This is a genomic window from Flavobacterium movens (assembly GCF_039581425.1).
Taxonomy (GTDB): Bacteria; Bacteroidota; Bacteroidia; order Flavobacteriales; family Flavobacteriaceae; genus Flavobacterium; species Flavobacterium luteolum.
On the sequence record NZ_JBCPXY010000004.1, the window covers coordinates 115,343 to 173,013 of the forward strand.

42 protein-coding genes and 1 tRNA gene (1 of these 43 cut by a window edge) are annotated in these 57,671 nt (G+C 33.5%); 20 read left to right on the top strand and 23 right to left on the bottom strand.

The window, feature by feature from the left end:
- From AAYQ05_RS09020 to AAYQ05_RS09030, 3 genes are all read right to left on the bottom strand, one after another.
- Positions 1–4,400: the 5' portion of a translocation/assembly module TamB domain-containing protein gene (locus tag AAYQ05_RS09020; RefSeq protein WP_343542785.1), read on the bottom strand. 712 nt of this gene lie to the left of the window's left edge; 4,400 of the gene's 5,112 nt are visible here — the first part of the coding sequence; the start codon lies at positions 4,398–4,400; its stop codon lies beyond the left edge, outside the window.
- A 164-nt stretch (positions 4,401–4,564) separates the two neighbouring features.
- Positions 4,565–5,515 carry a GSCFA domain-containing protein gene (locus AAYQ05_RS09025; protein WP_343542786.1) on the bottom strand — a complete coding sequence of 317 codons (951 nt, stop codon included), beginning with the start codon at positions 5,513–5,515 and terminating at the stop codon, positions 4,565–4,567.
- Between the two features lie 95 nt (positions 5,516–5,610).
- The gene (locus AAYQ05_RS09030; protein WP_343542788.1) at positions 5,611–6,408 is read right to left on the bottom strand and encodes a hypothetical protein; all 798 of its coding nucleotides are present in this window, start codon (positions 6,406–6,408) and stop codon (positions 5,611–5,613) included.
- Positions 6,409–6,764: 356 nt separating this feature from the next.
- Here AAYQ05_RS09030 and AAYQ05_RS09035 point away from each other — a divergent pair, with 356 nt between their 5' ends.
- Positions 6,765–8,510, top strand: coding sequence for an ABC transporter ATP-binding protein (locus AAYQ05_RS09035; RefSeq protein ID WP_343542790.1), 1,746 nt, complete (start codon positions 6,765–6,767; stop codon positions 8,508–8,510).
- A 291-nt stretch (positions 8,511–8,801) separates the two neighbouring features.
- On the opposite strand, the gene alaS is transcribed toward AAYQ05_RS09035, so the two are convergent.
- Positions 8,802–11,441 carry an alanine--tRNA ligase gene (alaS, locus tag AAYQ05_RS09040; RefSeq protein ID WP_343542792.1) on the bottom strand — a complete coding sequence of 880 codons (2,640 nt, stop codon included), beginning with the start codon at positions 11,439–11,441 and terminating at the stop codon, positions 8,802–8,804.
- A gap of 277 nt (positions 11,442–11,718) precedes the next feature.
- Here alaS and AAYQ05_RS09045 point away from each other — a divergent pair, with 277 nt between their 5' ends.
- From AAYQ05_RS09045 to AAYQ05_RS09080, 8 genes are all read left to right on the top strand, one after another.
- Positions 11,719–12,696 carry a M23 family metallopeptidase gene (locus AAYQ05_RS09045; protein ID WP_281631348.1) on the top strand — a complete coding sequence of 326 codons (978 nt, stop codon included), beginning with the start codon at positions 11,719–11,721 and terminating at the stop codon, positions 12,694–12,696.
- Between the two features lie 48 nt (positions 12,697–12,744).
- The gene (locus tag AAYQ05_RS09050; protein ID WP_091492704.1) at positions 12,745–13,077 is read left to right on the top strand and encodes a MerR family transcriptional regulator; all 333 of its coding nucleotides are present in this window, start codon (positions 12,745–12,747) and stop codon (positions 13,075–13,077) included.
- Between the two features lie 34 nt (positions 13,078–13,111).
- Positions 13,112–13,696 carry a LemA family protein gene (locus AAYQ05_RS09055; RefSeq protein ID WP_111364205.1) on the top strand — a complete coding sequence of 195 codons (585 nt, stop codon included), beginning with the start codon at positions 13,112–13,114 and terminating at the stop codon, positions 13,694–13,696.
- An 86-nt stretch (positions 13,697–13,782) separates the two neighbouring features.
- Positions 13,783–14,220 carry a TPM domain-containing protein gene (locus AAYQ05_RS09060; protein WP_343542794.1) on the top strand — a complete coding sequence of 146 codons (438 nt, stop codon included), beginning with the start codon at positions 13,783–13,785 and terminating at the stop codon, positions 14,218–14,220.
- Between the two features lie 3 nt (positions 14,221–14,223).
- On the top strand, positions 14,224–15,057 hold the full coding sequence (locus AAYQ05_RS09065; protein ID WP_343542797.1) for a TPM domain-containing protein: 834 nt from the start codon (positions 14,224–14,226) through the stop codon (positions 15,055–15,057).
- A 93-nt stretch (positions 15,058–15,150) separates the two neighbouring features.
- Positions 15,151–15,564 carry an RrF2 family transcriptional regulator gene (locus AAYQ05_RS09070; protein ID WP_012023964.1) on the top strand — a complete coding sequence of 138 codons (414 nt, stop codon included), beginning with the start codon at positions 15,151–15,153 and terminating at the stop codon, positions 15,562–15,564.
- 248 nt (positions 15,565–15,812) lie between these two features.
- The gene (locus AAYQ05_RS09075) at positions 15,813–18,359 is read left to right on the top strand and encodes a TonB-dependent receptor (protein WP_343542800.1); all 2,547 of its coding nucleotides are present in this window, start codon (positions 15,813–15,815) and stop codon (positions 18,357–18,359) included.
- Between the two features lie 145 nt (positions 18,360–18,504).
- Positions 18,505–19,248, top strand: coding sequence for a DUF2490 domain-containing protein (locus AAYQ05_RS09080; protein WP_343542802.1), 744 nt, complete (start codon positions 18,505–18,507; stop codon positions 19,246–19,248).
- A 112-nt stretch (positions 19,249–19,360) separates the two neighbouring features.
- On the opposite strand, the gene AAYQ05_RS09085 is transcribed toward AAYQ05_RS09080, so the two are convergent.
- The 3 genes from AAYQ05_RS09085 to era all read right to left on the bottom strand — a co-directional run bounded on the left by AAYQ05_RS09085 (position 19,361) and on the right by era (position 24,705).
- Positions 19,361–22,114, bottom strand: coding sequence for an outer membrane beta-barrel protein (locus AAYQ05_RS09085; RefSeq protein ID WP_343542804.1), 2,754 nt, complete (start codon positions 22,112–22,114; stop codon positions 19,361–19,363).
- Between the two features lie 156 nt (positions 22,115–22,270).
- On the bottom strand, positions 22,271–23,581 hold the full coding sequence (gene der / locus AAYQ05_RS09090) for a ribosome biogenesis GTPase Der (RefSeq protein WP_281631342.1): 1,311 nt from the start codon (positions 23,579–23,581) through the stop codon (positions 22,271–22,273).
- A 242-nt stretch (positions 23,582–23,823) separates the two neighbouring features.
- Positions 23,824–24,705: a GTPase Era gene (gene era, locus AAYQ05_RS09095; RefSeq protein ID WP_177210694.1), complete on the bottom strand. Its 882-nt coding sequence runs from the start codon at positions 24,703–24,705 to the stop codon at positions 23,824–23,826.
- A 117-nt stretch (positions 24,706–24,822) separates the two neighbouring features.
- Between era and AAYQ05_RS09100 the strand changes: the two genes are divergently transcribed.
- Positions 24,823–24,895, top strand: a tRNA-Met gene (locus tag AAYQ05_RS09100).
- 150 nt (positions 24,896–25,045) lie between these two features.
- Here the strand turns inward: AAYQ05_RS09100 and AAYQ05_RS09105 are convergent.
- The 11 genes from AAYQ05_RS09105 to AAYQ05_RS09155 all read right to left on the bottom strand — a co-directional run bounded on the left by AAYQ05_RS09105 (position 25,046) and on the right by AAYQ05_RS09155 (position 42,710).
- Complete coding sequence (locus AAYQ05_RS09105; RefSeq protein ID WP_343542807.1) at positions 25,046–25,441, bottom strand: hypothetical protein; 396 nt, start codon at positions 25,439–25,441, stop codon at positions 25,046–25,048.
- Positions 25,442–25,459: 18 nt separating this feature from the next.
- Complete coding sequence (locus tag AAYQ05_RS09110) at positions 25,460–25,753, bottom strand: hypothetical protein (RefSeq protein ID WP_343542809.1); 294 nt, start codon at positions 25,751–25,753, stop codon at positions 25,460–25,462.
- Positions 25,750–26,289: an RHS repeat-associated core domain-containing protein gene (locus AAYQ05_RS09115; RefSeq protein WP_343542811.1), complete on the bottom strand. Its 540-nt coding sequence runs from the start codon at positions 26,287–26,289 to the stop codon at positions 25,750–25,752. Before AAYQ05_RS09115 ends, AAYQ05_RS09110 begins: the two co-directional genes overlap by 4 nt.
- Positions 26,290–26,506: 217 nt before the next feature.
- Positions 26,507–26,983 carry a hypothetical protein gene (locus AAYQ05_RS09120; protein ID WP_281631306.1) on the bottom strand — a complete coding sequence of 159 codons (477 nt, stop codon included), beginning with the start codon at positions 26,981–26,983 and terminating at the stop codon, positions 26,507–26,509.
- Between the two features lie 12 nt (positions 26,984–26,995).
- A complete protein-coding gene (locus AAYQ05_RS09125; RefSeq protein WP_343542812.1) occupies positions 26,996–28,006 on the bottom strand; it encodes an RHS repeat domain-containing protein in 1,011 nt (336 codons plus the stop codon).
- A 367-nt stretch (positions 28,007–28,373) separates the two neighbouring features.
- Complete coding sequence (locus AAYQ05_RS09130; protein WP_109192007.1) at positions 28,374–28,814, bottom strand: hypothetical protein; 441 nt, start codon at positions 28,812–28,814, stop codon at positions 28,374–28,376.
- A gap of 16 nt (positions 28,815–28,830) precedes the next feature.
- Positions 28,831–29,397 (bottom strand): hypothetical protein, encoded by a 567-nt coding sequence (locus tag AAYQ05_RS09135; protein WP_343542815.1) that lies wholly within the window; start codon positions 29,395–29,397, stop codon positions 28,831–28,833.
- Positions 29,394–39,197 (bottom strand): SpvB/TcaC N-terminal domain-containing protein, encoded by a 9,804-nt coding sequence (locus tag AAYQ05_RS09140; protein WP_343542817.1) that lies wholly within the window; start codon positions 39,195–39,197, stop codon positions 29,394–29,396. The genes AAYQ05_RS09135 and AAYQ05_RS09140 overlap by 4 nt, the downstream gene beginning before the upstream one ends.
- Before the next feature lie 69 nt (positions 39,198–39,266).
- Positions 39,267–41,234 (bottom strand): T9SS type A sorting domain-containing protein, encoded by a 1,968-nt coding sequence (locus AAYQ05_RS09145; protein WP_343542818.1) that lies wholly within the window; start codon positions 41,232–41,234, stop codon positions 39,267–39,269.
- A gap of 31 nt (positions 41,235–41,265) precedes the next feature.
- Positions 41,266–41,997 (bottom strand): porin family protein, encoded by a 732-nt coding sequence (locus AAYQ05_RS09150; protein ID WP_343542819.1) that lies wholly within the window; start codon positions 41,995–41,997, stop codon positions 41,266–41,268.
- Between the two features lie 11 nt (positions 41,998–42,008).
- Positions 42,009–42,710 carry an outer membrane beta-barrel protein gene (locus tag AAYQ05_RS09155; protein WP_343542820.1) on the bottom strand — a complete coding sequence of 234 codons (702 nt, stop codon included), beginning with the start codon at positions 42,708–42,710 and terminating at the stop codon, positions 42,009–42,011.
- Between the two features lie 407 nt (positions 42,711–43,117).
- On the opposite strand from AAYQ05_RS09155, the gene AAYQ05_RS09160 reads away from it, so the two are divergent.
- Positions 43,118–43,792: a hypothetical protein gene (locus tag AAYQ05_RS09160; RefSeq protein ID WP_343542821.1), complete on the top strand. Its 675-nt coding sequence runs from the start codon at positions 43,118–43,120 to the stop codon at positions 43,790–43,792.
- Positions 43,793–43,979: 187 nt separating this feature from the next.
- Here the strand turns inward: AAYQ05_RS09160 and AAYQ05_RS09165 are convergent, their stop codons facing one another.
- Entirely contained in the window at positions 43,980–44,378 is a 399-nt protein-coding gene (locus AAYQ05_RS09165) for a hypothetical protein (RefSeq protein ID WP_343542822.1), read from the bottom strand.
- A gap of 267 nt (positions 44,379–44,645) precedes the next feature.
- On the opposite strand from AAYQ05_RS09165, the gene AAYQ05_RS09170 reads away from it, so the two are divergent.
- Complete coding sequence (locus tag AAYQ05_RS09170; protein ID WP_343542823.1) at positions 44,646–45,410, top strand: ThuA domain-containing protein; 765 nt, start codon at positions 44,646–44,648, stop codon at positions 45,408–45,410.
- A gap of 137 nt (positions 45,411–45,547) precedes the next feature.
- Here AAYQ05_RS09170 and AAYQ05_RS09175 read toward each other — a convergent pair whose 3' ends face one another.
- From AAYQ05_RS09175 to AAYQ05_RS09190, 4 genes are all read right to left on the bottom strand, one after another.
- Positions 45,548–46,384, bottom strand: coding sequence for a hypothetical protein (locus AAYQ05_RS09175; RefSeq protein WP_343542824.1), 837 nt, complete (start codon positions 46,382–46,384; stop codon positions 45,548–45,550).
- 220 nt (positions 46,385–46,604) lie between these two features.
- Entirely contained in the window at positions 46,605–47,306 is a 702-nt protein-coding gene (locus AAYQ05_RS09180) for a M23 family metallopeptidase (RefSeq protein ID WP_343542826.1), read from the bottom strand.
- Positions 47,307–47,308: 2 nt separating this feature from the next.
- The gene (locus tag AAYQ05_RS09185; RefSeq protein ID WP_343542828.1) at positions 47,309–48,037 is read right to left on the bottom strand and encodes a hypothetical protein; all 729 of its coding nucleotides are present in this window, start codon (positions 48,035–48,037) and stop codon (positions 47,309–47,311) included.
- Between the two features lie 94 nt (positions 48,038–48,131).
- On the bottom strand, positions 48,132–49,277 hold the full coding sequence (locus AAYQ05_RS09190) for a helix-turn-helix domain-containing protein (protein WP_343542830.1): 1,146 nt from the start codon (positions 49,275–49,277) through the stop codon (positions 48,132–48,134).
- 434 nt (positions 49,278–49,711) lie between these two features.
- Here AAYQ05_RS09190 and AAYQ05_RS09195 point away from each other — a divergent pair, with 434 nt between their 5' ends.
- The 8 genes from AAYQ05_RS09195 (at position 49,712) to AAYQ05_RS09230 (ending at position 57,643) form a co-directional block, all read left to right on the top strand.
- Entirely contained in the window at positions 49,712–50,248 is a 537-nt protein-coding gene (locus tag AAYQ05_RS09195; RefSeq protein ID WP_343542832.1) for a porin family protein, read from the top strand.
- Between the two features lie 329 nt (positions 50,249–50,577).
- Positions 50,578–51,675 carry an exopolyphosphatase gene (locus AAYQ05_RS09200; protein WP_177210709.1) on the top strand — a complete coding sequence of 366 codons (1,098 nt, stop codon included), beginning with the start codon at positions 50,578–50,580 and terminating at the stop codon, positions 51,673–51,675.
- A 138-nt stretch (positions 51,676–51,813) separates the two neighbouring features.
- Positions 51,814–53,106: a nucleoside hydrolase-like domain-containing protein gene (locus AAYQ05_RS09205; RefSeq protein ID WP_343542836.1), complete on the top strand. Its 1,293-nt coding sequence runs from the start codon at positions 51,814–51,816 to the stop codon at positions 53,104–53,106.
- A 445-nt stretch (positions 53,107–53,551) separates the two neighbouring features.
- Positions 53,552–54,952 (top strand): DUF1254 domain-containing protein, encoded by a 1,401-nt coding sequence (locus AAYQ05_RS09210; RefSeq protein ID WP_343542838.1) that lies wholly within the window; start codon positions 53,552–53,554, stop codon positions 54,950–54,952.
- Between the two features lie 58 nt (positions 54,953–55,010).
- Positions 55,011–56,111 (top strand): DUF1214 domain-containing protein, encoded by a 1,101-nt coding sequence (locus AAYQ05_RS09215; RefSeq protein ID WP_343542839.1) that lies wholly within the window; start codon positions 55,011–55,013, stop codon positions 56,109–56,111.
- Between the two features lie 123 nt (positions 56,112–56,234).
- The gene (locus AAYQ05_RS09220; RefSeq protein ID WP_111362835.1) at positions 56,235–56,561 is read left to right on the top strand and encodes an ArsR/SmtB family transcription factor; all 327 of its coding nucleotides are present in this window, start codon (positions 56,235–56,237) and stop codon (positions 56,559–56,561) included.
- A 58-nt stretch (positions 56,562–56,619) separates the two neighbouring features.
- A complete protein-coding gene (locus AAYQ05_RS09225) occupies positions 56,620–57,093 on the top strand; it encodes a DUF6428 family protein (RefSeq protein WP_343542842.1) in 474 nt (157 codons plus the stop codon).
- 130 nt (positions 57,094–57,223) lie between these two features.
- Positions 57,224–57,643, top strand: a complete 420-nt coding sequence (locus AAYQ05_RS09230; RefSeq protein WP_343542843.1) for an arsenate reductase ArsC — start codon at positions 57,224–57,226, stop codon at positions 57,641–57,643.
- Positions 57,644–57,671 lie beyond the last annotated feature (28 nt).

Genomic DNA, 57,671 nt, shown 5'->3' on the forward strand with positions numbered 1-57,671 from the left:
TTTGAAGCAACATTATAATTCCCTTCAGGAAGTACAATTCCAAACGAGATTTCTGGTTTCAGCAATTCTCCATTCATTTTCAATAAAGTCTGAAAAGGGAGCTTTTGCTTATAGGTATTTTGTACCGCTTGAGTTTCTCCTTTTATCTGATTTCCTAACAAATCAATTGGCGCTGTGTTTACTTTATAAATAGCTGTAATATTTAAAGTTGCCATTGTCGGCTCTCCATTCCAAGTGATATAACTTCCTTTCTGAATATCAAATTTTCTTTTGATTCCGTTGAAATTCATTTCGTAAGCACCATCCGAAAATTCATATTTCCCTGTTAAAGTTGTTTTTCCAGACTGATCTATTCCACCGACTAATTCTGCTTCACCTTTTAAGTTCAAGTAATCGCCATTAGATTTGTCAATCAGCAAAGTTAATTCTGCTTCCTTATTGATTGAAATGGCCACATTTACATCCATTCCTTTCAATTCTGACTGATTCAGTTTGTTCTGCATATTAACCGTTTGTTTCAAGTACATATTGTCTTCATCAACAAATTCTACAATTCCTTCTCGATCAGCAATTGAAGGATCTGACTGTGGCATAACAACAGTAAACTTAGTTTCTTTATTGATTTTAAGCGTTCCGTCAACAACTGGACTATCCAAATTTCCTTTAATATTCAGTTTTGTATCTAAGAATAGATCTCCATAGAACAAATCGTTGTCTTTGGCTTTAGAATGAATGGCTCTAAAATCATCAGCTTCAACCAACAAATTGAAATTGTATTTGACAAAATCTGGAGATTGAATGGTTCCATTTACAAACAATTCGTTGTCATTTTCGTCAAAAAGAGAGAATTTATCAAATGAAATGGTTCCATCATTAAAAGTGATTTTTTCGTTTTTGGTTTTAAAGTACGAATTCAATTGTGTCACTCTAAAACCAGCATCATTAAAAATCAATTCGCCATTAACTTTTGGAGCCGAAGTATTTCCTGTCAATTTAAAATTTCCTGATAAAAACCCTTGCCCTTCAGTAATATTTCCCATACTGAAACCTTGAATACTTTTAATATTCAATTTATTAATCAGTACATCAAAATCAAAATTTCCAGTATCTAATAAATAATCTCCAGTAAGTTTTAAGTCATTTCCTTCGTCACTCAAGGCTACATTTGCAGCAAGCGTATTGGCAGTTTTATTATCTACTTTTATTTCTAAATCACCAACTTTTGAGCCTTTAAAACTAAAATCATCAATTTTTAGATCTGAAGTAAAAGTTGGGTTTGTCATCACATTTTCAACCAACGCATTTCCGTTTATCAGACCTTGCATTAGCAGTTCATCCTTTTTAACCATATTCATAATGGTTTCGATTTTGAAGTTTACAAAATCGACTTGCAACGGCGCATTGTCTTGTGTTCCTTGAGATTGAATTTTTAATTCGTTTCCGTTATTACTCAAATTGAATTTATTGACATAAAGTCGTTTTTCACCAAACTCAATTGCATTTTCTGGATCGACATTCCACTTATCATAATTTAAAATAAAGCTGTCTGCATCGAGTTTTACAATATTTTTAGAATCTTCTGCTTTAAATTCGCCTGCAATAAAATATTGCTGCTTTTGTTTTGCATCTTGAACTTCAAGCGCATAAGTCAGAATATTATTCTGCACATTTCCAGACAGACTTGTAAACGGAATTTTCAAAGAACCGCTTTCGATTGTTGCAACAGAAACTAAATATTCTAGCGCATTTTCTTTGGCTTCTATATTAATTTTTCCGTCAGAAATTGTGTTGCCACCATAAACAATTCTCGGAATCATTCCTTTTACTGTCAAAGAATCTGTCCGATTATTATAATTTCCTTTTATTGTAAAAGGTTCTAATCCAGTTAATTTTGGCAATAATTTAAAAAGTACTGGATCATTATCGACTTTAAGCATAAAAGCCAATCTTTGTTCGTCTGATTCTGCGTTGACTTTTGGATTTTTAAGATCAATATATTTCGACAATGATTTTTGAAGTGAGTTTGCCAAAGTCGTCAATTTGTATTTTCCGGTTACTTCGGCTTTTAAAAACTGTGACGAAATTTTAATCGAATTGCTATCTTTATCTGCAAAAGCCAAAACACGAATCGAATCTAAAACTATTGGTTCTGCATCTTGCAAAATCTGAATATTCGACAAAAACACTTTTCCGTTTAAGAAATCTGGATTGCTGTTGGTTATATCGGCATCAACATTTCCTCGAAGTTTCATCGGACCTGCATGCAAATTGAGTTTGTCTAAATCGGCTATATCTAAATTCAGTTTTAATTTTACAGTTGGATATTTATCTTTTGTATCTCCGCTTGCCGTTAAATCGAAATTCAGATTTGGATCTTTCATTCCCGATTGCACAGCAAAAGAACCGTTTTCGATATTTCCTTTTAAAGCCAAGTCTTTATAAGTGTATCGATTAAAAACCGCCTTCTGCACCAAACCATCAATCGCCGCATTTGCCGTTTTCGGATCTAAACCAGTTCCTTTGACTTTCGCTTTAAGCGTAATTTTTCCGATAGAATCGTTTTTAATTAAACGGCCTAAATCGAAATCCAGAAGATAAACCTGGGCATCGTATTTTTCTCTTTTTTTAATACGCTGATCGAACAAAGCATCAACTTTTGCATTTCCGAAACTGCTATTTAAAGACAGATTGGTTTTGAAATTCTGAACCGATCCTTTAAATTTTCCCTGTAAACTTAGTTGTGAAGGAATTTGAATATTCTTCGGAATTGTTCCCGCTGGCACAAACATATTAATGTCTTTTGCCGTGCTTGAAATCTTTTTAATATTCAAATCATAATATGCTTTTTGGGCATCAGGCAATCCTGCAATTTTTCCCGAAAGAGAAACTTTTGTAGAACCAATTCCGCTCATTTCAAATTTTGAAATATTTAGATCTTTTACTTTTCCGCTAACACGGCTATCCACATACAAAATCGCATTTGGATTACTTTTAAACGGATTTGTATTTTGAAGATCGGGAACAAACAATAAAATATCTTTGAAGCCAATTTTAGATTGTTTCAAATTGGCATCAATAGCCAGATTTCCTAAATCTTTCTGAAGTGACTCTAACGATTTATATTCGGCTTTAACTTTATCTTGAACAAGAGTCTGTGGTGTTTTTAAATACAGATTATCCAGCGAAGCATTTTTGGGTCCGTAAAAGAAATCGGTTTTAAAAGCCTGAATCTGTAACCCACTTTTTTCGTTTACGGTAAGTGTTTTTATATTCCCCGAAATCGTATCATTTCCATAATAGAGTTTCTCAGCTTTAAAATTGAATTTGCTCAAATCTAAATGCGCGTAATCAATTCCTTTTGTTTTTGGTTTTGACTGCATATCATCAAACTTGAAGGCAATATTTTCAATATTAACTTTATTAAGTTTAGCCTTCCAACCCGCTTGTTTTATGGCTGTTGTGTCTAAATTTGGAGTTTCAATCTGCTTGTCTTTTGCTCCTAATCTTAGATTTCCGTTTAGATTTTTTAATTCGAAAGTATCAAAATCCAAAAGCTGTTTATTTAGGTCTATCTCGTTTACTGCTAAATTTAAATTCCCTAAACGAATGCCAGAATTGAGTTTGGAATCTTTGTTGTCGTATAAAATATCGATTTTAGATAAAGTAATTTTTTCTAATGCCAATTTGAAATCTGGCCTTTTCGAAATCGTATCGACAGTTTTAACCGAAACCTCTGCAATTTTCTCCACAACATCTTGATCTAAAACAACTTTCAAACCGTTCAGATTGATACTCGGAATATTAAAATCCATTTTATCTAGATCGAACTTTTTGAATTTGGTATCAAAATGTGTTAGATTTACTTTGATATCATTCTTCGAAAAATCATCTTTAAAATTGAATTTCACCTGATCGAGATTTACTTTGACCACCGAAATTTTAAAGGGCTTAGCGTTCGGATCTTCTACTTCTGGTTCTTTTGATTCGAATGCTTTTAAGATATAATCAAAATTGAAAATGCCATTTTTATCTCTAGAAATATTGGCTTTTACGTTTTCCAATGAAACCGAATTAATTTCGAGTTCGCTGCTCACCAATTTAAAAAGATCCACATCGACCTCTAATCGTTTACCTGCCAACAAAGTATCTTTTTTTTGGTCTTCAAAATAAAAACCTTCCAGAACTACATCTTTAGGAAATTTAATTAGAATTTTATCTAGAGAAACTTTGGTTTTGATCTTACCTTCAAGATAAGTAATTGCTTTGTCTTTAACGAAATTCTGAACCGATGGAACCTGAATTAAGATTATTAAAAGCAATAATAACGCAATCACAGAAACCACGCACCACATTAGGATACGAAGTGTTTTTTTAAAAAAATAAACAGGTTTCTTATTCATACGTCAATAAAATCGGATTAGATTAAAATTGCTTCTGAAAAAAGCAGGGTTGCATATTTTACAAAAATGTAAAATTTAAACCTTAACAATTTACATAATTCTGAGCAATTATTCTAAAATTTTATTGTTGTTTTGCCACGAAGGCACAGAGGCTCGAAGTTTTTCTAAAATTTTATATGCGGTAATTTTTCTCCTAGAAGTTTTATCTTTTGATGAAGTTTAAATAAGAATTTTTGATGCTGTTCTGATTCTGGATTAAAACTCCTATGACGCAAACTTTTCTGGATTTCGTCTACTTCTTTCATCACGGAAGCACTCTCTTCTGAAACATAATTTTCGCTAAAAAGCTTCCAGATGTAATCTATCGCAATCTGATTTGGATGTAGCATATCTTCGTTGTAAAAACGATAATCACGAAGTTCGTCCATCATGATTTCGTAGGAAGGGAAGTAGTCAAAAGTTGAAAGTCGAAAGTCAAAAGTCTTATGCAATGCTGTAAATAAATGTGACTTACTTAATTGATTTTCTACAAAGCCATCTTTTATATGGCGAACTGGGGAAATAGTGAAAATGAAATTTATATTAGGATTTAAAGCCTGAACAGCTTCAATTGTGTTTTGAATACTTTTTTGAATTATTTCGACCGATAGTAATTCTTTAGAAAATTGTTTCTGAGGCACTTTATGGCAGTTGGCTACAATTTGATCTTTATCGAGATTTCTGTAAATCCATGAAGTTCCAAAAGTGATAATAATATGCGTGGCTTCTTTAAGCTGTTTATGCGTTTCTGTTACTGCTTTATTTAGCGTTTCTAATAATTCCTGACGATCAGAGTTGCTTAAATCTGAATGAACTTCAAAACTATGCCAACGCTCATTATAAAAGAAAACATCTTTTTCTTCAAACCATTCTTGTTTCAAAACTCTATCAAATAATTTCTCGATAGAAACGGGATTAAAAATAATTCCAAACGGATTGGTCTCATTCTGAAATTTAAAATAGTCAAATTTCTCAGACATGTTCTCAGCAAAACAAGAACCTATAGAAAGTATTTTCGAATCGTAATTGATCGGATTATTACTTTTTGAAACGGGTATTTGAGTTCTGAATTGCATGATTTCTAATTTAAACACGAATTTCATCAATTTTAAGCAATAAAAAAACCAAATACAAAAGTATTTGGTTTCTATAATTATAGTAATGCTTTTAATTAATAAGTATACTCATTAGATTCAGCAGCTGTAATTCCGTCTCTTTTGAAATTAGTAATTTTTGAAGGGAAATTATTTGCATCATATACGATTTCGCTTTTGTATACATTTGGTGTTTGATTTGAATAAGATGCTGTATACTTAACAACATTGTTCACCGAGCTATACACAGAACCTTCACCTTCACTATGATCTATTAGCAAATTGAATCCTGCAATGTTTTTATATGGATTGTTTTTATTGTCATATTCATATTGAGCTGTAAATACACTACCTGATTGTGAATCTGTTTGTACACTTTTAACTAGATTTCCGTTCGCAAAAGTTAACACTTCAGAATAAACACTTTTTGTTTCTATAGTACCATTTATATTGTAGCGCTCTCTTTTTACTGTTCCATCTGCGTTATGCGTAAATACTACTCTGCTATTGTATTCACCATTAGGAAATGCTGTAGAAAAACCTTCTGCATAAACATACTCTGTAAGTTTTCCGTTTGTATATTTATACGTTGTTATGTCGCTAATAATATCTTTACCGCTTTCAGTATCATAATTAGTTTCTTTTACCACAAGGTTACCATCGTAAGTGTAATCAGTTCTTCCTGTTTCATCTTTCATGCTTACAATTTTAGTACCATTGTAAGTTGCTACATAAGTAGAATTTTCTGAAGGATATCCTACACTAGAATATTTAATTGTTTTTGGCAAAATAACATTTCCTTCTTGATTATCATCGCTTGAACAAGATGTTAAGACTAGTGCTAAAGCACCAAAAAAGCATAAAATTTTTTTCATTTTGATTTGGTTAAAATTCTTAATGGTGCAAACGTACTATAACCAAATATTAAAACCTTACGGGAATCCACATCAAAGTACAATTTACAATTAAGATAATTCTTAAAACACTAGTATTAAACAATATAAAAAACCTACTTAATGAGTTTTTTTTCTAAAAAACCAAGTATTTCAAAAAAAATTTACGCTTTTATGCATTATTTAATTTTCACTAAAAAAATTGAAACACATAAAAAACTTTTAAAACTCCATAGACAACTTTATCTGTAAAAAAATACATTTTTAATAACAGAAATGAACTTCACAAACTAAAACAATTCCTTACTTTTGCATCTTCCATTTTTTTTAAATCTTATATGAAATTACTATATACCTACATTATCAGACACAAAATGCTTTTGTTTTTTGCTTTGATAATGGCTACTATCAACATTTGTTTCAGTTTGTCAGACTCTGTAATTACAGGAAAATTAATGCAAGACTGTGGTGTCGGTCTGGCAAAATACAAAGGAAACGAAATCGGATTTATAAAATCTTTAGCTTTCTGGCTTGGTCTTTCGCTTGGTGCAGCCATGATTTCTAGAATTACCAAAAACTTTCAAGATTATTTTACCAATGTGGTCATTCAGAGAACAGGAGCGCAAATGTATACTGACGGTATCAAGAAATCTTTAGATCTTCCTTATGCAGAATTTGAAGACCAGCGAAGTGGTGAAACCTTAAGCAAATTGACAAAAGTTAGAATCGATTCAGAAAAACTGATTACGCTTTCTATTTCGTTAATTTTTCAAACCATTATTGGATTCATTTTCGTAATCGTTTATGTTGCAAGAATTGATTTTAGAATTTCCATTATCTTTTTAATTACAGCGCCAATTATTGCTTTGGTGAGTTTGTATTTAGGAAAAAAAATCAAAATTGTTTCTCGAAAAATTGTGAATCAAACCAATGCGTTGGCAGGTTCTACAACGGAAAGTTTACGAAACATCGAGTTAGTAAAAAGTCTTGGTTTGACGTATCAAGAAGAAAAACGTTTAAATTTAAATACGTTTAAGATTCTTCAATTAGAATTACAGAAAATCCGATTCATTAGAAGTTTAAGTTTCATCCAAGGAACAACGGTTCATTTCCTAAGAACTTGTGTGGTTTTTGCTTTATATTATTTCTTGTTTGGAGGAAAAATTATTGTTGGAGATTTATTGACAATGGTCTTTTTTACCTTCTTTATTTTTGGTCCTTTACAAGAATTAGGAAACTTTATTATTGCTTTAAATGAGACTAAAGTTTCGATGGAAAATTTCAAAAACTTATTGAATGCTCCAAAAGAATTCCGTCCAAAATCCCCAAAACATATTGGCGCAATTCAGAAACTGCTTTTCGAAAATGTAAGTTTTCAGCATAAAACAGCCAAATTTAAGGCGGTTGAGAACATTAATTTCGAAATTAAACAAGGCCAGACCGTTGCCTTTGTTGGTCCGTCTGGATCTGGAAAAACGACTTTAGTAAAATTATTAGTTGGATTGTATACGCCAGAAGAAGGTCAGGTTTTGTATAATGATATTGATTCTACCGAAATTGATTTATTAGACTTAAGAAAACAACTTGGTTTCGTTACCCAAGACGCTCAATTATTCTCAGGAACAATTCGCGAGAACTTGTTATTTGTTAAGCCAAATGCAACCGATGAAGATTTATACGACGCTCTAAAACGTGCAAGTTGCGATAAATTACTTAGACGTGCAGAAGATGGTTTAAACACCACAATTGGTGAAGGCGGAATTAAAGTTTCTGGTGGAGAGAAACAGCGTCTATCTATAGCGAGAGCTATTCTTAGAAATCCGAATTTATTGATTTTTGATGAAGCTACTTCCGCTTTAGACTCTATTACTGAAGAAGAAATTAATGATACTATTCGAAATATATCAGATAAAAATAGAATTACGGTTTTAATTGCGCATCGTTTATCAACTGTGATGCATGCTGATAGAATTTTTGTTCTAGAACAAGGCAAAATCATTGAGCAAGGCAAACATGAAGATTTGATCGTGGAGAAAGGATTGTATTATGCAATGTGGCGCCAGCAGATTGGGGAGCGAAAATAGTTTTTTAAAAGGTTTTGAGGTGCTAAGATACTAAGGTTCTAAGTTCTTTCTTTTTTGAATAGCGTCCAGCTTTAGCTGGATGTATATAATAAATTAAAACTAAAGGGCTTTAGCCAAACGTAATAGTTTGGCTAAAGCCCTTTTCTAATTCTTACCTTTTTCATCCAGCTAAAGCTGGACGCTATTGAATCTATGTTAAACACAAAACGCGACAGGTTTTAAAAACCTGTCGCGTTTGTTGTTAATTATAAAAACTTAGTCCCTTAGTATCTTAGAACCTTAGCATCTTTATTACTTCACGAAATCAACCGCCTTAGCTAAAGCTTCCCCAATTCCATCAACATTTTTACCTCCTGCAGTCGCGAAGAAAGGCTGTCCTCCTCCTCCACCTTGGATGTATTTACCTAATTCGCGAACAACTTGTCCTGCGTTTAGGTTTTTGGCTACTACGATTTCTTTAGAAATGTAACACGTTAACATTGGTTTTCCTTCGTGAGCTGTAGCGAAAACTACAAATAAATTATTATAAGAACCACCCAATTCGTAAGCTAAATCTTTAGCTCCTTCTGGATTTAAGTCTACCTGTTTTGCTAAAAATTGAACGCCATTGATTTCTTGCAATTCTTTAGCCAAATCAGCTTTCATATTTTTAGCTTTATCTTTTAATAAAGCTTCCAATTGTTTTTTCAACTGAGCATTTTCGTCTTGTAATGCCAAGATTGATTTTACTGGATCTTGAGCATTTTTAAGAGCTTCTTTAATTTCACTTAAAGAAACCGCTTGCGATTCAAAATATTCTTTTGCTGCTTCACTAGTAATTGCTTCAATCCTTCTGATTCCAGCTGCAACTGCACCTTCTGAAACAATTTTAAAGTGCCAGATATCAGATGTATTAGCAACGTGAGTTCCTCCACATAATTCAACAGAATCTCCAAATTTAATGGTACGAACTAAATCTCCGTATTTCTCTCCAAATAAAGCAATTGCACCATCTTCAAGTGCCTGCTCTTTCGGAATAGCTCTTTTTTCGATTAATGGCAAACTCTCACGAATCCTTGCATTTACGAAATTTTCTACTTCAATCAATTCTTCATCAGTTACTTTAGCGAAGTGAGAAAAGTCAAAACGCAATGAAGCATTTCTTACCATCGAACCTTTTTGCTCAATATGAGTTCCTAAAATCTTACGTAAAGCTTGGTGCAACAAGTGCGTAGCCGAGTGATTTGAGGAAGTTTTAGCTCTCTGATTTGCATCAACAACAGCACTAAAAGTACCTGTAAGGTTTTCTGGTAACGATTTTGCTAAATGTATCGTTTGGTTATTTTCTTTTTTCGTATCGATAATGTAAACGATATCACCGTTTTGAGCTTCTAAATATCCTTTATCTCCAGTTTGTCCTCCACTTTCTCCATAAAATGGGGTAGCATTGAAAACTAATTGGAAAATCTCACCGTCTTTTGCGCTTTCAACTCTGCGGTATTTAGTAATTTTTACTTGTTGAGATAATCTGTCATATCCAACAAATTCCTGAATATCATCTTCAACAAGCACATTCCAGTCACCAGCAGTTACTTTAGACGCTGCACGAGATCTTTCTTTTTGCAATTGCAATTGTTCCTGGAATCCTTCTTCGTCCAATTTAAATCCTCTTTCAGAAAGAATCAAAGCAGTTAAATCAATCGGGAATCCATAAGTATCATACAATTCAAATGCTTTTTTACCATCAACAGTATCTCCGTTGTTATTTAAAATTACAGCATCTAAAAGAATCAATCCCTGATCTAAAGTTTTTAGGAATGAGTTTTCTTCTTCACGAATTACATTAGAACAAAGTGCTTTCTGCGTTCTGATTTCTGGGAAAGAATCTCCCATCTGCTCGCTTAAAGTTTCAACCAATTTATAGATAAATGGTTCTTTCGTATTTAAGAAAGTAAATCCGTAACGGATAGCACGACGTAAAATTCTACGAATTACATATCCTGCACCTGTGTTAGATGGCAATTGTCCGTCAGCGATAGCAAAAGCTACAGCACGAACGTGATCTGCCACTACACGAATCGCGATATTCATTTTATTTTGTTCTTCACTAATGCCTGTTACATCATTAGTTGTATATTTTGCGCCTGTAATTGTTTCGATTTCTCTAATTAAAGGCATGAAAACATCAGTATCATAGTTTGATGTTTTTCCTTGTAATGCCATACACAAACGCTCAAATCCCATTCCCGTATCTACGTGTTGTGCAGGAAGTTTTTCTAACGAACCATCAGCTTTACGGTTGAATTCCATGAATACGTTGTTCCAGATTTCAACTACTTGCGGGTGATCATTATTTACTTCTTCTTTACCTGGTTTTAAAGCTTTTTCTTCTTCAGAACGTAAATCAACATGAATCTCAGAACAAGGTCCGCATGGTCCTTGATCTCCCATTTCCCAGAAATTATCTTTTTTATTTCCAAGAATAATTCTGTCCTCATCGATTAATGTTTTCCAGATATCCCAAGCTTCTTGGTCAAACGGAACGTTATCTTCTTTACTTCCTTCAAAAACAGAAACATAAAGATTCTCTTTTGGAATTTTATAAACTTCTGTCAATAGTTCCCAAGCCCAATTGATCGCTTCTTTTTTGAAGTAATCACCAAACGACCAGTTTCCTAACATTTCGAACATTGTATGGTGGTACGTGTCAATACCTACTTCTTCAAGATCGTTGTGTTTTCCTGAAACACGAAGACATTTTTGCGTATCGGCTATTCTTGGACTTTTTGGAGTTCCATTTCCTAAGAAAAATTCTTTAAACTGGGCCATCCCCGAGTTATTGAACATTAGGGTTGGGTCGTCTTTAAGAACAATAGGAGCTGAAGGAACAATAGTATGCCCTTTACTCTCAAAAAAATCTAAAAATTGTTTACGTACGTCTTGTGATTTCATATTTAAATTAGAAAAATGTGTCAATTTAATGTGTCAATTTGATAACTAGATGATTAGCTAATTTATTCATTTGATGATACGTTAAGTTTTTTATAATGAAATTAAAAAACTTATATTTTAAACAATAAATTGCCTATTTTGCGCATTATCTAATGATAAAATAGCCCCAATATCTAATCATTAATCCTGGTAAAAAAAGTATCGAATAACTGAAACATTTAGCAGTTTTATTCGACTAACCTATTTTACAAGGTGCAAAAATAGCGTATTTTAAAATATGGCGAAAGTAAAATATTATTACGACCCAGAAAATCTGGCTTATACAAAAATAAAAACCAGAAAAAGAATAAAAATAGGTTACGCATTACTGTTTTTACTGGCATCGGCACTGTTTGGTTTTTTAGTTTTTGTTCTTTTAATTAACACCCCTTATTTCGAAACTCCAAAAGATCGTTTACAGGCACGCGAAATTGAAAATTTAAAACTTCAGTATTCTATTTTAAATAAAAAACTGGACGAAATTGATGATGCCGCAGAGGCATTAGAAGAACGTGACAATAATATTTATCGCGTATATTTTAACAAAGCTGAAATTCCAGATTCGATTCGAAAAGCTGGTTTTAGAAGTTCTGACAAATACAAAGCTCTAGAAGGATATAACAATTCTCAATTGGTTTTAAATGCAACAAAAAGAGTGGACAAACTATCGAAGCAGTTGGCAATTCAGTCTAAATCTTTAGATGAGATTTTAAAATTAGCTGGAGCTAAAGAAAATTTGTTACTAGCGATTCCTGCCATTCAGCCAGTTCGAAATGAAAATTTAAAACGTGTTGCGTCAGGTTTTGGGTATCGCATTGACCCTTTCACGAAAGTGAGAAAAATGCATAACGGAATGGATTTCACGGCCAATACAGGAGCTCCAATTTACGCAACAGGAGATGGCGTTGTAGAAAGAGCTGACAACACGGCTTCGGGATACGGAAACCATATTGTGATCAGGCATGGTTTTGGATATGAAAGCCTGTATGCCCATTTAAGCAAATACAACTGTCGTCCGGGACAAAGGGTAAAACGTGGTGATGTGATTGGATATGTTGGAAGCACAGGAAGATCTGAAGGTCCGCATTGTCATTACGAAGTGCATAAAGACGGAAAAGTAGTGAATCCGCTGAATTTTTATTATGGAAATATTTCGGCTGTCGAATATGTGGCAATTTCACAAATGGCAAATCAAGAAAATCAATCATTAGATTAATAGTACAAAAAATAGTATTTTTGAAATAAAAATAGAAAAAAACGAACCATGCATATTGAACTTTCTAAAGACAAAAGATATTACAGTATTGGCGAAGTAGCCAAAGCTTTTAATGTCAATGCCTCTTTGATACGATTTTGGGACAGCGAATTTGACATTCTAAAACCTAAAAAAAATGCAAAGGGAAACAGGATGTTCACTCCAGAAGATATTACCAACCTTCAATTAATCTATCATTTAGTAAAAGAAAGAGGTTTTACGCTTGAAGGCGCGAAAATACACTTAAAAGAGGGTCAGAAGAAAACGTTAGATAAATTCGAAATAATACGTAAATTAGAGTCGATAAAAACGCAGCTGAACGACATTAAAAACGAATTGTAATTAAAAATAGAAATAAACTTAAATCAAAACAAATATGAAAAAGTGGTTAATCCCTGTAGGAATTATTGTAGCACTTATTGCTATTATCGCATTTTGGTCGATTGGTATTAAAAATACTGCTTTGCAACACAGTCAAGCTGTAAATAAAGAATGGGGAAATGTTCAAACGGCTTACCAAAGACGTAATGATCTTATTGGGAATTTAGTAAACACTGTAAAAGGTGCTGCTGACTTTGAAAAAGGAACTTTAACAGCAGTAATCGAAGCTCGTGCAAAAGCTACTTCGGTAACAATTGATCCTAGCAACGTAACTCCAGAACAATTAGCAGCATTCAATCAAGCTCAAAGCGGCGTAAGTTCATCATTATCAAGATTATTGGTTTCTGTTGAGCAATATCCAACTTTAAAAGCAAACGAAAACTTCTTGAAACTGCAAGACGAATTGGCAAGTACTGAAAACCAGATTTTAACGGCTAGAACTCGTTTTAACGAAGCTGTGCAAGTTTACAACGGTTATATCTTGTCTATTCCTAACAAATGGTTCTTGAGCGAATACAAAGAAAAACCATACTTTGAAGCATCTACTGGAGCTGATAAACCAGTTGAAGTAAAATTCTAAAGATTTAATATTTTTGATTAACGATTTTAGATTTCAGATATAATCTGCAATCTAAAATCTACGATCTAAACTCTAAAATAATTTCCATGTCAAAAGTAGAAGATTTTTTAACCAAAGAAGAAGAACACGAAATTGTTGAAGCTATTCGCAAGGCCGAAAATAATACTTCTGGCGAAATTAGAGTACATATAGAAAAAACAACTTCTAAAGTCCATTTTGATAGGGCTTTAGAAGTTTTTCATGAATTGCGAATGGATGAAACTAAATTGAAAAATGGTGTATTGCTCTATTTTGCAGTTGAAGACAAAAATTTTGTGATTTGCGGCGATAAAGGAATTAATGATGTCGTATCCAACGATTTTTGGGATTGCACTAAAGACATCATGGTAAACCATTTTAAAGCCGGCAATTTTAAACAAGGAATTGTTGACGGCATCTTAAATGCTGGAGAACAGCTCAAAAAATATTTTCCTTCTCAGGAAGATGATGTCAACGAATTATCTAACGAAATCTCAAAAGGATAAATAATGAAAAATTTCCAAATTAAAATCTCAAATTCTAATAGAATTTTTCAGATTACTCTTTTGTTTATCGCATTATTTATCAGCAATACTATTTTTGCGCAATTTGAGATTCCGCCAAAACCTAGTTTTCAGACTTCTGTTTACGATTATGCCAACATTTTAAGCTCTACTGAAAAAGCCCAATTAGAAGAAAAACTAATTCGCTACTCCGATTCGACTACCACTCAAATTGTAATTATTACGATTGAAAGTTTAAAAGGAGAAGATGTAAGTCAGTTAGCTACAAAATGGGGACAAACTTGGGGAATTGGAGGAACCAAAGAAGATGATAATGGAGTGGTAATCCTTTTGGCCAAAAACGAAAAAAAAATTGCAATTAATCCTGGATACGGACTTGAAGATCGTTTGACGGCGGGAATTGGAGGAACAATCATCAGAAATATTATCATCCCTGAGTTTAAAGCAGGAAGTTTCTACAACGGCCTTGATAAAGGAACTGATGCTATTATTGATGTTTTTAAAGGAAAATTTAAAGGCGAACGAAAACAAGCAAAAGGACAAGATTTCCCTTTTCTACCATTTATCGTAATTGTTGTAATTGTTTTAATTTTACTTTCTCGAAATAAAAGAGGCGGAGGAGGAAATTCTGGTAACAATGGCGGTGGTGGTCCTAGTCTGCTTGACGCTATTATTTTAAGTAATCTTGGAAGAAGCAGTGGCGGATTTGGAGGTTTCGGCGGAGGATCATCTGGTGGTGGTTTCGGCGGAGGCGGAGGTTTCGGCGGCGGATTTGGCGGTGGAGGTTTCTCTGGCGGAGGATCTAGCGGAGGCTGGTAATTTATTCTGGTTCTAATTTTCTTTGTTTCAAGTTTCAAGTTTAGGTTTCAATCTTAAAAAATCATACATTTACATTTTACAATTTATTAATAGATGTTATCACATAAAGCAAAATACGCCCTTAAGGCCTTACTTTATTTAGCAGAACAAGACGAAAATCACATTTCTAGAACGGTAGAAATTGCTGATGGCGCTAACATTCCTAAAAAGTTTTTAGAACAGATTCTTTTAGATCTAAAACGAGGACGTTTTGTGAGCAGTAAGCAAGGAAAATTTGGCGGATATTATCTGATAAAATCTAAAAATGACATTACGCTGGCAGAAATTCACCGATTATTTGACGGTGCAATTGCACTTTTGCCATGTGCTTCTTTAAATTTTTACGAGCCTTGTTCTGATTGTAAAACCGAGTCTGAATGCAGTCTGCGTCACGGTTTGATGCTAATTAGAGATAAAACTTTGAAGGCTATGGAAGGCATCACAATCGCTTCATTGGTAAAAAAATAAAAAAATATTTTCTAAAGTCTAGTAAATCGATAGAATTAATTATATATTTGCCAAAAATAATTAACTAATCATTTACAAAATTTTAACTCATGAAAGTACATTCTAGTAAATCAGGTGGACAAAATCTTTTGCAAAAAAAACATAATTATAATTTCACAACCCTGAATGCTGTTTCATCTATGATGTGTATGTGTTGGTAAAAAAAATTTAATTTTAAATTCTACTAATCACATATACTTAATATAAAAATGAAAACATCTATAAAAAATATCTTTACAATACTTGCCGTTTTAACGTTCTCAATCTCATTTGCTCAAAAAATTGAAGGGGTTGTAACTACAGATCAAAATATTCCTTTAGAAGCAGCCAATGTGGTAATTAAAGGAACAACTTTTAGCGCTATTACAGATTCTGAAGGGCGCTTTGCAATAGAATCACAGGGAAAATTACCTGTTACACTTTTAGTTCAATATATTGGCTACAATACTGCCGAACTTGAAATTACTTCTATCCCAGCTTCGCCAATATTGGTTACTTTACGTGAAGAAAACAAACTTGTCGAAGTAGTTGTTTCCTCTAGAAGAAGAATTGAAAAAGTACAAGATGTGCCAATTGCCGTTTCTGTTGTTACAGGAAAACAAGCTGAAGCAGCTGGAGCGTTTAATGTAAACCGTATCAAAGAATTGGTTCCTTCTGTACAATTGTATTCTTCTAACCCTAGAAATACCGGAATCAACATTAGAAGCTTAGGGTCTCCATTCGGACTTACAAATGACGGTATCGACCCTGGAGTTGGTTTCTATGTAGATGGTGTTTATTATGCACGTCCTGCAGCAACTACTTTAGATTTTATCGATGTAGAACAAATTGAGGTATTACGTGGTCCGCAAGGTTCTTTATTTGGAAAAAACACAACTTCTGGAGCTTTCAATATTACATCTCGCAAACCAAGTTTTACAACTGGTGCCGATTTTGAATTGAGTTATGGTAATTATGCTTTTTTACAAGCTAAAGCCTCTATCACAGGAGCATTAGGAAAAAAAGTTGCAGGTCGTTTATCTTTCTCAGGAACACAACGTGACGGTTTAATTGACAATATCGTAACAGGAAGACCAACGAACACTTTGAACAATCAAGGTTTTAGAGGGCAATTATTATGGACTCCTACTGAAAACACAAACATTACTTTTGCAGGAGATCTTACAACACAGCGTCCTGACGGATATGCGCAGGTTGTTGCTGGTGTTGCTCCTACTCAGAGAGCTGCATACCGTCAGTTTGATGCTATTATTAAAGATTTAAATTACCAATTGCCAAGTTTAAATGCTTTTGACCGTAAAATAGACCACGATACACCTTGGCGTTCTGGACAAGATTTAGGAGGAGTTTCATTAAACATTGATACAAAAATTGGAGGCGGAACTCTTACTTCTACAACAGCTTGGCGTTTCTGGAACTGGGATCCATCAAATGATAGAGATTTTACAGGATTACAAGTTTTAGCTAAATCTCAGAATCCAACAAGACAAACTCAGATTACACAAGAAGTTCGTTATGCTGGACAATTGACATCAAAAATTAGTGGAGTTGGTGGAGTATTCTTTATTGATCAAACTTCTCAGACAGATGGTACTGAAGAGTCTGGAAATGCACAATGGAGATTCTCTCAAAGTACAACGAGTCCATTGTGGAAAACTCCAGGTCTTTTTGAAGGCTACGGAATTAAAACTGATGCAAGAATTAGAGCTTCTAGTGCCGCAGTATTCGGACAGCTTGATTGGGCTGTTACAGAGAGATTCCATATTTTACCTGGCTTGAGATATAATTTTGATAAAAAAGATGCAAGTTATTCTCGTAAAACTTACGGAGGTCTTCAAACTACAGATCCTGCCTTATTGGCTTTAAAAAAATCGGTTTACTCAGATCAAGCATTTGATTCTAATACAGACAATACAGATTTTTCTGGAAACTTAACGCTTACGTATAAAGCATCTGATAAAATCAATGTTTATGCAACTTACGCAAAAAGCTATAAGCCTGTTGGAGTTAACGTAGCTGGACTTCCAACAAATGCAGCTGGACAACCAATGACAGAACTTGCAGTGGTTAAGCCAGAAAAAGTAAATCATTATGAGGTTGGAGTTAAAACTTCTCCGTTCAAAAACTCAATTTTCAACTTAACGTTCTTTAATACTGATATCAAAGATTTCCAAACTAACGTTCAAGCAGCTGAATTGGGTGTAAACCGTGGTTATCTTGCGAATGCAGATAAAGTGCGTGTAAGAGGTGCAGAATTGGATGCAAGTTTTGTCATTAGCTCACACTTAACTATTAATGGTGCTGCAACTTATACAGATGGTAAATATGTGAAATTTACAAATGCGCCACTTCCATTAGAAGAAACTGGAGCGCCAGTTGCCTTCAAAGATGTTTCGGGAACTGAGTTGCCAGGTGCTTCAAGATGGGCTGGTTCTCTTGGAGGTGAACTTTCAGACAATGCAAGATTCTTTGGTAATGCCGGAAAAATCTTCTTTGCTGCTGACGGATATGCCCGTTCTGAATTTTCTTCAAGCCCTTCGGCTTCAAAATATTTAGTCGTACAAGGTTACGCTATCTTTAATGCTCGTTTAGGTTTCCGTGCTTCGCAAGGTTTATCTATTCAGTTTTGGGGAAGAAACCTTTTAAATAAAGATTACTACGAGCAATTATTGCCTGCAGGTGGTAACTCAGGTCAATATGCTGGAGTCCTTGGTGATCAAAGAACTTACGGAGTTACATTTAAGTACTCGCTGTAAGGTGATTAGTTAGTTTTAGTATTAAGAAGGGATACATTTTTGAATGTGTCCCTTTTTTTATTTCACAAAAAAAACTTCAAAACAAATTTTAAAATAGAAAGAAATAAGATCATTTGTATAAATTCGCAGCCTGAATTTATAGTTTTTGAACAAATCTTTTCGATTATTTTTTATCACCATCTTTGTGTGCCAAGTAATTACAGGGCAAAACCAAAGAAATATCGACCAGCAGACTTTGACCTGGATTCGATACTATAATATTTTTCCATTATCCGAAAAATGGGCTCTTCATTCTGAATTTGATAATCGAAGCTTTGTAAATCCTGCTCACGAAAATCTTTTTGTTATAAGATCTCAAGCTCGTTACAGAGCAACTAAGATGATGGATTTTGGTGCTGGATTTGCCTTTTTTAGCGTAAATACCCAGAATCCAAACATTGATCCTGATTTTTCTATTCCCGAATATCGTGCACAGCAAGATCTTACTTTAATAAATGATATTGCCAAAATAACTTTTCATAATCGTTTTCAGCTCGAAGAGCGCTTCATTCAAAAAGCAGACAAAAACGGACTTTTAGATGAATTCTCATTTGCTTACAGATTCAGATACCGATTACAATCTATGTTTACTCTTTGGGAAAAAGAAGGAAGAAGCATAAAAGGAACCATTTCTGATGAAGTCTTATTCAATTTCGGAAAAGACAACCGAAGAAATACTTTCGATCAAAACCGTTTTTACGTTGCTTTGCGTTATCATTTCAATCCAAATCTTGGTTTAGAATTGGGGTATTTAAAGAACTTTCAAAGACGAGCAAGCGGTGTAGATTTCTACGATCGTGATATTATCAGATTTACGGTTTATCATAGGATTAATCGGAAAAAGTTATGACTTATGAGTTATGAGTTATACAAAAAATGCCTATCAAATTAAATTTGACAGGCATTTTTTTGAACTTTTGAATCTTTGCTCCTTAGAACCTTAGCATCTTAGAACCTAAAAATCAAGATCCCCTCTGTCTCCTTCCTCCTTTTTTGCTTTCGGCGAAATTTCCAATTTTATAAGCTAAAGAAAACATTACATAACGTTTTAAAACTGTATTTTCTTCATCTCGGATCGAAGTTGGCGAAATAGTTCTTGTTGCACTTTGATTCTGATTTAAAACATCATACACTTTCACTTTAGCATACAATTTTTTATCTAGAAATCCGTATGATAAACTCGTATTCCAAAGGAAGAAATCCTTCTTGAAATCGTCTGAGATATTAGAATTATAAGTGTATCCGAAATCATTTCCGAAGATTAAATTGGCAGGCCAATAAGAAGTTGTCTGCAAATTAATTCTGTGAATCACGTTTGAAGTCGCATCTCTTGAATAGTTTTCATATCGAGTTTCGTTGTATGATAAACTATAAGATGGCGCAATCGAAAGCACTTCTCCATAATCATAAGAAGCGTAAACACTTGGCGTTACTACAACCGATTTGGCATAATACATAACAGCATTTGTAAACCCTTTGTCAAAATTATAATTACCGCTTAAACGCAAACCATATCTTAAAGTATGTGCATCTTTTTTAATTTGCTGATTCCAGTTTCCTCCAAGTGAAGCCGAATACGTTCCTGAAATATTTACATAAGTCGTATTTCTTTTTCCGCTATCATCATAAATCGAAGTAGAAACAATATCATTATTATAATAATCTCCTTTAAGAAATAAACTGTAACCTGAACGCGTTCTAAAATCAAAATTCTTAAAATCGATACCTGCAGTGTTTTTTTCAATCGGATTTAGATTTGGATTTCCTATTACACTATTCAATGGATTGTTCAAATCTGCAACTGGCATTAATTGCGTTGCCGACGGAAGCGCATTAGAATAATCGTATTTGAAAGTTAAGTTTTTAGAGCGGTTGAATTTGTATCGAAGCTGTGCCGTTCCGTAAGGCAGCATATATCTTTTATTCAAATCTGTAGCTTGATTTAAATAAAAAGAATGATTATCAAACTCCACAATTGATGTTCTCGAATTCACATTCAGCGTAAATTTACTTTTCTGCCAAGTAATACCCACTTTTGGCGTAATCGAATTTTGCTTCGATGTGGTATAATTCGTCAACGATAAGTTTAAATCTGAATATTCCTGCGAAGCATCATCAAAATTAAATGTCTTTTGATCGTTCATCGAACTTTGCCAATCAAAATCGGTTCCAAAACGTAATCTTAGCGAATCTGTTACAGGCTCTGTATATTCTAAGTCAAGCGAATAAGCATCACTTTTTGATGTATTTTTTGCATTCTGATTTCTTTCGTCGTTTGGTTTATTGTCCTGATAAAAAATAGTCTCCGAAATATTGATTCCGTTCGAATCATTTTTAGTGTTATTGTTATTAAAAACTACACTTAAATTTCGCGATTGCTTTTTAAAAGTTTTGTTGAAATTAATACTGTTAGCGAAACTCGTATTAGAACTTTCAGTATGTGATGTTGCCGTACTTTCGTTCAATGCATCACCATTTTCATTTTCAGAGGAAGTCGAGGACGAAGAATTGCTATTTGATTCTGATAAATTCAATTTAGGAGCAAAAACAATCTGCATAGTAGGATTGATTTTGTATTCTAACTCAAAATTAACTTTGTTCCCTGTATTTTCATTTCTAGTTTTAGAATCTGCTTCAGTTAAAATATTTCCTGTCGGTAAAAAACTAAGCTGATTCGATTTGCTTTCGTTTTTAGTCACCGCGTTTGTAAAATTGTAGCTGCTCATGAACTCCAAATCTTTTGTCCAGTCATCAGAATAATTAATTCCCGCAAGAGTAGACTGCGTAATTCCTTTTCCTCCACTGCCAGCGCCTTGACTGCCACCTTTTGCATTTCTTCCGCCTCCCATATTATCAAAAACCTCATCCATAGCAAATCCGGTTGAGTTAATATTATTGGCCGAAGCTAATACACTTATTTTCTGTTTGTTTTTGAAAAAGTTCATCATTAAACTGCTTTCATAGCGTTCATCCGAACCATATCCGCCAAGAACTTTACCGAAGTAGCCTTTATTTTTCTTTTCGTCAATTGTGATATTTATGCTCGAATAATCTGAAGTCGATTCTTGCTTAGCCAGCTCTTCTTTTTTGGTTTTAAAATCAGAAACTTGAACTTTTTTAATAATATCAGCCGGAAGGTTTTTAATGGCAATAGCTCCATCCTTGTCAAAAAATGCTTTTCCGTTGACTAAAACCTGATTAACTTCTCGCCCATTTACCGTAATTTTTCCTGTATTATCGACATCAAAGCCGGGCAATTGCTTCAATAAAGTCTCCACATTTGCATCTGGGCGAACTTTATAAGAACCAGCATTAAATTCAAGAGTGTCTTTTTTAATGGTAATTGGCGGTGCTTCACTTTTAATTACCACTTCATTTAAAACATTGGCATTTTCAAGCATGTACAATTTACCAAAGTCTTTACTTTCTGTAAGTCCTTTTTGTTCCTCAAAATAAGCTTGGTATCCCGTATAATTTACTTTTAAGAAAACTGGCTTATCATACTTTTTAGTATTGATAATAAAATTCCCGTTTTTATCTGTTGTAGCATATTCAATAATAGTTGAATCTTTTACTGCTGTAAAATAAACGGTGGCGAGTTCTAACGGAAGCTGCGAGTTGATATCAACCACAGTTCCTTTAATAACGATATTGTTTTGGGCATTTGCCGAATATGCAAAGGCTAAAAACAATAGTAATGAATAAATTCTGGTCATAAAATTAGGTTAGTTAGATCAATAAGACTTAAAAAAACGCAAAAGGTTTAATTGTATTTTTTACATTTATTCAAATATAATGCCAATAAAAAATTGATCCTTTAATTATCTAGACACCAAACATAAAAAAATCCCCTATTCGAGGGGATTCTTTTTTTATTTTTCTCTGATGTAAATATCGATCGGAACTCCTGCAAAATCCCATTTCTCTCGAATTTTATTTTCTAAATATCTTTTATACGGTTCTTTTACATATTGAGGCATATTAGCAAAAAATACAAACTGAGGTGTTTGCGTTGGCAATTGCATGCAATATTTAATCTTTACATATTTTCCTTTTGTTGCTGGTGGCGGATACGCTTCAATTACTTTCAACATATACTCGTTGAATTTTGAAGTTGCAATTCTTTGTTTTCTGTTTTCGTAAACTTGAACTGTTGCTTCCAATGCTTTTAATAAACGTTGTTTCGTTAAAGCAGAAACGAATAAAATTGGCACATCTGTAAAAGGCATCAATTCTTTTTTGATTTTCTCTTCGTAATCACGTGTAGACATGGTGTCTTTTTCTACTAAGTCCCATTTGTTTACCAAGATTACAACACCTTTACGGTTTTTCTCTGCCAACCAAAAAATACTTTGATCTTGGCCTTCAAATCCACGTGTTGCATCAATCACTAAGATACAGATATCAGCGTGTTCAATTGCACGTACAGAACGCATTACAGAATAAAACTCTAAATCTTCTTTTACTTTTGCTTTACGACGAATTCCTGCAGTATCAACCAAGTTAAATTCGAAACCAAAACGGTCAAATTTTGTATCAATTGCATCACGAGTTGTTCCCGCGATATCGGTTACAATATAACGGTCTTTACCAATTAATGCATTGATAAAACTAGATTTTCCTGCATTCGGACGTCCTACAACTGCAAAACGTGGTAAATCTTCTTTAACCTCAACCTCTGGTTTTTCTGGAAAAGCATCGATTAAAGCATCTAATAAATCTCCTGTTCCGCTTCCTGAAATACTTGCAAATGTGAAATAATCTCCTAAACCAAGATTATAAAACTCAACTGCATCTTTTTCACGCATTGCGTTATCTACTTTGTTTACAGCCAATAAAACTGGTTTTGTTACTTTACGAAGCAATTTTGCAACAGTTTCATCCATTGGCGTAATCCCTTCTTCAACATCAACCACAAAAATAATAACATCGGCTTCGTCGATAGCAAGTTCTACTTGTTTACGGATTTCGCCTTCAAATACGTCATCGCTTCCGCGTACGTATCCACCGGTATCAATGACAGAAAACTCTTTTCCGTTCCACTCGCTTTTACCATAGTTTCTATCACGGGTAACCCCAGATACTGAATCTACAATAGCTTCTCTTCTTTGTATCAGCCTATTAAAAAGGGTTGATTTCCCCACATTAGGTCTTCCTACTATCGCAACAATGTTATTACTCATTTTATTGAATTTTAGATTTTAGACTTTAGATCTCAGATTCTTAGCTTCCTAAAAACCTAATCACTTGTAATCCAAAATGCCTTATTTAAATTTTTTGCAAAGGTAGTTAAAAAAAGTTGCTGAGACGCTAAGTTTCTTAGTACCTAAGTTTTTATTATTTTCTGTTTCAAGTTTCAGGTTTCAAGTGCCAAGTTTTATACCTGACGTTTAACTTGAAACCTGAAACTTGAAACAATTATAAACTATTGATTATATCCGAAACGTTTCAGCATATTAGCATTACTTCTCCAGTTTTTGTTCACTTTTACGTAAAGTTCGATGTGAATTTGTTTTCCAAAGAATTTCTCTAAATCAGCACGGGCATCGGTTCCTACTTTTTTCAACGCTGCACCTTTATGTCCAATGATGATTCCTTTTTGTGTATCGCGTTCAACCATAATTACTGAGCGGATTCGGATAATAGAATCGGTTTCATGAAATTCTTCTGTTACGATTTCAACTGCATACGGAATCTCTTTTGCATAATTCAATAAGATTTTCTCACGAATGGTTTCGTTCACAAAGAAACGCTCTGGCTTGTCTGTTAATTGGTCTTTTGGATAATAAGGTGGTGATTCTGGCAATAATTCGATAATCCTTCCGAAGACCTCAGGAACGTTGAAGTTCTGCAATGCCGAAATTGGAAAAATTTCTGCATTTGGCACTTTCTCTTTCCAGAAAGTAACTTGCTGTTCTAATTGTTCTTGGTTTGAATTGTCAATTTTATTTAAAAGTAATAAAACCGGAATCTTAGCATGAATGATTTTCTTGAAGAAGTCTTCGTCTTTCAGGTCCTGCTCGCCTATTTCGACCATGTAGATTAAAATGTCAGCATCTTCAAAAGCCGATTTTACGAAGTTCATCATCGATTCCTGCATTTCGTACGCTGGTTTGATGATTCCAGGAGTATCAGACAAAACCAATTGAAAATCTTCTCCGTTTACAATTCCAAGAATTCTATGACGTGTAGTTTGTGCTTTTGATGTAATGATCGACAATCGTTCTCCAACGAAAGCGTTCATCAATGTTGATTTTCCAACATTTGGATTTCCGATAATATTTACGAAACCTGCTTTATGTGACATTTTTTGCTTTATTTATTTTGCAAAGGTAGTCATATCAACTCAATACAGAAAATAAAACATTTTTTAAAGTTTTCGTTGGATTTCTCAAAAATCGGCGTATCTTTGCACCCGAAACATCGCGGGATAGAGCAGTAGGCAGCTCGTCGGGCTCATAACCCGAAGGTCACAGGTTCGAGTCCTGTTCCCGCTACACAGACAAAAAGCTTCAGAGAAATCTGGAGCTTTTTTTGTTTAAATACGATCTTTAATAGACATAAGTAATTTTTGATTTAGATTGCCAGTGCAAAGTCAGGAGACATTCGCACAGCATTTCATTAGAACTCTTCGGAGAGCAGGGGTTTTATTTTTTAATATTCAAATTTCCTTTTACTCTAATGAAACTTACTTTTTCTTTCGTTTTCAAATTAATTGCATAAATAGTATCCGGAGTAATTTTTACAATTTTTTTATTGCCTCCCATAAAACTTAAAATCGAATCTTTTGTTATACTCCATTTATTATCATTTTGAATGTCAGTAAACAATCGTCTTTCATTTTTTTCTTTATTAAAAGAATATTTTAAAACATTCCCCTGTTTGTCAAAACTGAAAGTAAATCCGTAATACTCAGCTCTATCTCTAGGCCATTCATAATTCCAATATTGAATAGAATCTTTACAGATTAAATATTCTAATTCTTTTTGCTTATTTGTACAACCAATCGAGATAAGTAGGCTTAAAATAATTACCTTTTTCATATTTCTTTATATTTATATTTATTCTTCTGGGAAAGTTAAAGTCTTCAAATGAATAGGATGAGACCCATCCGGTAATTGAACGCTGATACCATTCCCATCAAATTTTGATAAAAGCTGAACTCCATTTTTAGCATTAAGTTTATTAAATTTACCTACTTGAGTTTTAAAATCCTCAAAACTTATCTCTTCTTTCAAATAGGCATTATACATTCTGTTTGCAAAACCTGTAGCTACGGTATATTTATTATCATCGCTTGTGCTATTAAAATCGTCTGTTTGTGGCTGCCCTAAATATACATTTGCATGTCTCACAAAGGTGTAATTGTTCCTTTCCTTAATTGCTTAGTATTTGTCCAAATGGTATTTGCCCTGTTAGTATATGCACCTGTATTTTCCTCATCCATATTTCTAACTCCATAATACCCTCCGTAACATCTTAAAGAAGCTTCTTTAGCTATTATTCTAGATACCGCATATCTAGTGCCTTTTTTAGTATAGTCAAGTCCTGATAAATACCTTAAGCCGTGTTTTGTTTGTATCATAATTTTAGTGCCTACACCTGTATCTCTAATCAATCTGCCTGAGGCACTATAAATTCTATCCATTCCATCAGGATCTACAAAAGCAATAGGATTATTACCACAATATATATATGAGCTTTCATGCGGATATTTTTCCATTTTTGGATCTGTAGTTAACCAAAGCGAAGTCTTCATATCCAAATATCTAGCCCCATAGTAAGAAAGATTAGTCTCTCTATCCAGCTCCTTCCCATTAAACAAATAAGGCGAAGAAAAACTAGACGAATGCTCCTCAAACAAAACCTCCCCAAAAGCAATATACTCCACATGCTGGCTAATGCTTCCGTTTTTGGTTGTAATATACGAAGTACTTCCTAAATGATCAGAAAAATAATAAGTCTAACTATAAAACACAAAAAACCTCGCAACTTGCGAGGTTCTATTTTTGCTATTCTTTATCGATTATCTTTGCGCCTCACGAAAGGATTCGTGCGGGAGCGAGGGAAAGGCGGATATATCCGCGTGATCGTTTTTTTTTCTAAATTTATTCTTTAAATAAATTTCTATATTTTAAACAATCCTTCTTTAGATAAATTATTTTATCAGAATTAAAATTAGAGTAACAATATTTATTACACCTAAAATCAAACTTTGCAACACCAATCATTTTATTTTTTTTATAAAAGATTAAAATATCTTGGTAACAATTTAAACATTTATAATCTGGATAATATTTTCCCGGATTTTGATTTGTAAAAAAATCATCTATCTTTTCTGAGAAGTTATTACTAATTTCAATTTTTACAAATCCAAAATGCGATAGGTTTTCATAAGTAGTTTTAGCTTTTTTTTCCACAAAATCAGAATAATAAATATCAAATTTTTTAGTTCCATCTGGTGGACCAGGAATATTATAATGATCACTATGATAATATTCTACTTTGTCATAAAAAGAGTTTTGTTTTTTATCTTTAACACAACTAAGAAAGATTAAACTTATTAGAATAGAAGAAATTTTCATTTGAATATTAATTTATTTACTATCGATTATATTTTTTACGTCTTTACTATTTGGCTTCCAATTCCATGGAAATGATTTAATTACTTTACCATTTTTATAGACATTCCAAGAACCTTTATTTTTAGTACCATTAGATGCTGTACCCATATATTCTCCTTTTTCATCATATAGTACATTTCCAGTAGCCCCCACGGTAATTAAACCTGTATTTTTATTTTCCTTAGAAAGTGTTTCTGCTATTGAATTCTCTCCGTAAGCACTTCTGCATCCGTGAAGTATTAATATTTCATCTTTTTTAGATAAAAAATCACTTTTAACATTATTACTTGCAAGCCAATTTTTTAAATCTTCAGTATTCCGAATAGCAAAATGTTTTTGTTCTTTTTCGTAAAAAATTGATAAATAAGAAAATCCTTTAGAGTTTTTATCTCCATCAGTATACCATCCGTGAGAATAAATATGTGTTGTATTTTTCTCCTGTTTTTGATTTAATGCATTTTTATATATTGAAGCATTCGTTCTTATATGAGATTGTTCTGTTATTCTGTCAACTCCTCGTAACAAAGGATCTATCTTAGTATTTTTGTTAGCATTAAAAATAGTTCCATTATTTGTAACTTCAGTTTGTTTCCCATTTGGGTCAATGTATTTGATTGGATTTTGATAGCAGTAGATGTAAGAGCTTAGATTTCCACTATAAAAAACCCCTCCATTATGTTGTCCATCAAAATAAAATTCTTCTTCAAATATAGGATTATATAAAGCCAGCGGATCAACATTCAACCACAAACTTGTCTTCGCGTCATAATACCTAGCCCCATAATAACTTAAATTCGTTTCCCTATCCAGCTCCTTCCCATTAAACAAATAAGGCGAAGAAAAACTAGACGAATGCTCCTCAAACAAAACCTCCCCAAAAGCAATATACTCCACATGCTGGCTAATGCTTCCGTTTTTGGTTGTAATATACGAAGTACTTCCTAAATGATCCGGATGGAAATAGAAAATATCATTTTCTGGCATTCCTGTTCCGGTAAAACCTTCCCCAGATTTTACGGTTTCTGGTTCTATAGGTGGGCCAAATTGTACTGGCGGTCCAGGAACATCACCGGGTGCATTGAAAACTGGATTTCTCGGCCAGCCTGCTGGAGGTTCTTGGTTTTCTTCTACGGGTTTAATGACCTCGCTTGGGTACTGTAATTTTAAGGCTCATTAAAAGCAAAAAAACAAAAGAGACGACCAACGGGTCGTCTCAATTTTATGTAAATTTCACTAACGTTTAATTCTTTATCAGATATTTACAGTACTTTTTTATAAAAATACCTAATCTGAAACATTACCCGAAGTATAATTATTTACTCCGTTAAAATGCTTTTAACTTAAAAATAAATTATTTATCTAAATTTAAATTAAAAATTTTCGCAGCTTGTTCAATTTCATCATCTAAGGAATCATCAATTTTTAATGAAAATAAAATCCATTTATCATTTGGCTTGTACAGCTTAAAAATAAATCTAATTGGTTGCCTATCATATTTAAGCATGTAGGAGTACAAAATAAAGCTATCTGATAGTTGTTTTTTTACTATTAACTCGTTTCCATAATATTTCCCTACATAATCAACAGTAAGCTTATTAACTTCATTTTTCATTTCTTCAATCCCATCGGTCATCCTCATTGTCCAAGTATTTGTATTGTAAATTTTTTCCACTGCCCTAGATGGACTTTTTGAATACTCAGCAAAAAAATTTTTGATAATTTCATCTGATGACACTTGTGAATATGTCAATTTACAGAAAAAAAATGTCGTAATTATTAATATTCTTTTCATTGTTAATATTTAATTTTTATAAAATTTTATTACTATTCTCTATAAGCAAATCATAATCGGGTTTAGTAACATTTTTTAAAACTAACTTATAAAAAGGATCTAATGAATTTTTAGGTTTTACTACAATTGTTAATTCACCATTTGCATAAGTACTTATCGAATCTATATAAAACATACCGGATTCAGCTTCAATCTCTCTTTTAATATAAAAGGGTCCTTCATATATACCTATGAAATTACTAAAATACATATAGATAACTTGATCGTCAAAAAAAAACCTCACAAAAGATATCTGATTATTACGTTCTATAAAACCTTTTGTTGTGTAGCAACTGACTCTGATTTTTTTTGTATTCGATAACAAATTTACGTTACTGATACCTTTCGGATTAACCAATTTGATTGCAGCCCAATAACCTAAAAAAGGAAGCGAAACAAGGAGCGCCGTTTTAAAAAAATCAACAATCTTCTTATTAAAATCTATTCCCCATAAATCCAAAGAGCCTAATATAAATATTAGAATAAATGCTCCCAAAATACAACACAAAGCTAATTTATTAGCTTGTTTAGACAACTTTATCATTTATTAAATGTTTTAACTACTTTTTCTGTGATTTTTACGATCGGTATCTCTACCAAAACTCCAAGTTTTGCTCCAATTTCGAGACCCAACATTTCAGTGCCCTTTATTACCAAATTTCCTTTTTTAGCATCAAAATATATTCCAACGTTTGCTGCAGCACCTACACATTCAATACACCCTCCTTTAGTTGTTGCCATTTTAAAACCAAAATAAGTTACTCCAGAATTCACTTCTCCTTTAAATGCTCCTGCTTCAGCACCTCCTCCAAAATTAAATCCATATTTCCCCGTCTCTCCTGTTAATATACCATTATCTGCAGTTGCTTCAGCATATAAAACAGAGCCTTCCGCATTATAGAAAATATTAAAGTCTTCAGTGCCTAATCTATTTTTCGTTTCCCCGTGAATCCCTCTAGCTTTTGCAGAAAGTGACTTAGAATATCGACCGCTTACATTTTTACCTTCAACATTAAATAATTTCACATTACTTTTAGTGGAAAAATTCTTTTTTTCTTTATTATAGCCAATAGTAACACCCGAAAAACCTTTTGAATCAGAATTCACGTAATCCCCATGTCTTCTATAAAAACCATCCTGTTTAGATAGATCAAAATCTTTTTTCTTACTCGGTGGATCAATACTATCTTCTCCTTCTAAACCTGTTGGATCAGTAAAACGAACTGGGTTATTAAAATTGAATACATAAGTACCATAAGCTGGCATTTTCTCCGCCAAAGGATCAATATTCAACCATAAACTAGTCTTCGCGTCATAATACCTCGCTCCATAATAACTCAAATTAGTCTCCCTATCCAACTCCTTACCATTAAACAAATAAGGTGAAGAGAAAGATGATAAATGCTCCTCAAAAAGAACCTCCCCAAAAGCAATATATTCCACATGCTGTGAAATAGAGCCATTTTTGGTGGTAATATACGAAGTACTTCCTAAATGATCCGGGTGAAAATAGAAAATATCATTTTCTGGCATTCCTATTCCGGTAAAACCTTCACCAGATTTTACGGTTTCTGGTTCTATAGGCGGGCCAAATTGTACTGGCGGACCAGGAACATCTCCGGGTGCATTGAAAACTGGATTTCTTGGCCAGCCTGCTGGAGGTTCTTGGTTTTCTTCTACGGGTTTTAAAACTTCACTAGGATAAGAATCTCCCGTAAATTCTGGCGTGGCATAAATACCTTGTTGTGTTGGAGGTCCGGGAGGCAATCCTAGACTCCTCACATAAGTATCTAATGCTTTTTGCTGTTCTGCTGTCAGTTTGCCGTAATTGACACCTCCTGCTGTTATTTTTAAAGGCTGTGCAAAAGTTCCGTTGCCCAGTTTACTTACAATTCGCCCTGCTCCTTCAAAATAGTGCTTGGTAAATTTCCCTTTGCTTATTACAAAATATGGCGAAACATAACCTGTGTAATCATCTGTATGAACAATGGTTGCGGCTGTTTCACCGTTTATGGCTACATTCTGCGAATCACCTGAACTTTTTATTACTCTTTCTCCTCCTGCATCATAAGTATATTGGTGAATTCTTCCGTTATCGTTAATTCCCATTAAACGGTTTTCTTCGTCCCAAGTCATTTTTCTGAAATTCTTTTCTTCGGTATAGCTTGTCGGGTTTCCATTTCCATCATACACATATTCTCTTGGCTGTACTTTTCCTGCTTCTGCAATTTTGTTCGGTGCGTTAGGGTGCAGTTCGTTGTCGTAATTATAATCTAATACATATCCTTTTTGCTCATTATTTACAATATGCACCAAATCTTTCTTAGTAATATTATGCATTTTGTTATAGCTCATATTCAGCTCATAACTCGCTTTGGTAAACTCGCCTTGATAAACTGCTTTAGCAGATTTTAAACGGTAAAAATCATCGTACTGGTATTCGTGCGAAGCAGTTCCTCCCAAAGTATTATTAACGATTGGCGCTGTATTTTTTATACTCAATACATTTCCGACCAAATCATAACCGTAGGCATTATTCATAACCTGTCTTGAACCGCTTTTTACTTGCAGCTGCTGTAGTCTGCGCATAACAGGATCGTAGGTATAATTGGTTTCGGTGTCGTTTCCGTATTTTAAATATTTGCGCTGTTCAAATTCATCATAACTCAATTGTTTGATGTAATCGTAGGTATGGCTTTCTTTTTTACCCTGCATGCTTTGCAAGTTTCCTGCACGGTTATAGGTATATTCTACCACTTCGCCATCTGGATATATCATTTTCTGGATTCTGTTCCAAGTATCATATTCGTATTGAGAAATATAAGTCTGTATATCTGTAGGCGTAATACGAAGGGTTCGAATTTCTTTTTCCACCTCTCCTAGTTTACCATAGAAAAATTCCTGACCACCGCTGGCATCTTGTACAAACCACAATCTGCCTCGGCGAGATGGTGTGCCGTCTGCTTTACCATAATTGTACTGCATGTTGTTCTGCGGGTTTTTAGGATATTTGATACTCTCTAAACGGTTGTAATTGTACACGTATTGTATAGCGCCACCATTAGGAACTGTATTTTTAATGTCTTGTGTAATACGAGTAGTCAAATTACCTGCTAAATCATATTCCATTTTCGTTGTTCCAGCGTCTGGATGCGTAAATTCGATGCGTCTTCCGAGCCAATCGTACGTACTTTTGGTGATATGATCCATGGCATCGGTAACTTTGATCATTTCGCCTAATGCATTAGTATCAAATTTCGTTGTCAAATCGTTTTGCATACTGGCTACATTCTGTCCTGTAGCATCGGTATACGTTGTATTGGTTTTGTTTAATGCGTCGGTTTGTGTAGTTTTTAATACTGGAAGACCATCATAACTTTCCAAAGCGAAAACTGTAGTATTGGAACTTCCGTCTGGCAAGGTTACTTTTATGGGGCGGTTTACCTCATCATAGTCTGTTTTCGTTGGTGCGATAGTAGAAACTGCCGTACTGAAATTATTGTCTAAAGTTGTACTTGTGGTTGGGTAATAACTGGTTATAGCTCTTCCTAATCCATCATAAATTATTTTTCCAGAAATAATATGCGCTTCTTGATCGGCGCTTCCTGCAGCGGTAAATAAACTGGCAGTTTTTTTAACCTGCAAAGCTCTTCCTAATCCGTCTGTATAAGTATAAGTCTCAATATCTTTATCCAATTCTGGATCGTAATTTCTGGTTTTGGCATACGGCACTTTGGCTTCTGGGAAATACTCATAAGCAATCGTATACGGTTTACCCGAAGCAATTTCATAAGGCGCACGAATCGTTGCAATACGGCCTTTTGCATCCAAAGTATAATCTGTACTTTGATCGTTACGGTCTGTTGTTTTAACTGGTACTCCAAAACGGTAATTGTATTCCATTTTGTTTTGATAACCAAAAGCATCTTTAATCTCCGTCATGTACTGATGATTTTCTGCATCGTATACATATTCTAAAGTCATACGCTGGTCTTTGTGATTTGAAGGACCTGTAATTTTCTGCAAGTTTCCGTATGCATCGTATGCGATATCGGTAATCGCAATTTTATCTGCTGAAGCGTAATTTTTAATCTGCGTTACTTCGGCAGTTGTCGTATTGATGGTTGTCGCTCTTTTTCGGCGTAGACCATCGGTTGTAAATACTTCTAATTGTTTTGGAATACCGCCATAATAAGGCGTTGTGCTTTCGTAATAACTGATTTTTGCGGTTACTTTATCAGCTGCAGCACCGTTGCCTAAATCTTCGTATTGAACGATATTTCCGTTAGCATCGTACGTATTAAAAGTATTGGTTTCCAGATAATCGCTTCCGCCTTCATAGACTTTCTGATTGGCATGAATTAATCCAACAAAAATACGTTTGGCATCGCAAGAAGGTAAATTCAATTCTGAAACGGGAACGCTCGCCTGTGTTGCCACATCTATAAAACTATATTCATTTTCAGACTCCTGGCGCATTTTTCCGTTTTTATCTAAAGTATAACTGTGTTTCAACAGATTTTTTCTGAAATAATCCTGATTGTAAAATTCCTGAACAGTCGTCATAAAAACCGAATTGTCTACCGCATCAATCTGCTCTTGAATTACTTTTCCGAAACCGTAAAACTCTCTTTCACGACGATCCTGATAACCGTCTTCGTATCTGAATTTGGCAATAGAATGATCAATTCCGTCACCAGTATGTCCGTCAAAAACATCAACACTTTGTAAAACCCATTTTGCTGAAGGGTTTTCGTAGCTTGGTTTTAGTAATTCGTAATCTACCGTATAACTGTTTCCCGCGCCATTTGTAACGCTTTTTAGTTTGTTGGTTCTTTTGATGTTGGACAATTGTGCTGTTAAATGACCATCATCTTTAGAAACTACATAATCTAAATTTCCATCGCCGTCGATATCCATAAAAGTACCTTCAGAACGGTTGGTACTCCAGCCTTTACTTCCTCCTATTGTTGGTGTAATACGTAAGAACCAAGCAATTATATCCAATGATACATTTGCATTTAATCCATAACTCACGCCTTTATTCTGACTCATTTCTGGAAATCTAGGATACACAACCGGCGCATCAAACGAGTTTCCTAAGTTTAAAGAAACCAACATAGTGCTGCCTACATATCTAATCTTATCTGCAAGTCCGTCACCATTAATATCCATAAAAGATTCATCACTATCCGACTGTGATCTGGCATAATTGGCTCCACCAGAAATTGATCCCTGTTTAATGCTGTATCCTAAACCTGCACTCCAATCTGTAGAGTTTCCTTTGTTGATACTCGCTAAGTTCCATTTTTCTGCTGGCAAAAAGCCGTAACCTGTATTTAAAAACACATCTCCAGATTCTGTTATTTTATCTGGCAGTCCATCGCCATTAATATCACTATGAATCAGTACAGAACGGTCCTCACCTTTACCCTGTGAAGCACTCACAGAAATGCTGTTTCCTCCTTTTTCAGCTTCTTTTGAGGCCGTTTCTTTTGCAGAATCTCCTTTTACTTTCGATTTTGCCACCGTAACACTCATAGAATTGGATGGCGCACCGTGACTGTAGCTTCCACCAAAATTAGGTCCTTCAGAGCTTGTTCTAGAATGACTGAAATTATCTCCAATATTTACGATTTGGTCCGAAACTTTTCCGACAGGCGCTGTCAATTGTATATTTCCTCCACGAATATAATCTGGAAAACGGTCACCATTAAAATCGCTCATGGTCTGGGTCATATACGAATCTCCGTCAATCGATTTACTGTATCCAAAACTTGCTGAACCTCCTGCAGAAATTCCCCCAGAAATACTTTTACTTTTACTTTCGCTGATCATATCTAAAGCAGAAGTGCTTCCTCCCTGCAGATTCGGAAGAGTAAAATCGGTATAATCAGCAATATCATCTTCTCCTAATCTCGATGTCCCGATGGTTTGTCCTTTAATGTAAATTCCTTCTTCTAGACCTTCCCATTTGTATTTACTATAAGACGGATTTAATGATACAAAATAACTATCAGCAATTTCATAACCTTTTCCATCATAATTGTCAGGATCTGTATTGTTTAAATCCGGTTCTGTATTGTAAGCATCTGACTGTTTTAAAAGCGTTTGATCAATAGTATTGGAAGCTAAATTTCCGTTAATCACAAATCCGCCCCATTGACGATGGTACAAACCGAATGTTCTTTCATCAGCGTTTAAAAGACTATAAATGGCAAAATCATCTGTTGCAGTATTTGAAATTACATCATCTGTTAAATCGGCTATATCCTTTAAATCGGTAATCTGAACTTGAATATTTAAGGCATTGGTTTTTGGATAGTTTTTAATAATGGTCACAGACTGCGCATTAGAAACCGTCATTTCCAATTGAATTGGAGTTCCTAAAACAGCATCAGGATAGTTGACCGCATTATCAAAAGTATTATTCACTAAAACCATGGTTCCTGCTGTGATTCTGTAACGATTGCGTGCCAATAAAACATTATTTTGTTTAGCCGAAATAATTACATCTCCATTATAATTATTAATATTTCCAGGATATTGGAAAGGTGTCGCCAACACTAAATCCTGTGGCAATATGCTTAATTTTACTTTTCCATTTACTGTTGAAGTTATTCCTGGAATATTATAATTTCCTTCTCTTTTATTGTATAAAGTATGTGAAACTTCCATAGGAACTTCTTCTGCAACACCACCTACATAAGCTGGCACTGTAACCGTTGGAGCAAAAGAAATAGTTTGCCAATTGATGTTGGTTTCGGTTTGAAGAGCCAAATTAATCTGCGTTTCGGCTTCAAATGCAGGAAGATTTACTGACGCTAAATTAAATGATGCTACTTCATTTGCTAAAAAAGTCTTTTCAAAAACAACTACAGCTGGATTGGTTTGATCCAAATAGTTTTTCGTAATAACCAATTTAATATGATCTGATGTTACTGGTTTGTTTAAAATTCCTTTTAATACAACGTTGCCAGCAATAGCAATTGTTTTTCCTGCAACAGAACTGCTGAAAAAATCTACATTTGCATTATATGAAGCCAAAGAATACTCATTGACATCTTTTAAAGTGGCAGAAATTATAAAATCGGTCTCCGTTACATTTCCACTTAAACCGCGGTCAAAATGTTTTACTTGCGAATAAGTGACAACAGGATTCCAATTTACAGCATCAAAATTTCCATCCTTTACCGAACTTACTCTAAAGTATAGTCGTTCTCCTTTTTCTACAGCAATTCCAGTATTTTGTTTCGTTTTAATGGCATAATCTTTTGGACCGATCGCCTCATTCCAAAGCAATTGGTTTCCTTTTTGAAAATACAAACGAACACCGTCTGCTTTATCATTTCCTGCATTATTTACATATGCTGCACGAGCTTTTATTCCATCAGGAGTGGTATCTTCAATTAATTGGTATTGATGCGAAACAGACACTATTCCTTTTACAGGCGCTTCCCACATACGCACCACATCATGAAGTGGATTCTGTTTTTCGATTTCTTCTGCAGAAATCGTAGTAAAACCTGGAATTGTTATATCTCCTCCCCCAAAAACAGGCGAAGGTGTTCCTGTACTGCTATTTCTAAAAGTTGGTACTCCATTCTCCAATCGGTTATAATATACTTGTCCGTTTTTAACAAAATCGACCAAACCGTCTCCATTAAAATCCATAAAATACGCTTTAGTTTTATTGGTAGATCTTTGCTGATCGTAACCAATATTTCCATATTTCAGATTTAAGTCGACACCCCAATTGAATGAAGTTGATTTTGAAAATCCAACATCACTAATATTAATTTCTTGTAGTTCACCAAAACCTAATTGTCCCGAACCAGCCAAATTTTTTCGGTAATAAACACCATTTTTATTCTTGAAAACTTTGTCTGGTAATCCGTCACCATCTAAATCTTCTAGACTTACTGCTGTATCAGATGATCCCCAACTGTTTCCTCCGTGACCTCCAACCGTAAAGCCTTTCAAACTTCCTGCATTAGTTGCCAAACCAATTCCAAGACGGTAGCTTACGCCATTTGTAGCTCCTTCTGAACTGCTGACTAAAGAGTGTTTTCCTGAAAAAAGCACATCGCTGAAAGCTGGAATCGAGCTATTTTTTAAATTATCATTTGGAACATTCCAAACTTGTTCTGCTCCAAACGGACTGTATTTTCCTGATGCGTCACGAACATCATCAAAGTAATCTAATTTATTCGTATAAAACAGTTTAGACTCTGAATCGTATTCTGAAATGGACTCTAGCAAAGTCTTTTTGAAAGCACCTTCTTTAAATTTCAATTCGTAACTGCGAACCAAGTCATTTTTGTAGCGGACTTCTATTTTCCGTAATAATTGATTGTTCAGCTGTTTAAAACCTAATCTGGCCGAAACCTGAACATCTGTTCGGTTTGCTTCACCAAGATCTGAGTTTTTTACGAAAGTGACACTGTAATTTCCTTTTTGCGATCCAGAACCAGTATAATACACTTTTTTAAGATACAATTCGCCATCGCGTTTGTCGTATTCATACTCCACTGTATTCCCTTTTAAATCGACTTGAAGACAAAGTGCCCAATGTCCGATATTTCCATTTGCATCCTGCAAAACACCATTTGCAGATAATCCAGATGGTGTTCCGCCATAATAACTCGCAACACCACTCTTATCTTTTACAACCCAATAATAATTTTTAGGAGATGATCCTTTACGGATAATCTGCTGAAAAGCACCTTCTCTTCTTGGATAAAACTGCTTATCAGCAGTTCTGGCAATCCATTCTGCTCTATGTGAGTTCGGAATCAAAGCTTCTCCTGCAACAGCATAACTTTCTGTTTCATTAACTGCATCATATCTTGGTGCTCCCCAGCGTGTTTCAATACTTACTGCCGGCGCCGAAATATCCCAGCCCATTCCTGCCCAGCTGTGTCCGCCATCACTATCATACTGTAAGTTAAAAGACGGTTGCATACCTCCTCGCCCATTCGGAATAACGATGGAAAAACCTGTACTCATGGTTCCTCTTCCGTTTGCCGAAGGCGGTGCAATAGATTGGATTCCTACCAAGGGACTGGCCGCTTTTAGATCTTTAATGCTTGTTGGCGTGTAACCCGAAGTTTCAGGCGATTCGGGCATTTTGATAATTCCCGCAATAAAATCTGTGAAATGGGTTGTTTTGGCCTTAATAATTCCTTGTTTGATGTCAAGAGAATCTTTGGTTACTTCCTGCCAAAGACGTTTGTTCTCGTCAAAATAAAATACATTGATGTCTTTTTCTGTATAACCTTCGGGAATTGTTTTTTTATCGTAAGGAAGTGAAAGTGTTACGGCTTTCTCAAATATAGTTCCGTGTGGCAGTAAACGAAAACCTGCATTTACAGCGGTCACATTTACCATTGCCGAGTTTAATGGCGCAATATCAATTTTACGTAAACCGCTTACCGATACTTTTACATTATTTTTTAAAGCTCCGGCAGGAAAAACAGCCAAGAAATCTTTATATTCTAAAGCATTAGCTGTTTCAAAATTGATGATTTTTGAAACACGTTCTTTTGCACTCTCAATTGGTCTGAAACTTTCTACATTAGAAAATTGCTTTACTTTTATTTCTTCATTTAGAATAACTCCCGAAGCAGTTTCCTTTAAAACTGAGAAAGATTCTCCGATCTTTTCAGCATCCAAAACCAATTCAAATTCCGGCTGAGTGACATCTACCGCAATTCCGGCAATAGTCATTTTTTTTAACTGAGAAGGAAAATTAGTTCCTTTGATATATAATTTATCAGCTGCTTTTAAAAGCGTAAAATTGGAATTCTGATTTCCGTTTTTATATACTATTCGTACATTTTTAATTTTGTATCCATTCGCAGTTCCTTCAGGCGCTGTAAACAAAAGCACGTTATCTCCTTTTCGCAATGATTTTTCAGATAATAATTCAGACTGACTAGTCCATGCTTTGTTATAAGACAAAAATTGCCCGCCAATACTGGGCTGGTTATTTAAACTTCTGGAAATTGAGGCTGCTTGATCGTAACCGAATAATTCGTATTCTAAATAAGCGTTTTCATTTTGTGCGGGAAGTTCATCTACTTTTAAATGAAAAACATTATCGTAGGCATCATCAATATCCTCAGGATTGTCAACCCCAATTATACCTTCTTTAATATCAGCTGCGAATAACTTTGTGGTTTTATTTTCACTTTTTTGAACAACCGTAGAATCAGAGACTGAAACCTCCTTTTCTTCCACTGTGTTTTCAGAAAACAGAGAAGCTATTTTATATTCGCTGATATTAGCGGCAAACAAAAATGCTCCTATTAAAAATACCAATACTATAATTCTATTTTTCATAAGTAGATTAAATCGATTTGAGGCAATCGGTTTATATTATTGAATTTGACAAATACTTTCTTTGTCTAGCTATTTCACAATTACTTTAAAAGTCTTATTTCCAAAATCTGAACTCACATTAACCAAATACATTCCTGACGGTTCTTTTATATTATCTTCATGCAGGTAAGTTTCAATCTGATTGTATTTTTTCTCTTTTAAAAGTGATCCCGTCAAAGAATAAATACGAATCGTTACGTCGGTCTTTTTAGGAAACTGCATCGCAATTGCAAACTTTCCGTCTCGAGTTGGATTCGGATATAAAATCAGGATACTAGAATCTGTAATTTCTTTTCCATCTGTCGCTACAGCAATCATTTTAGACGTTTTACATTCCTGCCCGTTTATTAATCGAAGTTCATAATTACCTGGTTGATCGATTAATATCTTCGGATTGTCATCTATAAAATTCCCTTCATAAAACCATTGGTATTGATAATTTCCAGACGGCAGAGCTGCACTGGCATCCAAAAGAAGCGCATTTCCATCTGTCAGCAGATACTCTGATTTTAGATTAGGAAAAGTTCCTTCCTTATCTGCCACAAATACGGTTTCTGAATACAGATTTCCTTTTTTATCTTTTACGATATAATCATAAGTTCCTGATGAAAGCTGCACGCCGGTCTGACTTTTTGCAGCTTGACTCCATTGTTTTACAACTGCTTCACTGCCTTCCTTTTTAACTGTAACCGTAAAAGGAGCTTCTCCACCTTCAATGGTATAATTTAATTCGCCAGATCCTGAAACGCCGCATAAAGCTTCGGTTATCCAAACTCTGCTGAACATTTGCGGCGCTACTTTTAAGGTAAATTTTGCTGTCCCAGATTTCTGTTTATTCCAGTCAAAATCTTTTAAAACCAATTTTTCTGTGCTGGAAGTACTTCCTAAACGAATGTATTCTGAATCGTTTTCATCATAAGTTCCCTTTCCAGAATAATCAACTAAAAGCCAGTAATAAGTGTCTTTTGGCAGTGTTCCTTTTATAAAAGCAGGATTAAATGTCCAGTCTAAACTAAGATCACTTGGGTTCGCATAATCCAGCTGCCATTCTCTAGAAACTCCGATTGGTTCTCCTTGCTCTTGCTTTTTAACTAAGAGATTCTTTCCGTTATCGCTCCAAAAAGCAAAATAATCATTAGGAATCTTGTCCGATTTACTTTTTACTTCAAACGTCATCATTCCTTCTTCTATCATATTGCTGCTTTTGGTTTGCAGCAAACCGCTCGCGTCGTCACGTCCGACTGCGGTAATTGACGACGTAAATCCTTTGTGTTTTTCGGCATCCCAGATCTTTTCTCCTTTACTGTTTAAATAGTTTTTATTGTCAAACTGAGAAAGTGAAATTCCGTATTTAATGGCTAAATAACTCGCCGCTTTCTGCGTTTCTAAACCAGATAAAACGCGGTTGTAAATCAAGATTTCGCTTATGCTTCCTTTAAAATCTTCTGGCGGCAATTTCTCCATTTTTGATTTCTGGCCAATAGTTAATGAAGACAGTTTTGCAACGCTATCAGTTACATTCTGCTGAAAAAAATGAATATTGGCTTTATGAGGTTTGATCTTTTCCTGATAAGACTGGTAAGAATATTTTTTTAAGTCAACCAAACGTTTGTTTGTCGCAGCCGAGATTATTTTTTGAGGATCATTAATTGTCCATAAAAATTGTTCTTTCAGACTGTCCTTTACTTTGTATACCATAAAAAGGGTCTGGCGCCTTTTACTATCTGAGCCAAGAGGCACAATTAAAGAATCCAGATCCGTATCAATAACAATACTGGGATTAAAATTAAAAGCAGCGCCATTGTATTTCTTTACAGGCACCTTTGCTTCTTTATTGTTTATGAGACTTTCCCAATAGTAACTCTCTCCCGTATTTCTGGATTTAATCCAAAAAAAAGGTTCTGAAACTGCTCCTGGAACTATTTTTTCCTGCGAAAAGACAGCATTCACAATTAGAAATGCTGTTAAGTTTACCAATAAAAAAATCCTTTTATTCATATTCTAAAGTGATTTTTATGATGATGTTTTTTTAGAAATTTCCTAAATCATCAAAGTCAAATGAATAACCAATAATTAGTGAAATACTATTGATTTTATTTTTGTTTTCGCTGTAACGATGTCCATTTTCTTCGGTCATTAAAGCATCTGTAAGCCCCAAAGAGTATCTTGCTCCAATAGAAAGATTATTGCCAAATTCATATCCTGCAGATAAAACTCCGTAGAAATAATTTTTACCCGTCAAAGATTCTTTCAATACTTTCTGAACATTGGCATCTGGCTCAAAATAAACACCAGAATCTGCAAATAATTCCTGTGCGTTTGAAGAGTATTTTATATTATCACTCGCAATATTAAATCCTACATAAGGCCCAACGCCAATATAAAATCCTTCGACAGGATAATATTTAAACTGCGCTCCGACATTGATATAACTATAACCAAAAGTCATTTTATATTTGAGTCCTTTTACATCTTCGTAATTCAAATCGGTTCCCTGACCTGAATAGGAGATTTCGGTCTGAATAGCAACTTTTGCATAAGGATATTTCCAATTAATAAACAAACCGCCCATTCCTCCAAACTTGCCTTCTTCTTTTAAAGTATAACCTTCATAAATACCTTTCGGCACTATCACATCTGGAAGATTGGACATTTTAGAATAGATTCCGCCGCCAAAAAGACCATACGTAATTTCTCGATCACCCTGCGCCAATAAAGATTTTGTGCTTACTAATAAAAGAAGCAAAATAATTTTTTTCATTTTTTTATAAATTACCATTCGTGAAAACTGTAGCCTAACGAAAAACAAAAGACACTGCTTTTATTTTGATTTTCGATAAACTGAAAAGATGATGCATTACTCTTAATCATGTCCTTTACGCCTAGATAATAGCGAAAGTCAAAGTGTATGCTTTTATGAAGTTCATAGCCTAATGCAAAACACAACGAAAAATCATCGTCTCCATCAAGACCATCTTTATAAAACTGTCTCGTGGCAACATCGTACATACCACCTGCTTCATTAGAATTATATGTTATATCGTTGGGAGATAAATTGATACCATAAAAAGCACCGGCACCAAAATTTAAACCTTCATAAGGATAAACTTTATATAAAGCACCGATTTGCAGAAAAGCATAATTTAATCCGAGTTCGAATTCTTTTCCAACGGCATCTTTGTAAGTCACTTTTTCTCCTGACTGTCTAAATAAGATTTCCGGCTGAATGGCAACTCGTGTATCATGAAGTTTAAAATTTAAAAAGAAACCGCCTTCTAAGCCAAATTTTCCCTTACTTTCCATAACACTGTTATCAAAAGTATTATCTCTCCCTTTTATGCTCTCTGGAAGATTACTGAAGGTGGAGTGCAGAACACCAAATTTTAATCCGTAGGTAATGTTAGTTTCGTTTTGACTGTAGATTGGGGCACTAAAAAAAAAACTAAAAATTATTAAGTGTAATATTACTTTCATTAGCAAAAATTTCTGCGAATATATGTATTAATTTTAGCTTACAATTAAAAAAATCCGATAAAAGGCACAAAAAATCCGATTATATACCTAATTGCAGGTAATTTTTGTTTTCAGGATTACTTAGACATTTGCTTGAGTGTCACAAATAAATTGTATTACATTTACTATAAATTTTTAAATCCTAACAGCTCGGCGAGCTCATATCCGCCGCCGCGGACACAGGTTTGAGTCCTGTTCCCGCTACAAGGTAAAAGCTTCAGAGAAATCTGAAGCTTTTTTTGTTTATATACCTTTCTCATTCTCTTCGCGAGCACAGATTGCAAATCTCAACTATCGTCGTCTACATATTGGAGCGATCGGGTTTTAATTACAGAAAATTAAATAACTTCGCTTTAAACAAAATTAACATGAAAATTATCTGTATCACATTATTGCTTCTCATATTTTTGGGTTGCAAAAAAAATGTAATAGAAAAAGAAATGAATGCAATGAACGAAATGAATTTCGTTCCAACCAAAAGCATGAAAATAAAAAATTTATTACCCTTTAAAAACCACGATGTTTGTATTGGTTCTTATATCTTAAAAAATGACTCAATTATCTCACAATATGAAATTGAATCAAAGTACTCATTAATAGTCATAAAACTTAAAAATATTTCTCAGAATTTCACATTCAATAATCATCAATCAACTAATTATTCAACACCAGGTTATTTTTCTACAATTAATGAAGGTTTATTCGAAGTTAATTTGAGTCCGGAAGTATTTAAAGATGACTATAAAATTAATCGCATAGATTTTTTTTCAGATAATGAGATAAATTACCAAATAAATAATGACACTATAAAAAGCTTTAATCTAAATTTCAGTAACTATGTCATCAAATTTAACAATAAAGATTCAAAAGTAATATATAGCAAAATAGAATATTATGGATTAAAAAACATAAATGCTAACATAGTATTTTATCATAATGAAGATAAACAATATATCTTCATCATGACACCTCTGAAGAAAAACGCTCCTATAGATAAAAATAAATTGTACGATCATCTTTTTGGAAATAATTTATTAAAATAAAATATCTAAATTGGATTTAAGTTTTTTAAATCATCTTTAAAATGGTTCGAAAATTGTCCCGTTAGGCTACAGAGACAAAAGCTTCAGAGAAATCTGGAGCTTTTCTTTTTTAGTCTTTATTAGATTAAATCTAAATCCTTTGTGGTGCTTTTATGAGGTGGATTTTATGCTTTTGGAGATGGTTTCATTATTCTAGATTTCTCCAACCTGAAACATTTCCAGATTTTAATTGAAGTACGATAAATAAAAGTATTACTCCTGATAATCCCAAAAAAGACACAATTATTCCTATTCCAACATATAAATTAAGCAGAAAAGTTAAAACACTAATTGTTAGAGTTCCCCAAAATGCCCATTTTTTCCATTTAAAAAGGAAAAATGTAAAAAGCAAATCTAGAATCGTGAAGACAACATAACAGTAATTTATTTTTTCGGCAAGATCAATTAAATCATTATCTGGATTTGAATCTAAAATTGTTTTCAAAGTATAGAAATCGGCTATTAGAAATAGTGAAAGCAAAATTGTAACTATTATATTCCTTTTTTTAGAATTTTCTATATCGCTTTTATTTGTATTGATGATCATTTGTTTCTGTTTTTTTCTGCTTGCACATAACTTATTATATGTGCGATAACTTTCACAAAATATTTATTTTCAAATATATAATTTCCCCTCCACAAACTGCCAAAAGGACTGTAATTAAATTTATACTTCTTGGTACTATAATGAGTAGCCTCTTCCCGCTACTAAGAAAAACACCACTTGTTTTTTTTATGGCATTTTGCGACAGCGGAGTAAATACAACCAGCAGAAAATATTTTTTTATATCTTCCCAAAATAAAATTTTCTAAAATGAGCCATCAGTTTTCAATAAAAAAATCATTTTTATTCAGCTTCATTGTACTAACAAGCTATTTTCTAGTTTCTTTTCATATAAAAAACAAAGAACAGACCACTTCTTATAAAACAAAACAAGTACTGATTTTTTCTAAAACCAATGGCTTCAGACATGAAAGCATTCCTGCCGGAATTGCAGCGATAAAAAAACTGGGACAGGAAAATCATTTTATTGTAGACGCTACCGAAGATTCTCTGGCAATTAATTCAAAAAACTTAAAGCAATACCAAGCCGTTATATTTTTAAGTGCCTCAGGTAATGTTTTAGACAAAAATCAAAAATTGGCTTTGCAAAAATTCATAGAAAATGGAAATGGTTTTGTTGGTATTCATTCGGCCACCAACTGCGAACCAGATTGGTCTTGGTACACGCAAATGATCGGCGGAATTTTTGAAGGACATCCTGAACCACAGAATGCTAAACTTATAATTGTAGATCACGAACATCTATCTACAAAACATCTTCCTGCAATTTGGGAACGAAAAGACGAATGGTACAATTTTAAATATCTAAATCCAAACGTAAATGTGCTTATAAAAATTGATGAGTCTTCATACAAAGGTGGCAAACATGGCATTAATCATCCCTTGGCATGGTATCATGACTATGATGGCGGAAGAGTATTTTACACTGCTTTAGGACACAGCTCTGAAAGTTACAGCGATCCTCTTTTTGTACAGCATTTACTTGGGGGAATTACTTACACTATTGACAAATAAAAAGATGAAATGATGATAAGACTTGAAAAATAAATCATTTACAAAAATATATTAATTCACATCATCCGATATTAAAACAAAAGCTTCAGATTTCTCTGAAGCTTTTTTATTTTATTTTTTCCACAGGTTTTATTAAATTATATTTCAGGCATCACATTTTCGAACACATATTTTTCCCATTGCTCTTTACTAAAAACTACATTGCCACATTTTACATTTTCAACCTCTGAAACTAAAACGATTTGTTTTATTTTATCCATAAAATCTACTAGTTTTTTCTCAATAAAGTCAAACCTAACCGTTTTAAACTCATCAGAATTGTTGATTATACAAATTTTCGCGCCTAGACCTGAGCCCTGCTCTTTAACAGGACGAATTGACCAATCGCTATAATTGTCAGAACAAACTTGATCAATATCAACTGGATTACAGAAATAATCAATATAAGCTGCTTCAATTCCTTCTGCCGCTAATTTATCAACCCAAAAAGTAGAATTCGGCAGATTCTTAGATTTATACTTAAAATCAAAAACATCCTCTGATAACTTTGGTTCTAGCACTTGTACTTCGACTTCATCTAATATAATTGAGAAATTTTCGTAATCAATTATAGCGCTAAAATCCTGCCACCAATTTTCGATTTTAACAGCATATTTATTTTCAATTGGTATGATTGCAAAAGTATCTGAACCACTAATTTTTGAAGAAAAATCTTCATTGGAGATATCTTCTCTTGTTATTTTGTGTCTGTTTTCTTGTTCACACCAATTATTTTGAACTGAATAAATTCTACTAATTTGTTCAAGCTTAAATGATATTTTATGAAATAAATATTTTTCGAAAGCAAATTTCCCGCTTGTCTCTTTATAGTCTAATGAAATTTTTATATCTGTTTCCGTAAACTCAATTTTCAGTTTTGAATATTCAAAGTAATTTTTAGTATGCAACCATTCATGAAAACTGTTATTATCCATAGCAATATTTAATTTTTGTTTGAGTTTATAGCTAGCTTATTTTTTTCAAATGTATAACTTTTGCACTACTAACCTACAAAAGCACTTTAAATTTTATCGATGCTTTTTACCACTTATATGAATGCATCTCGCTACTAAGTCAAGCTTCAAATTTCCCTCATTTTTTTTGCAACTCAATAATTCAATTTATAATTGATTGACATTCAAAAAATATTCTTTTTCACTTCTTCCTCACAATTTGACCCGTAATAGGTTCTCCTTTTTCTGTAAAAATATCATCGGCATAGTAGTTCTGAAACTGCATAGGAAGACCGACACCCGTTACAAGTGACGAAGTTGTCTGAAGATGGTAATGCAAATGCGGACCTGTAGAATAACCGCTGTTTCCGGCTAAACCTACCTTCTGGCCTCTTTCTACATTATCGCCTACGGCTACTATAATAGAATTCTTTTTTAAATGAAGCATAAAAGAAAATTCTCCATTCAAATGGTCTATAATAATATAATTTCCTAACGATTGTTTGCTATTTTTAATTCCTGGAATATTATCCTCAATATTGTTCTCTACAGCTATTATTTTTCCATTTCCAGGAGCATTTAAACGTTTCCCAAAACAATAATAATCTTCATTTTTGGTTCCGTCTCCCTTATTTCCTTTTCTGTCTATGACGTGAACAATATCTAGCGCATATCTCTGGTGGCGGTTAGGAGTAAAATGATGATTTAATTCTAGAGATTTTCCCCCCGCAACTATATACCAGTCGTCTTCAAAAGGCAGTTCTAATACTGTTTTTGTCTTGTAATTTAAATAAATATTCTCATCATATTTTCCTTCGTCACCCATTAAAGTATCTACACATGAAGTAAATAGAAGCGTAAATAGGATTGCAAAAAAGTAACCTAAAGATTTGATTGGTTTCATGATTAAAATTTGTAGTTAATACCTAGGTTTAATTGATGCTGCAGTTCTCTATATGCACTTGGCACCTGAAGTCTGGCGTAATTAAAGTTATACGTTGCTTTTATCTCAAAATGATTCGAAAGCTTATAGCCATAATCCAAATCCCATAAAACACTTTGATAGTTGTTTATTGTATAAAACTTTCCTTCAGCGTTGGTAACTCTAAGCAAAACTACAGGAAGGGTTAATTTTGACGATAAATATTGTTTTTCATTAATTTGGTATCTGAATTTACCCGCTATTCCAAATTCCTGATGCAAAGTATAATAATCATCATTATTAAAAGTCGAAGTATTCGGATTACTGTAAATAGAAGTATTAGTCTGCGATTGGAGTCCTACATATATGGTAAACTTATCTTTGCTATAAATATCTTTCAGATAAGAAAAACCTAAACCGACTTTTGAATAATCTGTATTGAGATTAGAAAGCCTATCCGTTTTTAGTCCAGCTGAAAGATAATCTAGCTTAACTTCAAATAGATTATCATTTTTGCTAGTTCGTGTGTAGTTTAATTTATACACCAGCCCTTCATATTCATACATTGCTACTGGAGCAAATTCTAGATTTTTTAAGAAGCCAAAATTATTTCCCACAGAGAATTCCAGCTGGTTCTTTTTTTCGGTCGTTTGCGATTGAACCGCTACCGCAGACAAAACTGCAGTAGTAATTAAGAGTCGATTTAATTTCATATAAATTGCAATGATTAAGTTGATTATCACAGCAAACCTAAATGAAATAAAAACCGACAAAGTCCAAATATCTTAAGACTAGAGAAATCCGAACTTATTTATTAGTATTCCGAAAACTATTTGGTGTCATACCTGTAGATTTTTTGAAGGCGTTATGAAATGTTGTCTTCGAAGTGAATCCAGATTCTAATCCTATTGCAAGCAAGCTGTAGTTTTCATAGTCAGAATCGAGAATCATTTCTTTCACGGCTTCAACCCGATAGTTATTTATATAATTAGCAAAGTTATCTCCCGTAATCACATTAATGAGCTGTGAGACATATCCCGCACTTATTCCTAACTGCTCTGCTACTTTTTCTCTGTTTAGATTGCTGTCTTTATAAATCTGATGCTCTTCGCAAAGTATTTCCAGTTTCTTAAAATAAGGGTTTTCTTTTGTAAAGATTTCTAAACCATTTACATCATTCCCTTTTTTAAGAGTTACTTCTTCGATAAGCATTTCATCTTCTAATACATTTTTTTTATTTAACCGTTCTTCTATTCCTATTTTATTGTCGGCTAGCCTATATCTAAACACACCATAATAAGCTGTACAATGAATTAAAAATGTGGCAAACAACGCTAGAATCTGCATAATATATGAGAGATCGTATTCAAAAAGCAAGCCTGTCAGAATAGCCACCATCCAGGAAAGCATTAATATATAAACCAAAAACCATAAAAAAGTAATCCATTTCTTTTCCTGTTTATCTTTTGAAAATTTAATAAACCTGAAAGTATAAATAGCCATAAAAGGCATAAATACCAAAATAAGATAAAAATCAAAACTCCCTATAGTTTCTAAAATGCTTTTAAGAAAGTGCGGAATTGTAAAAATATGTGCAACAGCATCACAGTCATAAAAAACATTTGTAATGGCTGAATATATAAACGGAGCATACAGCCATAGAATCTTTCTGGAATTTCGAATAGGATGATTTACCTGATGTATAACAAACATGAAAATAAAAACCGGGAAGAGAAATGCCCATTCGACATTATCAAGAAAACGCAGAAAAGGCATGCTGCTGTAAAGATCAATTATTTCGAAGATGAGATTGGCAATAAGCACTGAAAGAGTGAATATTGCAAAAGCCAGATACCTATTGGCATTACTTTTAAAAAGAGGTGATTTTAGAATAATTGCTCCAAGAACTATACCTTGAAAAATTGCCGTGTTAAAAAAAATAGTAAAGATCAATCTATATAGTGGTATTTAGTTACGATGCTGTTTCTGTTTTTTTTTTTTAGGTAATTACCTATAATTTTCCATGACGAAACTATACTTAATTGATTTTATTTACTGTTAAAGGATTTACAATTAAAACTAAATGAAATGACAATTAATAAGATCTGAATTACAAATTATCATTCGATTATTCTATAAAATCTTTAATAGAGTGGTTTATTTCAATGTTTCACATTGCTAAGAAAAAGTTAACGAGAAGTTAGAAATATACGCGGGCTATATTTTACAAATTAGAACCAAATTAGCTGGAGACAACTTTCTTAATTACATTAATGGATATAAAAACATCAGTAAATAAGTACCAATTTATCCACTTTTAAGGTTTTGAAACCTTTTATACTTTTTTTTACATCAATTTTGGCTTCAAATAATTCAAATCAATTTTTATGAAAAAAATTTTATTGCTAGCTGTTTTTACAGTTTTAGGATTTGCGAATGTTAATGCCCAAGAAATTAAATTTGGAGCTAAAGCAGGTTTAAACTTTTCAACTGTTAATGGAAGTAACACCAATAACATTGGTTATGTAACATCTTATCATGTTGGCGTTGTATCGGAAATTCCAATATCTGATAAATTTTCCTTCCAGCCAGAAATAATGTATTCTCGCCAAGGATATACCTTCAATAATGATATAGTTGCTATGAATTATTTGAACATTCCATTAATGGGAAAATATTACGTAACAAAAGGATTGAGTCTTGAAGCTGGACCGCAAATAGGTTTTTTACTTTCTGCAAAAAATGAAGGAGTGAAAGTAACAAATTCATACACGACTTTTGATTTTGGCGCTAATTTTGGCATCGGCTATAAACTAGAAAATGGACTTAATTTTAGTGCCAGATATAACTTGGGAATAACTAAGGTTGATACTGATAATAGAAATGGAGTATTTCAAGTATCTGTTGGCTACTTCTTTTTCTAAAATTTAATACTCTCGCTTTTATACTTGGTGCTTCTTCAAAAAGAAGATTATCATAACCGATGAGTATATATTAAAAAAGCTTCAGAGAAATCTGAAGCTTTTTTTATTAATATACTTTATCGAAATAAATCCCGTTATTTCTTTACAATAATTTAATATCAGGTTTTCTCAATAACTGATTTTATATTATTAAATGTTTTCTTAAATTCGCAATTCCGTAATGAAATCATTTGTTTTCATTCTAAAATTGTGATTTTCATATCAATACCACAAAAAAGAAACTTTGTAATCTCTTAAAAACAAATATATTATAACTACAATTCAACACAATGCTTAAAAAACACAACCCCAAATTTTTATTTTTTACCCTTCTAACTTTATTTTTTTCTGTTACTGCATTTTCACAAAAAAGTATTTATGCTGGAATCGAAATTGGTCGTAGAGCCATAAAAGTTTCGGTTATTGATGTAAATAACATCAGAAAAGCCGATTATAAAATTCTTTCTTTTTGGACTGAAAGAATTCCGTTTGCTGACCATATTACTGCTAATGGAGAACTTACTGCAGAAGATATCACTAAAACTAGTGTTATCGTTACCAACCAATTGCAAAAAATTAAAGCCGAAAACAAAATTCTTGAAGAAAACATTTTTGTTGTGGCTGCTCCCGTTTTTGCATCTGCCCGTAACATCGATGTATTAAAAAACAAAATCGCTCTTTTAACTAGCAAACAGCTAGAAATATTAGATGTTAACGAGGAAGCAAAAACACTTGTAAAAGGTGCCATTCCTCCTGTTGATTTTGCTAATGCTTTCCTTCTTGATATTGGTGCTCAAACTACAAAAGGAGGTTATATTGACGAACTTAAAGACGGTAAATTAGAGTTTGTTCCATTAGAACTTAGTTTTGGAACCATGACGCTTACTGATGCCGTAGAAAAGACAGTGGTAAACAAAAGTCAAGTAAACGATATGTCGACTTATCAAGAAAAATCTTTTGATTATAATGTAATTCTACGCAAAAAGACTAAAGAGTTATTTGATGCCAATCCTCCTTTAGCAAAAAAAGATAAACTATATTTATCTGGTGGTGCTGTTTGGGCGTTTTCAACTCTTTTCTATGATGAAAATGTGAATAAAGATCATTATGTTTCTTTAACCCTTCAAGATGTTATCGATTATGATGCTGTTCTTAAAAACAACTTCGGTAAGTTTACAAACCTTGCAAAAACAAACAAAGAGGCCGCAAGAGTTTTAAGCACTTACGATCAAAAATACTTAATTTCTGCTAACAACATTCTTGTAACTTGTCTTGAAAGTATTCCAGATTATGCTACAAAGAAAATCTACTTTGTAAAAGAAGGACAGGTAATCTGGTTAATCTCTTACATTGCAGATCGTTCGAAAAAAATAAATACTAATTTCTAAAAAAGTATTTTTCAATATTATAGAGCCTCAGAGAAATCTGGGGCTTTTTTATTTTCAGTTCAAATCAAATCGAATCAAAATTTTGATATCTTAGCAATATTGCAATCGATTACATTAAACCGACAAATCATTTTTGCTATGAGAATTTCTTTCTATCTATCTTTCTTTTTCAGCTTTTTTATGGCTGCTTACTCTCAAAAACCAACACCTGAGCAACCTCGAATACTAATTAGTACAGATATTGGAGGAACAGATCCCGATGATAATCAATCTATGGCGCATTTATTAATGTACAATGAAAAATTTCAAATTGAAGGATTGGTTTCCTCGCCTTCTTATGGAAATGGAAGCAAGCAGGAAATAATTCGAATGATTGATCTTTACGAAAAAGATCTTCCGAAACTTCAAAAACATCAAACAGGTTTTGCTACGCCAGAATATCTGCGTTCGATATCGAAACAAGGTTATCGCGGAAATGTGTCTTTTATTGGCTATTCTAAAGCTACTGAAGGATCTGACTGGATTGTAAAATGTGCCAGAAAAAAAAGTTCTCAACCTTTATGGATATTGGTTTGGGGAGGTTTAGAAGATCTTGCTCAGGCTTTGCACGATGCTCCTGATATTCAAACTAAAATTAAAGTATATTGGATTGGCGGCCCTAACAAAAAATGGAGCGCAAACAGTTATGCTTATATAGTTGCCAATTTTCCGAATCTATGGTTCATAGAAAATAACTCTTCTTATTACGGTTTGTTTTCTCCTAGTGAAGAACCTGATAGTGTGGTTATTTCAAATTATTATAGTAAACATATTCAAGAAAAAAGTGCTTTAGGAAAAGACTTTATCAACTATTATAAAGGCGAAGTTAAAATGGGAGATACTCCTTCTCTTTTATATATGATGGACGGCGACCCAAATGATCCAACTCGCGAAAGCTGGGGAGGTAGTTTTGAAAAGTTTAATTATAGTTCGAGAACTATATTTGATCGTACAACAACTATTAAAGATACTGTGGCTTACTGTTCTATTATGGAACTTCGTTTTACTGTGCCAAAGACCAACGCCAAAAAAGAATCAATTTGTTTTTGGATGGAAGTACCTTACGGAAAAACCATTCAGAAATGGCCTGGATATTATATCGGAAATGATGTTTATGCCATTAGATATATTCCGAAAAAAGCTGAGGTTTTACATTATAAATTAACTTCAGACCTTCCAGAAATTAATGGTAAAGAAGGCGCAATTGTGGCAACCAACTTATGGCCAGGCAAAAAAAGCCAAACCGATTATAAGTTAGGAACCAATTGGTTTACTGACAAACAGGACAAAAATCTCTATTTTGGAAAAATTCAAGGAGGAATAACCGTCTCAAAATGGAAAGAAGAGATTTTGCTAGATTGGAGCAAAAGATGGAAATGGCTAAATGAATAATTAAACTTAAATACATTATTTTATAATATATAAAGCTTCAGAGCAATCTGGAGCTTTATTATTTGATATTATAGCAATATTTTATCTTCCAACAGGAATATCTCATCGATAAAAAAATATCATTTTTGATTGTGTCCTGTACGGACACCTAATTTGCGAAATGAATTTTGCGAACATAATCAAGCGTTCTTACGGAATGTACATGTCTGAATCCAATTAAAAAAATCTACTAACCAAACATTCCTACGGAATGATGAGCTTCTTAAAAATTTTAAACCTGTTAACTTTTTTCAGGACAACTCTCCGTTTTAAAGCTCTTTAATTTGAAAATGGTTGCAACTTATAATTTGAAACCATGTTTGCCATTCAAAAAAGTATAATTTTTCTTTTAAACCCTAATTTTAAAATCAGGAAAAAATCATATATGAAATAAAACCTCCCGATTATGAAAAATTTAACCGCTTTTTTTATGGTAACTCTTTTAGCAGTAACTGCCTGCAAAAAAGAACCATCAAAAGATAATCAAGAAACAGCCAATACACTGTCTACTGACTCCATAACTGCTATTGCAAAAGAAGCCTGGATATACGGCTATCCAATATTTTATAATTACAAAGCTATTTACTCCAGTGCAATCAACAAAGAAGCTAAAGAATATTCCGGATTTAACAAATTCAAAAGCGTAGCTACAAGCGCAACTCCCGCAGATACTTTAATCATAACCATAAATAACGATACTCCGTACTCAATGGCGCCGATTAATGTTTCAGACGAACCTGTTATTCTTGAAGTGCCGAAAATAGAAAACGACCGATATTATGTAATGCAGTTAGTAGATCTCTACACCTTCAATTTTGAATATGTAGGATCGCGAGCAACTGGCAATAATGCAGGTAAATATCTCATTGCAGGACCAGATTGGAAAGGAGAAACTCCTAAAGGCATTGATAAGGTTTTACATTCTGAAACCAATTTAATATATCTTGTAGGCCGTACTCAATTACACGATCCAGCCGATGTATCAAATCTTAAAAAAATACAGGCGCAGTATAAATTAATTCCGTTGCATGAATACACAAAACAGCCTGCTCCTCCTGTAAAAAAATACAATCTACCTTTGCCAGTCTGGAAAGAAAGCGATTATGATTCGCTTCAATTTATCAGTGCATTAAATGCTTTATTACAATATGCAAACGAAGACAGCAGCGAAAAAGAACTGAGAAAGCGTTTTGCCAAAATTGGAATTGTGCCAGGACAACCTTTTGACAGTTCAAAATACTCGCCAGAAACGATAAAAGCAATTGAAAAAGGAATTGCCGAAGCCAAACAAGAACTGAATTCTAAAATAGACAATGTCAAAGATGCCGGAAGTCTTTTTGGCACACGTGCAGAACTTAAAAATAACTTTCTAAACCGTGCAATTGCTGCAGCTGCCGGAATTTACGGAAACACTAAAGAGGAAGCTGTTTATACCGGAAGCAATGTTGATAAAAACAATCAGCAGCTTTTAGGAAACAATAAATATGTATTAAAATTTACTAAAGATCAGTTGCCTGAAGCCAAATACTTTTGGAGCATCACGATGTACAATCTTCCTAAACGTTTTCTAATTCCAAACCCAATTAACAGATATTCTATCGGCAATAAAACCAAAGGTTTAAAATATGAGCCAAACGGAGATTTAGTTATTTATCTGCAAAGCACTTCTCCTGGAAAAGATAAAGAAAGCAACTGGCTTCCGACACCTAAAAATGAAAAATTCATATTTGTGATGAGAATTTACGGTCCGCAACCAGACGTTATTAATAACATTTGGAAAATGCCTCTTCCAGAAATTGTAAAATGAAAACCATTGCTACAGAAATAAAATCATATCCATTTTTCTAATTTTAATTTCAAATAATATGAAAAATTACAAATTATTATCAGGTCTATTTTTAGTTGCTATATCGTTACTAACTTCTTCCTGCAAACAGAATAACGGCAAATCAGAAACGGATTCTTCTGCATTAAAAGATTCTACTGCTGTGACTTCTGATTCAGTCGCACAAAAAAACAGTGTTCCTGTTACTGCTGCAAATTTTAACCGCGCAGAAACAGATCTTTACTTTACGACTTCGGTTAAAGATGCTGGTGGTATTGGTAATATGCATCATTATAGAACTTTAATGCCAATTGACAAACAAGCTGTAATTCGTGCTAACCGAGATGTGTTATATTCTTCTGGAGTTTATGATCTCGATGCTGGACCAATAACCGTTACATTGCCAAATCCAGGAAAACGTTTTATGTCTATGCAGACTATCGACGAAGATCACTATTCTGAAACGTATTACGCTCCCGGAACTTTTACTTTTACAAAGGAAAAAATCGGGACACGCTATCTGATGTTAGGAATAAGAACTTTTATTGATCCTAACGATCCGAATGATTTACCGAAAGTTACAGCATTGCAAGATGCAATTAAAATTAGCCAAAAAGATAAAGGAACTTTTTCGGTTCCAAATTGGGATCTAGTGAGTCAAAAGAAAGTTAGAGATTCTTTAATTGACGTTTCTAAAAAATTATCTGATACAAAAGGAATGTTTGGAGTAAAAGGTAAAGTCGATGAAACACGCCATTTATTAGGAAGCGCAACAGGATGGGGCGGAAATCCAGAAAAAGATGCACTTTATCTTTCTGTTTATCCTAAAAAAAATGATGGAAAAACGGTCTATAAACTTAAAGTAAAAAATGTTCCTGTAGATGGATTTTGGTCTATAAGTGTATACAATAAAGAAGGTTATTTTGAGAAAAACGATCTCAATATGTATACCTTAAATAATATTACAGCAAAAAAAGATGCTGACGGATCGATCACTATTCAGTTTGGAGGTTGTGACGGTAAAACACCAAATTGTATTCCGGTTACCGCAGGTTGGAATTACTGGGTTAGACTTTATCGTCCGCACAAAGAAATACTTAATGGCTCATGGAAATTTCCTGAAGCGGTTGAAGTTAAATAAATAGTATTGCCAATAAAATTAAGGCTTCAGAGAAATCTGGAGCTTTTTTATTTAAATTAATCTGTTAAAAATTTCATCATCTAAAAACTATATCGTAATATTGCAATATTAACATAATCTAATATGGGAGCTACTAAGACTGAACATTTTACAGACGCACAAAATCAAATTGCTACAATTGCTAAAGCATTAGGGCATCCTGCAAGAATTGCTATAATCGAATATTTACTAAAAGTGAATGAATGTATTTGCGGCGATATTGTAAACGAATTGCCTCTTGCCCAACCTACAGTTTCTCAACATTTAAAAGAGCTAAAAAACGCTGGCATTATAAAAGGAAATATCTCAGGAAATGCCATTTGCTATTGTATTGACGAAAAAACAATTGACATTTTAAACTCCTATTTTTTAAACATCACACAAACTATTTCAAAATCAAAATGTTGCTAAAACATTTTTTTTGACATCATATATCGCAATATTGCAATTAACAAATAAATAAAATAAGATGAAATTATCAGAAGTAAAACAGATTTTGCCAACATTAGATAATGTGGAATTTCAATTAGAAAACGGAACTTTTGTGCCAGAACATTTTCATGTAACAGAAGTCGGAGTAGTTACTAAAAATTTTATTGATTGCGGCGGAGTAATCAGAAATGAAAAAGCAGTAAACTTTCAGCTTTGGGATGCTAACGATTTTGAACATCGTTTAAAACCTAATAAACTATTAAACATCATTCAGCTGTCTGAAGATAAATTAAATATCGAAGATTTAGAAATTGAAGTAGAATACCAAAGCAATACAATTGGCAAATATGATTTAGAATTTAACGGAAAAACGTTTATTCTAAAAAATAAAACAACGGCTTGTTTAGCACAAGATGCTTGCGGAATTCCAGCAGAAAAACAAAAGATCAATCTTACCCAATTAACCAGCGACACTGCTTCTTGCTGTACTCCAAATTCAGGATGCTGCTAAAAAATGAAAGAACTAATCTTTAAATACAAGAAACCAATTGTAATAACCTCATCTGTTATTTTATTACAGCTTATTTTTGGTTTTGAACCAAAATTCTGCATTATAAATATCATTTGGCTATTTGTTTAATATGAAAAAGAAAATACTAATACTTTGTACAGGAAACAGCTGTAGAAGTCAGATTGCCGAAGGTTACATGAAGTTTTTTGCTGGAAATAATGCTGAGGTTTATAGCGCTGGTGTAGAAACTCATGGCGTTAATCCAAAAGCTATTTCGATAATGAAAGAGGACGGAATAGACATTTCAAATCACACATCAAATAATATTGATGAATATGCAAATATCGATTTTGATTTTGTGATTACAGTCTGTGATAATGCTAAAGAGCGATGCCCGTTTTTCCCAACAAAGGCAGTCAAGTTTCATTATAATTTTCCAGATCCAGCAAAAGCAACAGGAACAGACGATGAAATAATGGAACAATTTAGAAGCGTTAGAGAGCTGATAAAAGAGTATTGCAAAAACTTTGTGGCAGAAAATTTAAATTAAAATTTCTGCCAGCTAGAATCAATAGCGA

Excerpts from the sequence above, each read along its gene's own strand:
- AAYQ05_RS09025 (WP_343542786.1), bottom strand. The coding sequence starts at position 5,515 with ATGCAATTCAGAACTCAAATACCCGTTTCAAAAAGTAATAATCCGATC.
- AAYQ05_RS09030 (WP_343542788.1), bottom strand. The coding sequence starts at position 6,408 with ATGAAAAAAATTTTATGCTTTTTTGGTGCTTTAGCACTAGTCTTAACA.
- AAYQ05_RS09035 (WP_343542790.1), top strand. The coding sequence starts at position 6,765 with ATGAAATTACTATATACCTACATTATCAGACACAAAATGCTTTTGTTT.
- alaS (WP_343542792.1), bottom strand. The coding sequence starts at position 11,441 with ATGAAATCACAAGACGTACGTAAACAATTTTTAGATTTTTTTGAGAGT.
- AAYQ05_RS09045 (WP_281631348.1), top strand. The coding sequence starts at position 11,719 with ATGGCGAAAGTAAAATATTATTACGACCCAGAAAATCTGGCTTATACA.
- AAYQ05_RS09050 (WP_091492704.1), top strand. The coding sequence starts at position 12,745 with ATGCATATTGAACTTTCTAAAGACAAAAGATATTACAGTATTGGCGAA.
- AAYQ05_RS09055 (WP_111364205.1), top strand. The coding sequence starts at position 13,112 with ATGAAAAAGTGGTTAATCCCTGTAGGAATTATTGTAGCACTTATTGCT.
- AAYQ05_RS09060 (WP_343542794.1), top strand. The coding sequence starts at position 13,783 with ATGTCAAAAGTAGAAGATTTTTTAACCAAAGAAGAAGAACACGAAATT.
- AAYQ05_RS09065 (WP_343542797.1), top strand. The coding sequence starts at position 14,224 with ATGAAAAATTTCCAAATTAAAATCTCAAATTCTAATAGAATTTTTCAG.
- AAYQ05_RS09070 (WP_012023964.1), top strand. The coding sequence starts at position 15,151 with ATGTTATCACATAAAGCAAAATACGCCCTTAAGGCCTTACTTTATTTA.
- AAYQ05_RS09075 (WP_343542800.1), top strand. The coding sequence starts at position 15,813 with ATGAAAACATCTATAAAAAATATCTTTACAATACTTGCCGTTTTAACG.
- AAYQ05_RS09085 (WP_343542804.1), bottom strand. The coding sequence starts at position 22,114 with ATGACCAGAATTTATTCATTACTATTGTTTTTAGCCTTTGCATATTCG.
- der (WP_281631342.1), bottom strand. The coding sequence starts at position 23,581 with ATGAGTAATAACATTGTTGCGATAGTAGGAAGACCTAATGTGGGGAAA.
- era (WP_177210694.1), bottom strand. The coding sequence starts at position 24,705 with ATGTCACATAAAGCAGGTTTCGTAAATATTATCGGAAATCCAAATGTT.
- AAYQ05_RS09105 (WP_343542807.1), bottom strand. The coding sequence starts at position 25,441 with ATGAAAAAGGTAATTATTTTAAGCCTACTTATCTCGATTGGTTGTACA.
- AAYQ05_RS09120 (WP_281631306.1), bottom strand. The coding sequence starts at position 26,983 with ATGAAAATTTCTTCTATTCTAATAAGTTTAATCTTTCTTAGTTGTGTT.
- AAYQ05_RS09125 (WP_343542812.1), bottom strand. The coding sequence starts at position 28,006 with ATGCCAGAAAATGATATTTTCTATTTCCATCCGGATCATTTAGGAAGT.
- AAYQ05_RS09130 (WP_109192007.1), bottom strand. The coding sequence starts at position 28,814 with ATGAAAAGAATATTAATAATTACGACATTTTTTTTCTGTAAATTGACA.
- AAYQ05_RS09135 (WP_343542815.1), bottom strand. The coding sequence starts at position 29,397 with ATGATAAAGTTGTCTAAACAAGCTAATAAATTAGCTTTGTGTTGTATT.
- AAYQ05_RS09140 (WP_343542817.1), bottom strand. The coding sequence starts at position 39,197 with ATGAAAAATAGAATTATAGTATTGGTATTTTTAATAGGAGCATTTTTG.
- AAYQ05_RS09145 (WP_343542818.1), bottom strand. The coding sequence starts at position 41,234 with ATGAATAAAAGGATTTTTTTATTGGTAAACTTAACAGCATTTCTAATT.
- AAYQ05_RS09150 (WP_343542819.1), bottom strand. The coding sequence starts at position 41,997 with ATGAAAAAAATTATTTTGCTTCTTTTATTAGTAAGCACAAAATCTTTA.
- AAYQ05_RS09155 (WP_343542820.1), bottom strand. The coding sequence starts at position 42,710 with ATGAAAGTAATATTACACTTAATAATTTTTAGTTTTTTTTTTAGTGCC.
- AAYQ05_RS09160 (WP_343542821.1), top strand. The coding sequence starts at position 43,118 with ATGAAAATTATCTGTATCACATTATTGCTTCTCATATTTTTGGGTTGC.
- AAYQ05_RS09165 (WP_343542822.1), bottom strand. The coding sequence starts at position 44,378 with ATGATCATCAATACAAATAAAAGCGATATAGAAAATTCTAAAAAAAGG.
- AAYQ05_RS09170 (WP_343542823.1), top strand. The coding sequence starts at position 44,646 with ATGAGCCATCAGTTTTCAATAAAAAAATCATTTTTATTCAGCTTCATT.
- AAYQ05_RS09175 (WP_343542824.1), bottom strand. The coding sequence starts at position 46,384 with ATGGATAATAACAGTTTTCATGAATGGTTGCATACTAAAAATTACTTT.
- AAYQ05_RS09180 (WP_343542826.1), bottom strand. The coding sequence starts at position 47,306 with ATGAAACCAATCAAATCTTTAGGTTACTTTTTTGCAATCCTATTTACG.
- AAYQ05_RS09185 (WP_343542828.1), bottom strand. The coding sequence starts at position 48,037 with ATGAAATTAAATCGACTCTTAATTACTACTGCAGTTTTGTCTGCGGTA.
- AAYQ05_RS09195 (WP_343542832.1), top strand. The coding sequence starts at position 49,712 with ATGAAAAAAATTTTATTGCTAGCTGTTTTTACAGTTTTAGGATTTGCG.
- AAYQ05_RS09200 (WP_177210709.1), top strand. The coding sequence starts at position 50,578 with ATGCTTAAAAAACACAACCCCAAATTTTTATTTTTTACCCTTCTAACT.
- AAYQ05_RS09205 (WP_343542836.1), top strand. The coding sequence starts at position 51,814 with ATGAGAATTTCTTTCTATCTATCTTTCTTTTTCAGCTTTTTTATGGCT.
- AAYQ05_RS09210 (WP_343542838.1), top strand. The coding sequence starts at position 53,552 with ATGAAAAATTTAACCGCTTTTTTTATGGTAACTCTTTTAGCAGTAACT.
- AAYQ05_RS09215 (WP_343542839.1), top strand. The coding sequence starts at position 55,011 with ATGAAAAATTACAAATTATTATCAGGTCTATTTTTAGTTGCTATATCG.
- AAYQ05_RS09220 (WP_111362835.1), top strand. The coding sequence starts at position 56,235 with ATGGGAGCTACTAAGACTGAACATTTTACAGACGCACAAAATCAAATT.
- AAYQ05_RS09225 (WP_343542842.1), top strand. The coding sequence starts at position 56,620 with ATGAAATTATCAGAAGTAAAACAGATTTTGCCAACATTAGATAATGTG.
- AAYQ05_RS09230 (WP_343542843.1), top strand. The coding sequence starts at position 57,224 with ATGAAAAAGAAAATACTAATACTTTGTACAGGAAACAGCTGTAGAAGT.